The organism is Rhodococcus sp. NPDC127593 (assembly GCF_042671975.1).
GTDB lineage: Bacteria > Actinomycetota > Actinomycetes > Mycobacteriales > Mycobacteriaceae > Rhodococcus_F.
In genome coordinates, this window is sequence record NZ_JBHXWI010000008.1 from 115344 (window position 1) to 171782 (window position 56439).

Sequence of the window (56439 nt, forward strand, 5' to 3'; positions counted from 1 at the left end):
AGTGATGTCCGATTCGTCACGCGTTTGTGCATGTGACGCTGGGTTACCCTTACTCTCGTGAGCGACGACCCGGCCGAAGAGAACAGTGCCGAACTCGACGCTGCGCAGACACCGAAACGAGGCGACAAGGTTCTGGGCTGGGTGGGATCGGTGAACCGGCAGCCGCAGCTGATCGAAGGGCTGCGGAGGGTTCGTCGCGCGCTGCCCGGTGATCCCGCGTTCGGCGACCCACTGTCGACAGCGGGACCGGGGAGCGCACGGGCCATCGCCCGCGTAGCCGATCGCTTCCTCGACCATCAGCCGGGGGCGTCCCGCGAGATGAGCCTCGGCGCGCTGCAGGTGTGGCAAGCCCTGCTCGAGCGCACCGGACGCGGTCGGGGAACGCGCGAGGTGACCATCGTGTTCACCGACCTGGTCGGGTTCTCGAGTTGGTCGCTGCCGGCCGGCGACAGCGCCACCCTGGTCCTGCTGCGTGACGTTGCCCGAGCGGTCGAGACCCCCATCGTCGACCGGGGCGGGCACGTGGTGAAACGACTCGGGGATGGGGTGATGGCCGTCTTCCCCAGCCCGGATCGCGCGATCGACGCCGTCTTCGCCGCACAGGAAGCGCTCGCGGAGGTGGAGGTGGACGGCTACCGCCCCCGCATGCGCGTCGGCATCCACACCGGCGTGCCCCGGCAGATCGGCAGCGACTGGCTCGGCGTGGACGTGACGATCGCGGCGCGCATGATGGAACTGGGCGGCGACGGCAACGTGATGGCGTCGTCCGCCACGCTGTCGAGTCTGCAGCCGGGCACCCTCGACGAACTGGGTGTCGGTGTCAAACCGTGGCGACGCGCCTTCTTCGCCCCCGCACCCAGCGGGGTGCCCTCCGACCTCGGTATCTGGCGGTTGCGGCTCCGCCGCCCGTGAGTACTTGTTAACCGCCGGACGTTAACAAGTACTCACGAGTGACGGAGTCGCCACAGGGGGGAGACGGGGCCGTGACCGGCGCCCAGGTCATACGACGCCTCCAGGCACTTGGTGACCCATTCCTTGCCGAACGCCACCGCGTCGGGCACGGACCATCCGTGGGCGAGAGCGCTCGCGATGGCGGCCGCGAGGGTGTCGCCGCCGCCGTGGTCGTTGCCGGTGTCGATGCGGGGACTGCTGAACTCGAGGAACGTGTCGCCGTCGAACAGCAGATCGGTGCTCGACGCCGACGTCCGGAGATGCCCGCCCTTCACGATCGACCACTGCGCCCCGAGCGCGTGCAGCGCCTCGGCGGCCCGGCGCGCGGTCGCGTCGTCCACCACCTCGATGCCGGTGATCAACCGGATCTCGTCGAGGTTCGGCGTGACCACGGTGGCGATCGGGATCAGCGTGTTCCGCACGGCGTCCAGTGCCTCGGCGTGCAGGAGCGGATCTCCGTGCATCGACGCGCACACCGGGTCGACGACCAGCGGGACCGGTTGGTCGCGGCCGATCCCGACCTCGGTGCACACGGCGGCGACGGCCTCGATGATGGCCGTCGACGCCAGCATGCCCGTCTTCGCTGCCCCGACCCCGATGTCGTCGACGACGCACCGCACCTGTGCGGCCACGGTCTCCGGCGGAATCTCGTGGAAACCGCTGACGCCCACCGAGTTCTGCACCGTCACCGCGGCGACCGCGACGCATGCGTGGACGCCGCACAGCGCCATCGTCCGCGAGTCGGCCTGGATCCCGGCGCCACCGCCGGAATCGGTGCCGGCGATGGTGAGGACACGGACGGGGGTCTGGCCGTCGGGGGTCAGGGGCAGCAGCTTCACGAAGGGGACCTTACCGATTCTCTGAGGTGACGGATTCGACGGGCAGATACACGCGGCCACCTGCGTCGACGAACTCGCTCGACTTCTCGGCCATGCCTGCCTCGATGGCTTCGACCGAATCGAGTCCGTGTCGCTGCGCGTACTCGCGGACGTCGGCGGAGATCCGCATCGAACAGAACTTCGGACCGCACATCGAGCAGAAGTGGGCCGTCTTCGCCGGCTCGGCGGGCAGCGTCTCGTCGTGGAACTCCCGGGCGGTATCCGGGTCGAGGGACAGCGCGAACTGATCGTGCCAGCGGAATTCGAACCGCGCCTTCGACAGTGCGTCGTCCCGCTCCTGCGCCCGTGGATGCTGCTTCGCGAGGTCCGCGGCGTGCGCCGCGATCTTGTACGTGATGACCCCGGTCTTGACGTCGTCCCGATTCGGCAGTCCCAGGTGTTCCTTGGGGGTCACGTAGCAGAGCATCGCGGTGCCTGCCTGCGCGATCATCGCCGCGCCGATCGCGGACGTGATGTGGTCGTACGCCGGCGCGATGTCGGTGGCGAGCGGCCCGAGGGTGTAGAACGGCGCCTCCTCGCACAGCTCCTCCTCGAGGCGCACATTCTCGACGATCTTGTGCATCGGCACGTGCCCGGGGCCTTCGATCATCACCTGCACCCCATGGGATTTCGCGATCTTCGTGAGCTCTCCGAGGGTGCGGAGTTCCGCGAACTGGGCCTCGTCGTTGGCGTCCGCGATGGAGCCGGGGCGCAGACCGTCACCGAGCGAAAACGTGACGTCGTAGCGGTGGAGGATCTCACACAGTTCGTCGAAGTGGGTGTACAGGAACGATTCCCGGTGATGGGCCAGGCACCAGGCCGCCATGATCGACCCACCGCGGGAGACGATGCCGGTGACGCGGCGCGCGGTCAGCGGGATGTAGCGGAGCAGCACACCGGCGTGGACCGTCATGTAGTCGACGCCCTGCTCGCACTGTTCGATCACGGTGTCGCGGTAGATTTCCCACGTGAGCGCGGTCGGGTCGCCGCCGACCTTCTCGAGTGCCTGATAGATCGGCACGGTTCCCACAGGCACGGGCGAATTGCGAAGGATCCATTCCCGAGTCTCGTGGATGTTCTTGCCGGTCGACAGGTCCATGATGGTGTCTGCGCCCCACCGCGTCGCCCACACCATCTTCTCGACCTCTTCCTCGATCGACGAACTGACCGCGCTGTTGCCGATGTTCGCGTTGATCTTGACCGCGAACGCCTTGCCGATGATCATCGGCTCGAGTTCGGGATGGCAGCGGTTGGCCGGGATCACGGCGCGTCCCGCCGCGACCTCGGTGCGCACCGTCTCGGGTGAAACACCCTCGCGCGCAGCGCAATACTGCATCTCGGGGGTGACGCCGCCGGCGCGGGCGGCGTCGAGTTGGGTGCCGTCCCGATCGGCGATCCACGGCGCGCGCAGATGCGGCAGTCCCGCTTCCAGGTCGATCGTGGCGTCCGTGTCGGTGTACGGGCCCGACGTGTCGTACACGTCGAGGTGCTCACCGTTGGTGAGGTGTACGCGCCGGACCGGCACCCGGACGTCGTCACCCGACGGCAGGTACTGCTTGGTGCTGCCCTGGATCGGTCCCGTGGTGACGGACGTGGCTGTAGATACGTTTGTGCTCATCGATGATGCTCCCTACGCCGGCATTACCCGGACAGGTTCGACGGTCGACGGCCCTAGCCGTCCTCTCAGCCCGCTGGTGCGAGCCCCCGTGGATGTGTAGTTGTCCCGCAAACTGTAACCGAGATCTCTGAAAGTAAACATTCGGGTGAAACTTGGACAGCGGTTCCCGGCATCGGTATAAAGGGTGATGAACATCACATTTCGATTACGACACATACCCCCAGGAGATAGCCATGCTGACGGACGCGCAGGTTGTGGACGTGATCGACAACGCCGATCAGAACCGATTCGAGCTACGCCTGAGTGGTGACCTGGTCGGCATCCTCGGATATTTCGACCTCGCGGACACGCCGCCCGGCGCCGGTGCCGGCGTGGGAGTGGTGGCAGCCCGGCCGCCGGGTCCGAAGAGTCGGGGGCGGCAGGCGCCGGTGGTCTCGTTCATGCACACGGTGATCGTGGAGGACTTCGGCCACCGCGGACTCGCCGCCCTCATGGTGGGGCGCTCCCTCGACCTCGCCCGCGGGTACGGCTGGAAGGTCCGGCCCGTGTGCACGTACGTGCAGCGCTTCCTGTCGGCACACCCCGAGTACCGCGACCTCGTCGTCCAGGTGGAGGGCTGACGACGGTCGGGGCACGAATCGAGTACTCGTCGGCAACGAAACGGTTCCGGGGGCGGCGATTCCGCGCGCGGGGATGTCGCCTTACTGATTCGATGAGTGGCATGGATCACATTTCGAACAGTTCCGAGTCGTCGGGGAACATCACGGCCGCTGATGCTCGCGTGCTCGACAATCCTGCCCACGAACGATTCGATCTGTGGCTGGGGGACGAGTTGGTCGGCATCCTCGGCTATCGGGACGAGGACGACATCCCCGGATTCACAGCGAAGCCGGGTGAGGTGGTCGCGTTCATGCACACGGTCGTCAAGGAAGAGTTCGGTGGGCGAGGGCTGGCCGCGGTCCTCGTGGGCGAGGCGCTCGGCTCGGCGCGTCGGCGTGGTTGGAAAGTCCGTCCCATCTGCACGTATGTCCGGCACTACCTGGCACTGAATCCGGAGCATCTCGACGTTCTGGTCGCCGAGTAGCCTCGGCCGCCGTGGCGATCGGTGTGCTGCGGTCTCAGTCGCCGAGGTCGACGATGACCGGCGCATGATCGCTGGCGCCCTTGCCTTTGCGTTCGTTGCGGTCGATCTCAGCCTTGTCGACGCGGCCGGCGAGGGCGGGCGACCCCAGCACGAAGTCGATGCGCATTCCCTGCTTCTTCGGGAACCGCAACTGGGTGTAATCCCAGTAGGTGTAGACACCGGGACCGGGGGTGTGCGGCCGGACGACGTCGGCGAATCCGGATTCGACGAATGCCTGGAAGGCCTCACGCTCGGGGGCCGACGTGTGCGTCTTGCCCTCGAACAGCGCCGGATCCCAGACGTCCTCGTCGGTGGGGGCCACGTTCCAGTCGCCGACCAGCGCGATCTGCGAATCCGGGTTCCGCTCCAGCCACCCGACCGCGTCGGTGTGCAACTTCGCCAGCCAGTCGAGTTTGTACGTGTAGTGCGGATCGGTCAGCTCACGGCCGTTGGGGACGTACAGGCTCCAGATGCGGACGCCGTTGCACGTGGCGCCGATGGCACGGGCTTCCTGCGCGGGCGCGACCTCCGGGTCCTTGTGGAAACCGGGCTGATCCTCGAATCCGATCTGCACGTCGTCGAGACCCACACGGGACGCGATCGCGACCCCGTTCCACTGGCTGAGGCCCACGTGCGCGACCTCGTAGCCCAGTTCGCGGAAACGCTCGTACGGGAACTGCTCGTCCTTGCACTTGGTTTCCTGCATCGCCAGCACGTCGACGTCGGACCGCTGGAGCCAGTCCAGGATCCTGTCGGTACGGGCACGAACAGAGTTCACGTTCCAGGTTGCGATGCGCACGGCAGCCACCCTAGCGGCACTCTCCGACAGGTCGTCAGCCGACAGGTTCGGTGGCGTAGCGGTACCGGTGGTGCGCCACGAAGCCGAGGTTGCGGTACATCGCCTGCGCACCCTCGTTCTCGACGGCGACCTGCAGACACGCGTGGGTCGCGCCGTGTTCGCGTCCCCAGTTGATCATGTCGCCGCAGATGAGGCTGCCGATTCCGTGGCGGCGGTGAGCCTCCGCCACCTCGACCGCGGTGAGCCCGACCCACCGGCGGTCGTCGGGCGCGGACGTGACGGATCCGCGGGCGACGGCGAGAAGTGACGAGTCGGCGGCGCCGATCCGGCCGAACCCGAGAGTGCCGCCGCGGACCGAGTCCAGCACGTCGACCGCGAAGTCGGGGAGCGCGGACCCGCGGTAGCGGTAGAGGGCGAGCCAGTCCGGGTCGGGGTGATCGGTGACGGTGGTGGTCCGTGGGCCCTCGGGCAGCGACAGGTTGTCGATGTCGGCCGCCATCACAACCACTTCGTCGCTGACGTTCCAGCCCAGCGGTACCTCACCCAGCCGGTCGGGGATCAGCAACCGCAGCGGGCGGTCGCGGTCGGCGTACCACTCGCGTAGACGGTCGAGCGTGCCGCCGGGGGAGGCGTCGTCCAGGCTTCCGACCCACCCTCGGTCGCCGAGCGGTGCCGCCGAGTTGGCACGTCCGGTGAAGCCGTGACCGTAGCGGGCGAGCCACCCGTCGATCCACGCGTGCTCGACACCCGGCCAGCCGTCGGCGGAGGCCAGTTCGAGGGACCGGATCTCGCTCGCGCGCACCGGTCGCGCGGGGACGGCCTTCAGCGCGACCACCCGCTCCGGCTCCACCTCGACGACGGAGCCGTCCGCGGCGCGGACGACCACCGCCGGTTCGACGCTCTCCAGCACCCCGATGACGTCGGTCATCGGATGGCTGTGGCCGGGCGGCAGCTGATATCGCAGCACCACCCGGCTTCCGAGCGGAATGTCAGTCGTCATGCCCGAACGGGTCTTCGACCGTTCCCGGCACCCAGCTGAGACCGGGAACGCCCCAGCCGGCGCGTTTGATGGTCTTCTTGGCGGCGCGCGCGTTGCGGCCGACCAGCATGTCGACGTAGAGGAAGCCGTCGAGGTGACCGACCTCGTGCTGCAGCATGCGTGCGAAGAAGCCGTTTCCCTCGATCTCGACGGCGGTGCCCTCGGCGTCGGTGCCGGTGACCTTCGCCCACTCGGCCCGTCCGGTGGGGAACTGCTCACCCGGTACCGACAGGCAGCCCTCGACGTCGTCGTCCGGATCCGGCATGGTCTCGGGTCGTTCCGACGTTTCGAGAACCGGGTTGACGACGCAACCCCGGCGGCGGAGCGCCGTGCCGTTCCCGTCGACGTCCGGGCAGTCGTAGACGAACAACCGCAGCGGCAGGCCGACCTGGTTGGCGGCGAGCCCGACGCCGTTGGCGGCGTCCATCGTGTCGTACATGTCGGCGATGATCTCAGCGAGTTCCGCAGGTGACTGGGACACTGCCTCGGTCGGTTCGTGCAATACCGGGTCGCCCACGATCCGGATGGGGAGGATGGCCATGGTCGTCAAGGATAGTGCGGCGCGTCCGAGCCGTTCGCACTGCCCGCGGCGTTCGCCATGGTTGAATAGTCGCTGAAGTACAGCGGTGTAATTCGTTGCTCGGTCGGCCACGCGATCGAGGAGCCGGGGGAACGTGGTTTCGCTGAGGTCGAGCGAGAGCTAGTAGTCGAGGAGTGAGATGGACGGCGCAACAGCGCGTAGTCGGAACCAGTCCGAGCGCACCGACGGCGACAACTCGGCAGGGGTCAAGGACGTCGGCGACGACGGCCTCTCGCGTCGGGAGCACGACATCCTGTCCTTCGAGCGCCAATGGTGGAAGTACGCCGGCGCGAAGGAAGAAGCGATCAAAGAACTGTTCGACATGTCCGCCACCAGGTACTACCAGGTTCTCAACGCGCTGGTGGACCGGCCGGAGGCACTCGCAGCCGACCCGATGCTCGTGAAGCGGCTGCGACGGCTGCGCGCGAGTAGGCAGAAGGCCCGCGCCGCGCGTCGCCTCGGGTTCGACGTCACGTAGCACCCGGTCGCTAAGGTCGACATCGTGAGTACTCCGAAACCCGAATCGTCCGGCCCGCCGTTACGTGCCCTCGCGATGGTGCTGATCGCCCTCGCGATTCTGTTCGCGGGTCTCGGGTTCGCCTCGCTCGGGGGTTCGGACTCGGAGGAGACCGCAGCCACCGTCACGACTACGGCGGCCGCCACGACCACCGCTGCCGCGCGCTCGACGACAGCAGCCGGAGCGGCGGGCGCCACCTCGACGTCCGCGGCGAGCACCACGTCCGGTGCCTCGAGTACTTCGAAGTCCGCCGATGCGGCGTCGGTCCCGGTGCGGGTGCTCAACAACAGCAACGTCACCGGTCTCGCGAGCCAGACGGCCACCGAACTGATGTCCTCGGGGTGGACGGTGTCGGAAACCGGCAACTACAGCGACGGCACCATCTCCGAAACCACTGTGTACTACGGGACTTCCGCCGCCGAGAAGGAAGCGGCCACGGAGATCGCCGCGCAGCTCGGGGTGTCGGCCCAGCCGCGGTTCCCGGGTATCGCGAATTCGTCTGCCGGTGTGATCGTCATCGTCACCTCCGCGCAGTAGACCGGACGGTCGGTGCACCGTCGACGCGGTTATGATCAGATGCACTTCTTCGCCACCTCAAAGGAGCGGTTTGATGGCCTCGAGTTCTTCCCGTCGGATGTCCTGGCGCATTGTCACCCCGGTGGTGGCCATTGCAGCACTCGGACTGACCGCCTGCAGTAACAACGAGGGGCCGACCGACGTTCCCGGCACCACGCCTCCCGTCTGGACCGGTGCCGCCGATCCCAGTGCCGCAGGTGTTCCCGGCGACGCCGAGAGCGGCTCGGGTGAGTCCGCGGAGAGTGGCGCGCTCAGCGCGACGCTGAAGAACGCGGAAGGCGAAGACGTGGGCACCGCCACGTTCAAACAGGCCGGCAGCCACGTCGAGATCACCGTTTCCGTCAAGGATCAGACGCCCGGATTCCACGGTTTCCACGTGCATTCCGTCGGTAAATGCGAGACGAACTCCGTTGCGCCGACCGGCGGTGCGCCTGGAAACTTCCTGTCCGCGGGCGGGCACTTCCAGGCCGAGGGCCACTCGGGGCACCCCGCGAGCGGCGATCTCACCTCGCTGCAGGTTCTGGCCGACGGCACGGCCGAGTTGGTCACCAGCACCGACGCGTTCACGGTCGAGGACCTGAAGAACGGCGACAGCGGCACCGCTGTCATGATCCACTCGGGTCCCGACAATTTCGCCAACATCCCCACCCGTTACGCACCCGCCCCCGATCAGGAAACCCTGAACACCGGGGACGCAGGTTCCCGGGTGGCTTGCGGTGTCATCGGCGCCAGCTGAGTCGCGTGACATCCCGGCTCCGGCCGGGATGTCGGTACGCTGCCGCGCACTGCGGCCTGTGGTTGGATCGAAGCCGTGGTAGTTCCTTTTCCCGGTTCGCCGCGGCCGACGCTGGGTGTCGAGTGGGAGATCGCGCTGGTCGACAGGGTCACGCGGGATCTCTCCAATACGGCCGCGGAGGTATTCGACGCGGTGGCGAATCTCGCCGGTCCCGAGGATCCGCGGATCACCAAGGAGTTGCTGCGCAACACTGTCGAACTCGTCACCGGTATCCACTCCACCGTCGGTGAGGCGATGGACGACCTCGGCGAGTCGCTCGACCTGTTGCGGCGGGCGGCGAACCCGCTCGGCGTCGATCTGATCTGTGCGGGGACGCACCCGTTTGCGCAGTGGTCGACCCAATTGGTCACGCGCACACCGGATTACGACGAGCTGATCGAACGCACCCAGTGGTGGGGCCGTCAGATGCTCATCTGGGGTGTGCACGTCCACGTCGGTGTGTCCTCACCGCAGAAGGTGTTCCCGATCCTCAACGCGCTGCTGCAGCGGTACCCGCATCTGCTCGCGCTGTCCGCGTCCTCACCGATGTGGGCGGGCGTCAACACGGGGTACGCGAGCAATCGCGCGCTGATGTTCCAGCAACTCCCCACCGCGGGACTGCCGTACCAGTTCGCGAACTGGGGGCAGTACGAGGATTTCATCAGCGACCAGATGAAGACCGGCGTGATTACCAAGATCGGCGGTATGCACTGGGACATCCGGCCGGCGCCACGGTGGGGCACCATCGAGGTTCGCGTCTTCGACGGCATCTCCACCCGCGCCGAACTCAGTTCCCTCGTCGCGCTCGTGCACTGCCTGATCGTCGACCTGGACCGGCGTTTCGAGGCGGGCGAGAACCTGCCCAACCTGCAGCCGTGGCACGTGAAGGAGAACAAGTGGCGGGCCGCGCGGTACGGGCTCGACGCCGAGATCATTCTCGACGAGGACAGCAACGAGCGGCTCGTCACCGACGACCTGAACGACCTGCTCGAGAAGCTGGCCCCGACCGCGGTGCGTCTGGGCTGCGCGGACGAATTGGCCGCGGTGGCCGAGATTCCCCGCCGGGGCGCGTCCTACCAGCGGCAACGTCAGGTCGCGGAGGCGACCGGCGGTGACCTGGTGGCCGTGGTCGATGCGCTGGTGAAGGAACTCGGGACCTGAATCACGGTCTCGGACAGGGCACTCGTCCACCTCCCGTTCACGTGTTGTTTACACTTGGCGAGTGTCGATCGACGATGTTGCCGTTATACGGCCGGGTGGGCCCGTCGATCGTTCCCGCATGTTCGTGGCCGGCGGGGCGCTGGGCGTCGCAATCCTGCTGGTGGTGGTCCAAGTGGTCGCGTCCACACAGGGATTCCAGGGCCCCCTCGAAAGCCTGTTCCACGACTACGTCCTGACCCCCAAGTCGGCGTCCGTCCCGTGGGCCGGCCTCGCGCTCGCAATGGTCGGGCTCACCAATCGCCAGCGCGTTCTCGCGCTCTCCGCCGCAGCCGGTATCGACGTCGTGGTCGCTGGGGTGCGTTACCTGTCCGGTGGCCCGCTGACCGTCGGAAACGGCGCGACCTGGGTACTCACGGCGGTGGGTGTGTACGCGGCGGTCCGCTGGACCGGCGACCAGCGGCACAGCGCCCTCAAGGGTGTCGCCCTCGGTGCGCTGCTGATACTCGCGACCAAGTTCGGCGACGCCTGGCTGCAGGTCACCATCATGGCCGGGCCGATGGTTCTCGACGAATACGCCCAACTGGCCGACCACGCGCTGGGCAGCCCGTCGTGGCACCTGGGGCAGTTCGTCGACGCCCTCGGTCCCGTCGGCTACGGCATCCTCCACTGGGTCTACATCGAACTGCCGGTCGCGGCCATCGCGGTGGCCGTCTACCAGCTGCGGAACGGCTGGCCGTCGCACTACCTGGTGCGCACGTTCCTGCTGATCGGTCTGATCGGTCCCGTGTTCTACGTGCTGTTCCCGGTGGTCGGACCGATCTTCGCGTTCGGCTCCGAAGGGCAGGGGTTCCAGGTCAGCGACTACTGGCCCAACCTCGTCCCGACACCCGACTTCGCGCCCGAACCGATGTCGTTCGATTCGGTGACGCCCCGCAACTGTATGCCGAGCATGCACACGGCGTGGGCCCTCGCCCTGTTCATCCACTCCCGGCAGGGCGCCTGGTGGCTGCGCCTCGGCGGCACGTTCTGGCTGGTGTGCACGCTGACGGCGACCCTCGGGTTCGGCTACCACTACGGCGTCGACCTGGTCGCCGGAGCCGTCCTGTGCCTGACCATCGAATCCGCGTTGCGCGACCCCGAACGGGGGTGGGGCTGGTTCCGGGTCCGCCTCGTCGGAGGCGGTGCGCTGGTGCTGGCCGGACTGCTGCTCAGCTACCGCTACCTCGCCGTGCCGATGGGCCGATTCCCCGAGGTATCCGGACCGCTCGTCCTCGGTGCCCTCGCCGCGATGAGCCTCGGGTTCTACGCGACGTTCTTCGCCCGGCCCGAGACCGCACTCGCGCGGTGGGGCAGCGGCGCGAAGGCGGTGGTCACGGACGTTCTGGCGGCTCCAACTCGTTGATCATCAACAGCCCGTCCTGATCTCGCTGCTCCCGGTACGCCACCCGGCCGACACTGTGTGCGATGACCGGCGCGGTGAACAGGGTGAAGATGCCGACGAGGATCAGCATCCAGATGTCGACGTTGCCACGCAGTTCGAGGACGGCGCCCGCGAGAACCATGATGAGACCGACCACCTGCGGTTTGGTGGCGGCGTGCATGCGGCGCAGGGTGTCCGGGAATCGCACGATGGCGATGGCGGCCGTCAGTGCGAGCAGCGAGCCGCACAGCATGAGCGTGGCCCCGATGACGTTCAGAACGGTGGTCACGACTTGTCACTCACCCGGAACCGGGCCACCGATACCGAACCGATGAACCCCACCAACGACAGCGCGACGATGGCGGGCACGATCGTGGTGTCGCCGGTGTACGCGGCCCACACGGCGAGCCCGCACATCGCGAGCGCGATCAGGGTGTCCAGGGCGACGAGGCGGTCCAGCGAGTTGGGCCCGTCGAGAAGCCGGAACGTGGTCAGGACCCCGGCGACGACCAGGATGATCCCGGATATGACCGATACGACTGTCATGAGCTGCCCTCCTGAGTGGGGTTGTCGTAGTGCAGGTCGCGGTTGTGCCAGGGGCTCGGTTTCCAGTCGGAGTCGCGTTCGAACGCCTCGATGAACAACCGTTCCAACTGCGCGACTGTGCGGTAGAACTGGCTGACCGCCTTCTGCGAGCCCATGTCCAGGACGTGCACGTAGACGATCCGCCGGACCTGGTCGATCTCGAGGACCATGGTGCCCGGAATGAGGTTCAGGACGTCGATGCACAGGGTCAGGACGAGGTCCGACTTGATCCCCAGTTGGTACCGCAGGACCCCGGTGACGGGCGGCGGCCCGGGCCGGAGTGCGAGCCACGCGATCTGGAGGCTGGACTGGAGCGAGTAATACACGAACATCACGGCCAGCCGGAGCAGCGGCAGGACGTGCACCCGGCCCTCCACAGGCACCCGCGGCAGCGGCATGAGCACCATGATGATCGCGCCGACGGCGAGCCCGCCGAAGATGTTGCCCCAGCTGACGTTGCCCCACAACAGGATCCACACCGCCATCAGCCACAGCAGCGCGCCGAACTGGAGAAGTCTCTCGCGTTTCATCGCGGGGCCTCCTGCGCTTCGCCGCCGGGGTGCCCGCCGAGGACGGCGTCGATGTAGATGGACCGGTTCTGCAGATCACTCGCCGCGCGATCGCTGATCTGGATGATCTGGCCGGCGAACACCGTCATCGCCAGCCCCACGCCGACGAGGGCGACGGTGGGGATGAGCATCATCGCGGGGATGCGGCCCACGTCGGCGCGGTCGTCGAACGCGATGTCGGCCTCGGATTCGTCGAGCAGCGCCGACGGGCTGACGTCCGCGAGGTCACCCTCGGGGGCGTCGGCGCGGGCGCGCCAGAACGCCTTGGTCCACACGCGTGCCATGACGTACAGCGTGAGGAGGCTGGTGAGGGTTCCGCCGGCGACGAGGATCCACGCCAGCGCGCTCGCGTCCGCCGAACCGGCCTGCAACAGCGCGACCTTGCCGATGAACCCGGAGAACGGGGGAATGCCACCGAGATTGAGGGCCGGGACGAGGAACACGATGGCCAGGACGGGGCTCGCCGCGGCGAGTCCGCCGAGGCGACGCAACGACGACGACCCGGCCTGGCGTTCGATCAGACCGACCACCAGGAAGAGCGTGGTCTGCACCAGAATGTGGTGGGCCACGTAGTAGATGGCGCCCGAGAGCCCCGACTGGGTGGACAGCGCGATACCGAACACCATGTACCCGATGTGGCTGACCAGCGTGAAGGACAGCAGACGTTTGATGTCACTCTGCGCGATCGCACCGAGGATGCCGACGAGCATCGTCAGGAGGCCGCACACCATCAGCACGTTGTCGAGTTCGCCCTCCGGGAAGAGCAGCGTGTGTGCGCGGATGATCGCGTACACACCCACCTTGGTGAGCAGGCCGGCGAACACGGCGGTGACGGGTGCGGGCGCGGTGGGGTAGGAGTCGGGCAGCCACGTCGACAGCGGGAACACCGCCGCCTTGATGCCGAACGCCACGAGTAGCACACCGAAGATGGCGGTGCGCGTGCCGGACGGGATGCCGTCGAGGCGGGTGGCCATGTCGGCGAGGTTGAGGGTTCCGGTGGCCGCGTAGGCGAACGCGATGCCCGCCAGGAAGATCAGCGACGACACCATCGACACCATCACGTACGACACACCCGCACGGACACGGTCGGCGCTCGCACCGAGCGTCAGCAGCACGAAGCTGGCGGCGAGGAGCACCTCGAAACCGACGTACAGATTGAACAGGTCGCCCGCCAGGAACGCGTTCGAGATGCCCGCCGTCAGCGCCAGATACGTCGGCAGGAAGATCGAGACGGGCTGGTCCTCGCTGCCGTCGCGGATACCCTGACCCACGGCGTACGCCATGACGGCGAGCAGCACGATCGACGAGACCACCAGCATCATCGCGGACAGCCGGTCGACTACCAGCGTGATGCCGATCGGTGAATCCCAGCCTCCCACCTGAATGGCCGTCGTCCCGTCGCGGTCGGCCAGGTACAGCAGCAGTCCCGACACGACGAGGACGCCGATCAACGCGACGAGCGTGATGATCCGCTGGGCCCGCGGACGCCGGCCGAGCACCAGCGTGGCCGCGGCGGCGAGCATCGGGACGAGGACGGGCAGCGGCGCGAGGGCCGTGATGATGTGCGGGGAAATGGTCACGACCTCTCCCCGATCCCGGCCTTGTCGGAGTCCTTGTCGGAGTCCTCGTCGTCGTCGAAGTCACCCTCGTGCAGGTCTTCGTAGCATTCGAGGTCTTCGAGGTTCTTCAGCTCTTCCAGGGGAATAGGGTTTCCGTCCTTGTCGAATGCGTCGCCGCTGAAACTCGGCTCGCCGGTGACCGGGTCGTCGGAACGGTCGCGGTCGGGGGCCTCGGCGGGCGACCGGCGCCGCAGGACCTTGGTGTCCTCGGGGTCGTTCTCGACGGCGTCCTGCGTGGTGATCTTGAACGACCGGTACGCGAGCGCGAGCACGAAGCCGGCGATGCCCATCGTGATGACGATCGCGGTCAGAATCATCGCCTGCGCCAGCGGGTCGGCCATCGACTCGTGAATCGACTCACGGCCGACGATGGGCGGATTGCCGTCCGAACCGCCGGACGTGAGGATCAGCAGGTTGATGCCGTTGCCGAACAGCAGCAACCCGAGCAGCATGCGGGTGATGCTGCGCTCGATGAGCAGGTAGACGCCGGTCGACACCAGGACGCCGATGATGACGAGAAATCCGATGTTCGCGCTCATCGCTGGTTCACCTCGATCTGTGCGTCGAGACGCGCCCCGAGACTGCGGAGCACGTCGAGTACGAGCCCGACCACGATGAGATACACACCCAGGTCGAAGAACAGGGCGGTGACCATCTTGACGTGGCCGACCAGCGGCAGCGTCACCTCGAACACCGCGGAGGAGAGCGCCGGTGCGCCGAAGAACAGCGACGCCAGCGCAGTGCCCGCGGCAAGCGTGAGTCCGAGGCCCAGGATCTTGCCCGCGTCGATCGGGACGGTTTCGCCGAGTTCGTACCGTCCACCCGCGAGGTACCGCAGGACCAGCGCGAGACCGGCCGTGAGGCCGCCGGCGAACCCGCCGCCGGGCGCGTTGTGACCGGCGAAGAAGAAGTAGACCGACAACACCATGATGGTCGGGAAGATCAGCCGGGTCGTCACCTCGAGGACCAGCGACCGGTGTTTCGGATCGATGAGGTCGCCGCCGAGCAGCCACGTGGTCTCGGAATGCGACGCCGACGAATCGGCCGTGACCGCGGGAGCGTCGGACACTCGGGGTGCGCTGCCGAAGCGGCGGTTGCGGAACACCAGGCTCGCGACACCCGTGGCCGCCACCAGCAGCACCGAGATCTCACCGAGCGTGTCCCAGGCACGGATGTCGACGAGCAGGACGTTGACGACGTTCTTGCCGTTGCCGAGGTAGTATGCCGCGTCGGGGAGTCGCTCGTAGATCGGCACCGAGTTCCGCGCATTGATGGCGTACGCGCCGATCGTGGTGATGGTGGCACCGACCGCTACCGCCAGCAGTGCCCGCGGAATCTTGAATCCGATCGCCCGGCGCTCGTCCACCTCGGCGGGCAGTTTCCGGAACACGAGAACGAAGATGACGAGCGTCAGCGTCTCCACCAGGAACTGGGTGAGCGCGAGGTCGGGGGCGCCGTGGAGGGCGAACAGCACACCGCAGCCGTAGCCGCTGAGACCGACGAGGATCACGCTGGCCAGACGGTTGCGCATCACGGTCGCGGCGAGCGCGGCCGCGACCATCATCAGCCCGATCACGAACTGCACCGGCGAATCCCACAACCGGACGTCGGCGCCCGTATTCGTCCCGACGACGAGCAGCACCAGCGGCACCACCACGAGGGTGCCGAGGATGGTGGCCTGCGTCAGCGGGAGCGAACCGCGCTGGGTGGCGCCGGTCAGCCGCATCGACAGGGCGTCCATGCCGCGCAGCGTCGCGTCGTAGATGCGGTCGGCGTTGCCGAGCGGCGGATGCTCGAACCGCAACCGATTGACCCACCGCTGCGCCACGAAGAGCGCGGTGCCGACGGCGAACACCAGCAGGGTGAGCAGCAGAGCGGTGTTCACGCCGTGCCACAGGGCGAGGTGATAGTCGGAGACGCCCTCGGCGGGCAGGGTGCGCGAGTACGGCGTCAGCAGCTTCTCGAGCTGCGGCGCCGCGAGTCCCGCCGCCAGGCTCAGTACCGAGAGAACGGCGGGCGCGGCGAGGAACAACGGTCCGGGTGCGTGCATGCCCTGCACGGCCGGGCTCGGCCGCGCGAGCCGCTTGCGACCGAAGGCGCCCCACATGAAGCGCACGCTGTAGGCGAGCGTCAGGATCGAACCAAACACCACGACGCCGACGGTGACGATCCGCGCCGGGTCGGCGAGGACGGTCGTGCTCAGCAGGGAGTCGAATGCGGCTTCCTTGCCGACGAACCCGAGGAACGGGGGAAGCCCGGCCATGCTCGCCGCGGCGAGCGCGGCGACGACCGTGAGCGTGGGGGCACGGTCACCGAGGTGCGCGAGTTTGCGGATGTCGCGGGTGCCCGTCGTGTGGTCGATGATGCCGACCACCATGAACAGCGCGGCCTTGAACATCGCGTGGGCGACGACCATCGTCATGCCGGCGAGCGCGGCGTCGCGGGTGCCGAGACCGACGAGCACCATCATGAAACCGAGCTGGCTGACGGTGCCGAACGCGAGCACCAGTTTGAGGTCGAAGGCGCGCATCGCCCGCCACCCGGCGAGGACCATCGTCAGCAGGCCGAGCGTGATGATCGTGAATCGCCAGGGCGCCGCGTCGGCGAAACCGGGCGACAGTCTGGCCACGAGATAGATGCCGGCTTTCACCATGGCCGCGGCGTGCAGATAGCCGCTGACCGGGGTCGGGGCGGCCATCGCTCCGGGCAGCCAGAAGTGCAGCGGGACGATCGCGGATTTCGACAGGGCACCGATGAGGACCAGCACGACGCCGACGCCGGCGAGCCAACCGCGCGGCGCGATTTCGATCAGTTCGGACAGGTTGTACGTGCCACTCACCTGGCCGAGGATGATGATGCCGACCAGCATGGCCAGACCACCCGCGGTGGTGACGAGCAGCGCCTGCGTCGCGGCCCGGCGACTCGACGCGCGTTCGGCGTAATGCCCGACCAGCAGGAACGACAGGACCGTCGTCAGTTCCCAGAATGTGTACAGCAGCAACATGTTGTCGCTGGCGACGAGGCCGAACATGGCCCCGGCGAATGCCACCATCTCGGCGGCGAAGATGCCGAGCCGGGGTTCGTCGTCGGTGAAGTAGCGCGCGCAGTAGACCAGGATCAGCGTGCCGATGCCCAGCACCAGCACCGACATGATCGCGGCGAGCGGATCGAACCAGAAGTCGAGGTCCATCGACAGGCCCGGAGCCCACACGATGGAAACGGTCTGTTCCGTGCCCCAGTTAGCGATCACCCATCCGAGTGACGCCAGCGGGACGAGGGAGAGGGGGTAGAAACCGTTGCGGCCGAACTTGCGCACCACAAGCGGAGCCAGAACGGCGGCAACGGCATGGGCGAGCAGAACAGCAAGCAAAAGGCACTCCGTCGGGGGTCAGCGGGCGGCGGGGTGTCGGAACGAAACGAACCGAGTCTGTAGACCGTTCGCTTAGCTAGCGAACTGGGCTACGGGGTACATCCTACTGGGTCGGTTATTCGGACTCACAATCGCGGCAAATCGGACTAATGGGGCGCATTGTGTTATGGGCGGCCGGCCGGACTGTTCTATCTTGTGACGGTGCCTGCCGAAATCCGAACCGCCGCGCTCGCCCACATCCGCGACCGGAAACTCCTCCAGACCCGATCGGTGGGGAAGACGGCCTTCTACATGGCCGGCGGAAAAATCGATCAGGGTGAGAACGCCGAACAGGCTCTGCACCGCGAGATCCGGGAGGAACTCGACGCCGGAATCGTCGACGGGACGCTCGAACATCTGGGGGTCTTCGAAGCGCCCGCGTACGGTCATCCCGCGGGCACCGACCTGCACATGACCTGCTTCCTCGCCGAACTGAGCGCCGAGCCGCGGCCGACGAGCGAGATCGCCGAACTGCGGTACTTCACCGTCGACGAATACGCGGCCATGCCCGACGTCGCGCCCGGCTCGATGCTCGTGTTCCGCCGGCTGCAGTCGCTCGGCCTCCTCGACTAGGTGTCGTCCGGGGTACTGCGCCGCTCGTGCACCGAGTAGATGCAGAACGCGACGACGAGCAGCATCACGAAGCCGACGAGATGGTCGGACGCGGCGGTCGAGGCAGGCGACGACGGCAGGTGTTCGGTGCTCGCGCCCGAGTAGACCACCCGGCTGCGGGGAACGGTGGTCGCCGCCACGAACACCAGCGACGCGAACGGCAACGCGAAACCGAGGACCGCGACGGGCGCCGACCCCGGCAGAGCGGCGGCGAGCGCGAAACCCGTGCCGCAACCCAGCACGGCCAGCCGGATCAGCAGTGCGACGCCGTCGTTGCCGAAGTCGGGCCAGGCGGCGGCGAGCAGCGGAACGACGGCGGCCAGGCCGAGCCCCCACTGCGGGCGCCGCCACTTCGGCGGGACCCGGACCGCCACCGCGATTCCCGCGGCAAGAGCGACGACGCCGACCGCCAGCAACGCCGCCGCGGGCGTCGTCACCCGCGGGGTCCGGAGGTCGTCGAGGACGAGAACGGCCGCGGCGGTGACACCGGTCGCGGCGAGGAGGAAGCGTCCGTCGATCCCCGGGAACCGGCGTGCGATCAGCACCGTCGCCGTCAGAATCACGGCGAGCGAGAACGCCACGATCAGCCAGACCGTCAGGGGTTCGCCGAATTCCTGATCGTCGATCCACGCCCCGAGCAACCGGTTGAGCAAGGCGAGAGCCAGGGCGCCGACCAGCGCGGTCAGCAGGGACTTCCGGTCGAGACGCTGCACCCGGAACTGCGAGCGCGCCACCACCGCCGACGCGAGCGCGAGCACGAGCACTCCGATCAGCAGCCACTCCGGGGGTTCGCCGATCGCGGAGGTGCTCATACTCGCGGGCTCGACATACGCGGTGTCGCCGCGCGGCAGTCGCTGCACACTCGCGAGGAGGAACGCGCTCGCGACACCGAGAGTCAGCGCCAGCTGCGAAACCCAGCGACCCCACACCGCGGCGACCGCCGCGCCCAGCAGGAACCCGGCAGTCGCGGTCTTGGCGAAATGCAGGGCGATCAGCGTGTCCACGCCGCCGGCATGCGGCACCACCCAGCGAGCGCCGATCAGGGCGAGCGCGCACGCAGCCGCCAGGATCCACGACACCCGCCGGGAGCCGGACCGTTGCAGACCCGCCACCGCGATGACGGCGAGAACAAGTGCCACCACCACACCCGTGGGCTGGCTGCTGAGCCAACGGTCGATCTCCCGATCGGAAGCGTTGATCGTCCAGGCCCGGTTGCGGGGATTGGTGAGGACGAAACCGGCCAGTGCACCGGACGCGAGAGCAGCCGCGGCCGACAGAGGTTCCCGGAAGTCCATTCGCTCACGGTACTCGAGCGGGTAGGAATGGAAATGGCGAACCCGGCGTTGGCACCGAAGGCGTGCCCGAGAACGACTCCGATCGAATACAACCGAGGCGAGGAGCCCACCTATGACGTCGATCAACGAGAAGGCCACCACCCTGCTGGGGCTGCACCAGCCCGGCAACCCCGTCATCCTGCCCACCGTGTGGGATGCCTGGTCCGCGAATCTGGCTGTGTCCGCTGGCTTTCAGGCGCTGACGGTCGGAAGCCACCCGGTATCCGACTCGATCGGCAAGCCCGACAACGAGGGGATCACGTTCGACGAGCTGCTGCACCGCATCTCGCAGATCACCGCAGCGGTGGAGTTGCCGCTGTCGGTCGACATCGAATCGGGATACGGGCTCGAACCCGCCCGGCTGATCGAGGGTCTGATCGGCGCGGGAGCGGTGGGGCTGAACATCGAGGACACGGTTCACAGCGAGGGCGGGCGTCTCCGCGAACCGCAGGAGCACGCCGACTTCGTCGGAGGGTTGCGGCAGGCGGCCGACGCTGCCGGGGTCCACGTGGTCGTGAATGCGCGCACCGACCTGTTCGTGAAGCAGGTGGGTGACGAGTCCGACCGTGTCGACCGCGCCATCGCGCGGCTGAAGCTCGCCGCCGAGGCCGGGGCCGATGTGCTGTACCCCGTGGGCCGTCACGACGACGCCACCCAGAAGCGGCTCACGTCGGAGCTGCCGCTGCCCGTCAACGCCATCGGTCTGCCCGATCAGGACGACCCGGCGAGCTTCGGCCCGCTCGGCGTCGCGCGGGTGAGCTTCGGCCCGTTCTTCCAGGCCGCCCTCGCCGCACACGCGGCCACGCTGCTCGGCCGCTGGTCCTGACCCGTGAGTACTTGTTAACCGCCCGCGGTTAACAAGTACTCACGAGCGCGTCAGCGCATAGGCCTTGAGGTGCGCCACTTGCTCGGGATCGAGTGAGGGGCGCACCTTGTCGCGTGCCTCGGCCACGTCGGCCGCGGTGACGTCGGCGGCGTCGATGTTCCGGCGCATGGCGGCCAGCGCGGCTTCCCGCAGCAGCGCCGAGCAGTCGGCGGCCGAGTAGCCGTCGAGGTCGTCGGCCAGGGCGTCGAGGTCGACGTCGGCGGCGAGGGGGACCGACTTCCCGGACGTCCGCAGGATCGCGCGGCGGGCATCGCCGTCCGGCGGCGGCACGAACACCAGCCGCTCCAGGCGGCCTGGGCGCAGCAACGCCGGGTCGATGAGGTCGGGCCGGTTGGTGGCGCCGACGACCACCACGTCGCGCAGCGGTTCGACGCCGTCGAGTTCGGTGAGCAGTGAGGCCACCACCCGATCGGACACCCCGGAATCGGAGCTCTGGCCGCGGCGGGGCGCGAGGGCGTCCACCTCGTCGAGGAAGATCAGCGACGGAGCCGAATCCCGAGCCCGCTGGAACAGTTCGCGGACCGCCTTCTCGGACGCGCCCACCCACTTGTCCATCAGCTCGGCGCCCTTGACGGCGTGCACACTCAGATGTCCCGAACTTGCCAGCGCCCGAACCAGATAGGTCTTGCCGCAGCCGGGGGGACCGTAGAGCAGAACTCCGCGCGGGGGATCGACACCCAGCCGGGCGAACGAATCCGGATGCTGCAACGGCCACAGGACCGCCTCGGTCAGCGCCTGCTTGGTCTCCACCATGTCCCCGACGTCGTCGAGGGTGACGCTGCCGATCGCGAGTTCCTCGCTGCCCGACCGCGACAGCGGGCGGATGACGTCGAGCGCGCCGAGCAGGTCGTCCTGCGTGAGCGCCGGGTCGACGGGTTTCCTGGCCGCGCGCGAGGCGGCACGCAGGGCCGCTTCCCGGCACAGTGCGGCGAGGTCGGCGACGACGAACCCCGGTGTGCGGGCCGCGATCGCGTCGAGGGCGATGCCGTCGGTGGGGACCTTCCGCAGAAGCAGTTCCAGCAGCGCCCGGCGGGTGGAGCCGTCGGGCAGGGTCAGGGTGAGTTCGCGGTCGCACAGGTCCTGCCCGCGCAACCGGGTGTCGACCGACTCCGGGTGCGCCGACGTCGCCACGAACGCGACCCCGACGGTGTCGACCGCGCGGCGGAGCTGTTCGACGATCAGCGCCGACACCGGTTCCGGGGTGGCAGGCAGCAGGGCATCGATGTCGGTGATCAGCAGGACGCCGCCGCTGCGGATCGCGTCGACCGCCGCGGTGACCCGCTGCAACCGTGAGTTGGCTTCCAGTGCGCCGGCGCTCGGCCCGTCGAGTTCGACGATCCGCCGGGAGGCGAGCACCGAACGGGCGAGCGTCGCCTTCCCGACGCCGGCGGGCCCGGTCACCAGGACGCCCAGATGCGGTGAGGCCCCGAGTGTGCGGAGCAGTTCGGGTTCGTCGAGTGCCAGTCCGAGCCACTCGGTGAGTTTGGCCGCCTGGGTGTGGGCACCGACCAGGTCCTCGACCGGGACCGGGGGAACCTCCTCGGCTGGCCGGACTGGCGGCGCGGGTAGCCGGGCCGGAGCCGCGGACACCGTCGCCCGCACGCCCTCGCCCCACCCGACCGCGGTGTTGGGCTGCACGCTCACCGGACCACCGGCCGGGTCGACCCCGGTGACGGTGAGCAACTCGGATGTCCAGGCGACACCGAACGTCCGGGACAGTGCCTGCGTCGCGGGGGCGGTACTGGTTCCGGGGCCCAGATCGCGGGGGAGCAGCGACACCGTGTCGCCGACCGTGAGGACCTTGCCGAGCAGGGCGTGACGCAGGGTGACGTCGGAGACGGAGTTCACGGCCAGATTCGAGCCGCTGACCGTCACCGTCTTCCCGCCGTACACCGTCACCGGTGTCACGACGACCGTGCTGTTCTCGGTCAGCCCGGCGTTGGACAGGGTCACGTCGTCGAGGAGTGCAGTCCCCGTGGGGGTTCCGGTCGGCGCGCGACCCGCCACCGCGGCGGTGCGGCGCGCGCCGACGAGGGCGATCGCGTCCCACTCGCGGAGACCGAGCGCGGCGAGGGCTTCCGGATGCAGCCGGACCACGCCGCGCCGGGTGTCGGCGGCCGAGGTGTTCAGTCGGACTGTGAGCGCGAGTTCCGGTGAGGTCACGCCGTCGAGCCTACGTGCGGGAGCGACCTATCGGGCCCGGGGACGGCGCAGCCCGAGCCGTGCGGCCGATCGCCTGCCGCGGGCGTCGGGCTGACGCCGGATGGCACGCCGCTCGGACGGCTTGATGTCCCACGTCTCGGGCCGCGCGGCCACCCACCGCTTCGAATGGACCGCGAACGGAATGTGCGCAAGGTACACCGCGACGAGGGCGATCAACAGGATGTACGGGTAGGTGACCAGGGCCGCCGCCGCGAGCGCCACGAGGACGAGGAGACCGGCCGCCATGCGCGGGGGCACGGACACCGTCTTCAGCGCGAGGGTGGGGATGCGGCTGACGATCAGCGCCGCGGAGATCACGGTCCACGCCACGACGACGGGATACGACGACCACCAGCCGTCGCCCCATTGCGCCGCGGCAGCCAGCGGGGTCAGCGCGACGAGTGCACCCGCCGGTGCCGGGACACCCGTGAAGTACTCGTTGGCGTAGCCCGGCATGTCGTCCTCGTCGAGGAGCGTGTTGAACCGGGCCAGCCGCAGCACGATGCTCACCGCGTAGATCAGGGCGATGATCCAGCCGAAACTCTGGCCGTCCAGCAGCGTGACGTAGAGGACGAGGGCCGGTGCGACGCCGAACGAGATGGAATCGGCGAGCGAATCCAGTTCGGCGCCCATCTTGCTGGTGGCGTCGAGTAGTCGCGCGATCCGACCGTCGAGCGAGTCGAGGACGGCGGCCGCACCGATCATGGCCAGCGCCGTTCCCAGGTCGCCGTCGAGCGCGAACTTGACGGCGGACAGCCCCGCGCACAGCGCGAGGATCGTGACCACGCTCGGCAGGAGCCGGACCGCCTGCTGGGGTCGTCCCCTCCGCTGCTGCTTCGCGTTGGCGATCACGGCAGTTGAGCGATGACGGTCTCGGCACCGATCGTCCGCTGCCCTCGCTCGGCGAGCAACGTGGTGCCCACCGGGAAGTACGTGTCGACGCGGGAGCCGAACCGGATCAGGCCGTACGTGTCACCGATCGGGAGGGTGTCGCCGACCTTGGCGTCGCAGACGATCCGGCGGGCGAGCAGACCGGCGATCTGCACGACGGCGACGTCGTGGCCCGCCGGGGTGTGCAGCAGCATGCTGTTGCGTTCGTTGACCTCGCTGGCGTCGGCGAGATCGGCGGAGAGGAACTGGCCCGGCCGGTGGACGACCTTCGTGACCTCACCACCGACAGGACTGCGCTGGACGTGCACGTCGAGCACGGACAGGAAGATGCTGACCCGGGGGAGCGGCTCGGTTCCCATGTCGAGTTCGGACGGCGGGACCGCGGAGTCGACGAGCGCGACCTCGCCGTCGGCGGGTGCGACCACGACGCCGACACGGTTCGGCGGAACGCGGTGCGGATGCCGGAAGAACGCGGCGCAGGCCGCGGCGGAGGTCAGTGCTCCACGCCGGACCCACTTGCGCTTGCGGCCGAGGACGGCCACACCGAGTGGCGCGAGGACGAAGGGCAGCCCGGCCGGATGCAGGGGCGGAACTGCTCCGCGGACGAGGTCGACGATGTGCCCGACGCTCGTGGGTTGCGGGGTTCCGGGGGGTGTGGGCTTGCGTGCCACGGGCTCCTCTAACTGTGTCGGACGGACGTGCTGGCTGCGCGCCATCGCGCCGCACTCACAGGTTACGTGAGCGCTACCGGCTGCAACGGCATCAGGAGAGAGTACGCACTCGCGGGGTCCGATGTGTGAATGGATCGTGGCCGGATGGCGAGCGGTGTGATGGGTCCACCCACCTGGAACGTCAACTGCGCGCCCGGCAGCGCGTCGACGGCCTCGAGGAGAAAACCGGCGTTCACCTGCACATGGAAGCGCACGGGCTGCTCCATGCCCGGGCTGCCGATGACGATCTCGCCCGACTCGAGAACGCCGAGATCCACCCGGTCGCCTGCGTCGGTGAGGAGTGCTCGAAGCTTCGCCGAGGAGAAGGTGTGTTCGATTCCGCGGTCGCGCGGCGACAGACTGCGATGGTCGGGGAACGCACCGTCGACGAGCCGGGTGGTGAGCTGTTCGGCACCGCAGCGGAGGGTGATGCTGTCGGAGCCGACGACGACGGTCACCGTGTCGTGGCGACGCAGCAGTCCGGCCGCGTCGTCCAGGAACGTGCACGGGACGACGGCGGAGATCGGTTCGTCCGGCGATTCGAGGACGGTCGCCGTTCCCACCGCCAGCCGGTAGCGGTCGGTGGTGACGAGCCGCAGCATGTCGTGGTCCGTTTCCAGGAGGCAGCCGCGCAACACCGGGAACTCCGAGTCGGCGTCGGCGGCGAACCGGACCGAGTCGAACGCGGTGAGGAGGTCGGTGGTGCGGAGGGCGACCGTGCACTCCCGCGCCGCTCGCGCGTCGAGCAGGCGATGAATTTTCGTCAGTTCGCGCCGGGCGTCGTCCAGCCCCCTCTCCAGCCGGCCGAGATGCCGGTCGAGGAGTCCGTGGGCGTCCGTGCCGCTCAGCACGGCTGCCATCTCCTTCACCGGCATACCCACCCGGCGCATCGCGGCGACGAGGACGGCAGCGTCGACGTGCCGGTCGGTGTACCAGCGGTAGCCCGTGCGCGGGTCCACCGCGTGCGGGGTGAGCACGCCCGCCTTGTCGTAGAACCTCAGCGCGCTGACCGACAGGCCGGACGTCCGGGCGAGTTCACCGATGCTGAGCACGGTGCGCACTCTGCCCCTGCGGTCCGACAGCTGCGGCATCGAGTTCTGCGCGCAGTCGCGCGACGGCCCCGCGGATCATCCGTCCATATCCGTCTTCGGCGAGGTGTTCGCAGCTCTGTGCGGCCCGCTCGAGATGGTGGCGTGCCTCGGACGACTGGCCGAGTGCGTGATGAGCGGCCGCCACGTTGAGGTGCAGCGACGGGTAGAACCCCGCGACCCGCAGCGAGGAGTGGTGCTGCCGAGCTCGGTCGTCGGTCAGCGAGTCGGCGGCGGCGAGGGCTCGCAGATCCCAGCGCAGCTCCTCGGCGGGGTCGGTCTGGACGTCCGCCATGTAGTGGGCCAGCGTGACGACGTGCAACGGGTCCGGTGTGTCGCCGCCGGGACCGGCGAGGGCGTCCCACACCTCCTCGAAGATGCGCCGGGCGCCCTCCCGGTCACCCGCTACTGCCAGTTCCTGACCCTGCGCGATCCTCGCCATGACGGCGTCCGGTGTGTCCATGCGGACCACGCTGAGGCCTCGACCAGGTCGAGGGTCAACCGGACTACGTGCGTTCGGCTGCCGACTTTATGCGGGCGAGGGTGGTGTTCATGCCGTTCACGAGGTCGACCTCGAAGTCGTCGTTGCCGCCGAGGACGGTCTTGATCAGGAGCTGCGACACCTTGGACGTTCCGGTCGGGGCTTCGCGGCGCTCGGTGACCTTGGTTCCGCCTGCCGTCGGCTCGAGTTCGTACGACCAGATGGTGCGGTTCTCGAGGATCCGGAACGCGATGGCCTTGTTCGGCTGGAATTTCACGACCTTCGACCTGGTCGGCCACACGAGGAAGCCCTTGCGGTTGATGTTGACGGTTTTGGTGCCCTCTTCGACGACGCCACCGAGGACGCGCATCTGGCGGCACTGGGGGCTCCATTCGCCCATCCGCTTCAGATCCGACACGACGGCCCACACGTCTTGCGGGGTCGCGTCGATGTCGATGCTTGCTTCGAGGGTGTTTGCCATCGGCTGTCTCCAGTCAGGGAAGGTGATACGTAAGGTAACAATTACTTTTGCGTCATGGTAGGTGGTCGGGTCGGAGTCGTGTGCGGTAGGTCACTGAATTATCGTCCCGACCGCAGTTTTCCAGCACTTCCGCGCGCCTCATCGAAACCGTGTAACCAAAGGGGCACGATGGGCGATGAGTCAATAGCGCGACGAAATGTCGCCGGTGCAATGGCGCAAATGGAAAGTTGTCGAGTCGGTGTTCGGAAGTGATCGGTAGTGAATGTTCATTCGATCCTGCGGTGGGACCGCAGCCCTCTCCCTCTACTCGAATCAGCCCGATTGCAAGGACGTCCGTCCTCGTGGCCGAGTGAAAAACTCGAACGTCTGATGACGCCACGCGAAATCGAGGAAGCTCTCCGCGGCCGGTTGTAGACGCCGTCGTCGCTCCCGCAATCCCGTCACTCTCCGCCCGGCCCCGGGGGAGACTGGGGGTTGTGGGAGCCGAAGAATTTGTCGTGGTCGGAACCGGAGCGGTCTCCGCCGAAGAAGTGATCCGGGTGGCGCGTCTCGGCGCGCCGGTGCGGATCTCGCGGGACGCGATGTCGGCCATGGCGGAAACCCGGAAGCGCATCGAGGCGCTGGCCGAGGATCCGAAGCCCGTGTACGGGATCTCGACGGGTTTCGGGGCACTCGCGACCCGGCACATACCCTCTGCGCTACGGACGCAGCTGCAGCGCAGTCTGGTCCGCTCGCATGCCGCCGGAAACGGCCCCGAGGTGGAACGCGAGGTCGTCCGCGCTCTGATGCTGCTGCGGCTGTCGACCCTGGCCACCGGAAGGACCGGCGCGCGGCCCGAAGTCGCGCAGGTCTACGCGTCGCTCCTGTCGGCCGGCATCACACCCGTGGTCCACGAGTACGGCAGCCTCGGATGCTCGGGTGATCTGGCGCCGCTGGCCCATGTCGCGCTCGCGGTGATCGGTGAGGGCACGGTGCGGGACGCGGACGACGAACTCCAGCCCGCCGCGGAGGCGATGTCCGCTGCCGGTATCGAACCCGTCGTGCTCGAGGAGAAGGAGGGGCTCGCCCTCATCAACGGCACCGACGGCATGCTCGGCATGCTGGTGCTGGCGTGCGAGGACCTGCACGGGCTCCTCCGTCTGGCCGACGTCACGGCGGCGATGAGTGTGGAGGGGCTGCTGGGCACGGACAAGGTGTTCGCCGCGGACCTGCAGGCGCTCCGGCCGCATCCCGGTCAGGCCCGCGCCGCCGCGAACATGGTCCGGTTGCTCGCCGGCTCGGAGATCGTGCAGAGTCACGCCAATCCGAGTTGCACCGTGGTGCAGGACGCCTACTCGTTGCGGTGCGCCCCGCAGGTGGCCGGGGCCGCGCGGGACACCCTCGCGCACGCCGAGCGGGTGGCGTCGTGGGAACTGGCCAGTGCCGTCGACAATCCGGTGGTCACCGTGGACGGTCGGGTGGAGTCGAACGGTAATTTCCACGGGGCGCCGGTCGGGTACGTGCTGGACTTCCTGGCGATCGTCGTCGCGGACGTGGCGAGCATGAGCGAGCGCCGAACCGACCGCTTCCTCGACGTGGCCCGCAATCACGGGCTGCCGCCGTTTCTGGCCGACGATCCGGGGGTGGACAGCGGTCACATGATCGCGCAGTACACCCAGGCGGCGATCGTCTCGGAGCTGAAGCGGCTGGCGGCGCCGGCGAGTGTGGACTCGATTCCGTCGTCGGCGATGCAGGAGGACCACGTGTCGATGGGGTGGTCGGCGGCGCGGAAGCTGCGCCGGGCGGTCGACGGACTGACCCGGGTGCTCGCGATCGAGGCGTTGACGGCCGCCCGTGCGCTCGATCTGCGTGCCCCGCTGGCGCCGTCGCCGGCGACGGGTGCGGTGCGGGACACGATCCGTGAGCAGGTCGCCGGACCGGGGACCGACCGTCACCTCGCGCCGGAGATCGAGGCCGCCGTCGTCCTCGCCTCGTCCGGCGCTCTGGTCGCGAGCGCGGAGTCGGTGGTGGGAAAGCTGGACTGACCAGGGTGCTCGACGGTCCCGTTGATGGCTCGAACCTTGCGAACTACCGTGGAATGCAGGAGATGGTCCTCATGACTCTCGCGGAGTTCGACACACGCAGGAAGACCGTCGACACGGACCGTGGTCCGGTGAGCTACCTTGATTCCGGCACCGGCCGTGTGGCGTTCTTCATTCACGGCGTCGGAACCTCCGGCTACCTCTGGCGCAACGCGATCCGTCAGCTCGAGGGAGAACGACGGTGCGTCGCCCTCGACCTTCCGCTGCACGGTCACACCCCCGCCGCGCCCGATCAGGACTTCACGCTGGGCGCACTGGCCGATGTCGTCGCGGCCACGTGCGACGCGCTGGGACTGGAAAAGGTCGACGTGGTTGCCAACGACACCGGCGGTGCGGTCGCGCAGATCTTCGCGGCCCGGCACCCCGACAGGTTGTCGTCGCTGACGTTGACGAACTGCGAAATCCATGACAACGTGCCGCCGAAGGCGTTCCTTCCCGCCGTGCTGCTCGCCCGGGCGGGACTGCTCGCCCGGCTTGCGCCACCGCTGGCGAGGAACGTGTCGAGGGCCCGTAAAATTTTGTACGGCAGTGGGTATCAGAACGTGCGATCACTTCCGGAGGAAGTCGTGGCGGCGTACGTCGAGCCGCTGCTGGGCACCCGCGACCGAGCGTTGCTCTTCCAGCGCTGGATCGCTTCCCTCCATCCACGCGACCTGCTCGCGGTCGAGCCGGACCTCGCGGAACTCGAGGTGCCCACACTCGTCGTGTGGGGCACCGGAGACGTGTTCTTCCGGACCACGTGGGCCTACTGGCTGCGCGACCTCATCCCGGGAGCGCGGGAAGTCGTGGAGATCCGGGGTGGCAAGTTGTTCTTCCCCGACGAGCGTTCGCGCGAACTGGTCGTCGAATTGCGCAGATTCTGGGCGGCCCGTTCCTGAGCCGTGCTCAGCGCAGCGGGTCGAAATGCCGCATGACGCCGGGAACCTCGCCGCCGGTCATGGAGTCGGCCATCATGCGCCCGGTGAGCGGGCCCAGGGCGATGCCCCACATTCCGTGACCGCCCGCCACGTGCACGCGGGGGGAGCGGGTCGCGCCGACGAGCGGAAGTCCGTCGGTGGTGCAGGGCCGGGATCCGACCCATTCCTCCTGACGCGATTCCCAGTCGATGCCGGTGAACATGGGCGTCGCGGCCTCGATGATCGCCTGGACCCGGCGCGGGTCGAGAGGTGCGTCGGGACTGCGGAATTCCATCATCCCGGCGACGCGGAAACGGTCGTGCAGCGGCGTGCACGCCACTCGCTGGGTGGGGAAGTAGATCGGGTTCTTCGGCATCTGCTCGGGCTGGACACTGAAGCTGTAGCCGCGGCCGGCCTGCACCAGGGCGCGGACACCGAACGGGCGGGCAAGAGTATTGAGGCGTGCGCCGCTGGCGATGATGACGGCATCGGCGGCTACCGCGTCGCCAGCCGCCGAGACCAGGCGGACCCCCGACTGTCCCCGGTCCTGCACTGCCGTCACGTCGAAACCGGACCTGATCTCGCCGCCGCGGGCCCGGACGGCGTCGGCGAGTGAATGCACGAAGCGCGGCGGGTCGATGAAGCGCTGGTTGCGCAGCCTCAGACCGGAGTGCACGCCGTCGCCGAGACTCGGCTCGAGAGAGTGGATCTCGTCCCTGTCGACGCGGTCGTATTCGACCTCCCCGCCGGCGGCCTCGACGTGGCGGAACTCGTCGACGAGCGCTTCGCGGTCCTCGTCCGACTTGAACGCGGTGAGGAACGGGTCGGCGAGATGCGTGTGCTCCCGCACGCCGCCGTCTGCGAGTTCGTCGTAGGCGCCCAGTGAGATCCGGTTGACCTCCGCGTACACCTTCATCGCGTCCTCCCACCGGGAGGGCGTGCAGTGTCGGGCGAAGCCGACGAGGAAACGCACCAGGCGCAGATCGGTGGTGAAGGGAACGTAGACCGGCGACGACGGATTCAACATCGCGCGCAGCCCGTACTTCAGTACGGCGGGCTCGGGCAGCGGCAGCGTCAATGCCGGTGCGAGCCAACCCGCGTTGCCCCAGGACGCGTCCGACGCGACACTCTCACGGTCGACGACCGTGACGCGCACGCCACGCTCCTGGAGGAACCACGCCGTGGACAATCCGACGACGCCTGCTCCGACGATCGCGACATGGTCAGGGCGCTGCACTGTGCTCATGAGTCCATCATCGGTCGGCGACGACGCTGGGGGAGTAGCCGTTCGGCCAGTCCCCGACAGCGACCCCTGTGCAATCGGCCAGGGTCACATATTCCGCAGTCCCGTCAGCTTCAGATGCAGCATCAGGATGAGCCGGGTGTCCGCGTCGGTCAGGTCCACGTCGCACGAATCGACGCAGCGTCGCAGCCGGTTCCTCAGGGTGTTGGGGTGCACGTGCAGTGCGGCCGCCGCATCGGCGACATCGCCGCCGTGGGCCAGGAAGGCGCGGGCCGTGGCCACGAGATCGGTCCCGTGCTGCTCGTCGTGCCGGGTCAGCGCGGCGAGCGGGGTGAGCTCGCCGAGGCCGTCGAGGATGTCTGCGACACGCAACGCCAGCACGGACGCGAGACTGTCCAGCATGGTCCCGACGACACCGCCGGTCCGGGCGTGCTGCAGGACGGTGAGGACCCGGTCGGCGTCCCCGCGCGACAGGTGAGCCTGGCTGGCCGTAGTGACTTCGCGTCCGACGGCGACCACGAACGCGGCCCCGCTGCGGGCGCGACCGAGGAAATTCTCGGCGAGGCGCCGGACGTCCTTCTCCGATGCGGCGATGACCACATAGATGACGTCGTCGAGCTGGGCGGCGACCGAATCGACCGCCAACGTGTCGAGGTACAGGCCGAGGGAGGCGAGCAAGCCGGACGGCAGCGAGCGCCCGATCGCGACCGGGGCGGCGGCCGCGACGGTCAGCCTTCCCTCCAGCCGGAGGTCGTCGGCGGCGCGGAAGGCGGGCTCGCCACCGTTGATCAGCGCACGGACCCGATCCACCTGCATCCGGCGTGTCACGTCGACCCGTTCCCGCTCCGCCGCGATGTGTTCGGCGACGACGGGGACCGCGGACCGCAGGATCGATTCCTGTTCCGGGCTGGGGGCGGACGTCATCGCCGCCCAGATAGACCCGACCGATCGTCCCGCGTCCCGCACCGCGATCACCGCGCGGGGAGTCATGTTCGGCATCCGCATGTCCACGTAGAAGACGTCGGTGTCGCGGTGCAGTCGCTCGAAGACGCCGGCGTCCTCGAGGAGCTGCCGGTACTTCCCGGGCACCTGCCGTCCCAGGATGGTCTCGATGCGGGCTTGGTCCACGGCCTGCTCGCCGCTCGAATAGGCCAGAACCGTCGAGTTCTCGTCCTCGATCGTGATCGGCGCGCCGATCAGCTCGGCCAGCGACCCCGCCACCGTGAACAGGTCTTCACCGCGCAGGTCCATGTCTGGGAGCCTAGTTGCCGGGGACGGTCCGGCCGGGTCTTCGCCGCGACACCATGTCATCGAGACACGTTCCTCCGGGTCCTGGCGATGGCCACCCCGCACGGGCATTGTGGGGGTATGGCGGCGGCGCAGGACGGAACCGGAACGATGGCCGCGTGGCGCGTGGTCGCGCCGGGCCCCGTCGCGGGCCACCCCCTGGAACTCGGACGTGAGGCCGTTCCCGAGCCGGGACCGGGCGAGCTTCTCGTGAGGGTTCTGGCGTGCGGGGTGTGCCGCACCGACCTGCACGTAACCGAGGGGGATCTGCCCGTGCACCGGCCCCGGGTGATTCCCGGCCACGAGGTGGTGGGGGAGGTTGCCGCACTGGGTCATTCGGCGTCGGGGTCTTTCGCTGTCGGCGACCGGGTGGGTATCGCCTGGCTGCGTCACACCTGCGGACATTGCGCGGCCTGCGTGCGCGGCGCGGAGAACCTGTGCAGGCAGTCGCAGTACACGGGGTGGGATACGGACGGTGGATACGCCGAATTCGCGACGGTCCCGGCCGACTACGCGCTGCACCTGCCGGAGAGCTACACGGACACCGAACTCGCACCACTGCTGTGCGCCGGGATCATCGGCTACCGGGCACTCGAACGCGCCGCGGTCCCGGACGGCGGTGCGCTGGGCATCTACGGATTCGGCGGGAGCGCGCACCTCACCGCCCAGGTCGCGTCGATCCGCGGCGCCCGGGTGCACGTCATGACTCGTGGGGCGGAGGCCCGTGCGCTGGCGCAGCGACTCGGGGCGGCGTCGGTGCAGGGAGTGCGCGACGTGCCGCCGGAACCCCTCGACTCCGCGATTCTGTTCGCCCCGGTAGGCGATCTGGTGCCCGTGGCGATGGAGGCGCTCGCGGACGGCGGCACCCTCGCCGTCGCGGGGATCCACCTCTCCGACATTCCCGCGCTCGAGTATCAGAGGCATCTGTTCCGGGAGCGGCAGATCCGCAGCGTCACCGCCAATACCCGTTCGGATTCCGTCGAATTCCTGCGCATCGCAGCGGAACACCGGCTGAGTATCGACATCCATCCGTACCCACTCGACCGCGCCGACCGGGCCCTGCGTGACCTGGCCGACGGAAAGTTCAGCGGTGCAGCAGTTCTCGAGCCGTAGAGGGAGAGAGATATGAGCGAACATGCAGGGGCGCCCGTGGTCGTCGGTATCGATGGTTCACGCGCGGCGCTCGTCGCGGCGCGCTGGGCCGCGGGCACGGCGGTCCGGCTCGACGCCCCACTCCTGCTCGCCCACACCTACCCGGACGAGGCCACGTTCTACAACGGCACCGCGATGATGATCGACGCCCAGTTCATCCAGGAACTGCGCGAGGACGGCAACTCGATGCTCGACGCCACCACCGCCGCCGTCCTGCAGGACCATCCTGGACTCGCCGTCGAGCGTGACGTCCGATCCGGGACGGCGGCGTCCCACCTGATCGAGTTGTCGAGGGCGGCGCGGGTCGTGGCGCTCGGCGCGCAGGGTGCGGGCGCGGTCACCGACTACCTCCTCGGGTCCACGGTGCTCCGGACGGTCAATCACGCGCACAGCCCGGTCGCGGTCGTCCGCGGAGCGCCCGCGACGGCGTCGCCGGACACCCGCCCGATCGTCGTCGGCGTGGACGGCAGCCAGGTCAGCGAGAAGGCCGTCGAGGAGGCGTTCGCGCTCGCGTCCGCGTTCGGCGTCGGTCTGGACGTGGTGCACGCGTGGAGCGGCGAGAAGCAGCACGGGCTCGCGCACGCGTCGAAGTACGTGGACTGGACCGCCTACGAGGAAGGGGAGAAGGCCGTCGTGTCCGAATGCCTCGCCGGCATCCGGGACGAGTACCCGGACGTGCCGGTGAACGAGGTGACGACACAGGGGGTGTCCGCCGACGTCCTCCTGCGGCACGCGACGACGGCGCAACTGCTGGTGGTCGGAAGCCACGGCCGGGGCAAGGTGATGGGTGCCCTGCTCGGATCCGTCAGCCAGAATCTGGTGCACCACGCTCCCTGCCCAGTCCTCGTCTGCCGGGCTCGGCAGTGACGCCGTCCGAGCCGGGCTCGGCAGTGACGCCGGCCGAGCCGGGCTCCGCAGTGACGCCGGCCGAGCCGCGCGGATAGGCTCCTGTCATGGCTGGGGTCGAGGGTGTCCTGCTCGATATCGACGGAGTGCTGGTTACTTCGTGGCATCCGATCGACGGTGCCGCCGCCGCGGTGCGGGAGGTGCGCGAGCGCGGACTCGCGTGCGCCTACCTCACCAACACGACGTCCCGGACGTGCGACGAGATCGCCGACGCCCTGCGGTCGGCGGGCATCGAGGCCGACTCCGACGAGATCGTCACGGCGGCCCGGCTCACCGCCGAGTACGTCCGGTCGACCTACCCCGGGTCGCGGGCCTGGGTCCTCAACAGCGGCGACATCACGGCCGATCTGTCCGGGATCGAATTGGACGACGAGGACCCCGAGGTGGTGATCCTCGGCGGCGCCGGTCCGGAATTCACCCACGACGCTCTCAGCCGCGTGGTCGAGCTGATGCTGGACGGCATCCCCGTCGTCGCGATGCATCGGGGCACCACATGGGCCACCCACGACGGGCTGCGCATCGACACGGGCACCTACCTCCCCGGTATGGAGGAGGTCGCAGGAACCAACGTGGTCTCGGTGGGCAAGCCGTCGCTCGCGGCGTTCCTCACCGCCACCGATCTGATGGGCACGCAACCGGACGTGACGATGATGGTCGGTGACGATCTGACGGGTGACGTCCTGGCCGCGCAGCGGGTGGGACTGACCGGCGTGCTGGTGCGGACGGGCAAGTTCCGCCAGTCGATTCTGGACCTCGCCCCGCAGCGACCGGACCACGTCGTCGACTCGGTCGCGCAGCTGCCGAAGCTCCTCGACGAACTCGCCTGACCGCGGTCCGGGACTAACCGGCCGTGAGCGGGTACTCTCGCGGCGAATCCTCCAATTCGACGTTCCCAGAAGGAGCTTCCATGCTCGCTGTCTCCACACCCGTCACCTCGACCGCGTCGGCCTCTCGTACTCGTATCTCGTCTCTGTTCGGCCGACGGCTGGCACGTGTGGGAGCGGCGATGGCCGTGGGTCTGGGCGTCGCGGCGGGAATCTCGGTGGCCGGCGCAGGCGTCGCCGGTGCCGCCCCCGTCAACTGTGTCTCCCCGCCGTCGGCCAACGACGTCCAGGTGTCGGACACCGCGAGCTGCGGCGCCAAGGCGTCCGAGGCCGGCGTCGCCCACGCGATGGCCGCGGACAGCGGCACCGCGGTGAGCGTCGCGAACGGACACAGCGGCGCCACCACGTATGCCAACGGGTACGGAACGTCGCTCGGTGCGTCGACCGGCTCGGGTCAGGCGTACGCGCTTGCGCTCGGCGGCGGCATCGCTCGTTCCGGCGCGGCCGACGGCACCACCACCGTCGCGATCGCCGGCTGGGGTTCGGGTGCGACAGCCGACGCGAACGGCGTCGACTGCGTCGGTGCCCTGTCCCTCGCGTTCAACGTGAACACCGGTCAGGTCTGCGCGATGCGCTGATCGCCCGGCGCACCGGTTCCGTCCCGACCTTGCACTCGCCCTGTCCGAGTGCTAAAAATGCACTTGGCACTCACGACACGTGAGTGCCAGGTCGGGACGGTGAGACCGGGAACCAAAGACACCCCTGGTCGTCCGTCGCGGGCACCGAACTCGGCCGAAGGCGTAAATGAGGCGACCCGACTAGCGGTCGCCTTGTGTGTCACCCCCAATCCGGAGGATCACTTCGCAATGGCCAAGATCATCGCGTTCGACGAAGAGGCCCGTCGCGGCCTCGAGCGGGGACTCAACGCCCTCGCCGACGCAGTCAAGGTGACGTTGGGCCCCAAGGGTCGCAACGTCGTGCTCGAGAAGAAGTGGGGCGCCCCCACGATCACCAACGATGGTGTTTCCATCGCCAAGGAGATCGAGCTCGAGGACCCCTACGAGAAGATCGGTGCCGAGCTGGTCAAGGAGGTCGCCAAGAAGACTGACGACGTCGCCGGCGACGGAACCACCACCGCTACCGTTCTCGCCCAGGCTCTCGTCCGTGAGGGTCTCCGCAACGTCGCTGCCGGCGCCAACCCGCTGGGTCTGAAGCGCGGCATCGAGAAGGCCGTCGAGGCCGTCACCGTGCGTCTGCTCGAGACCGCCAAGGAGATCGACACCAAGGAGCAGATCGCTGCTACCGCTGGTATCTCCGCGGGCGACCCGTCCATCGGCGAGCTCATCGCCGAGGCCATGGACAAGGTCGGCAAGGAAGGCGTCATCACGGTCGAGGAGTCCAACACCTTCGGCCTGCAGCTCGAGCTCACCGAGGGCATGCGCTTCGACAAGGGCTACATCTCGGCGTACTTCGCCACCGACCCGGAGCGTCAGGAAGCCGTCCTCGAGGACGCGTACATCCTGCTCGTGAGCTCCAAGATCTCCACGGTCAAGGACCTGCTGCCGCTGCTGGAGAAGGTCATCCAGTCCGGCAAGCCGTTGGTCATCATCGCCGAGGACGTCGAGGGCGAAGCCCTGTCCACCCTGGTGGTCAACAAGATCCGTGGCACCTTCAAGTCCGTGGCCGTCAAGGCTCCCGGCTTCGGTGACCGTCGCAAGGCTCAGCTCGCCGACATCGCCATCCTCACCGGTGGCGAGGTCGTCAGCGAAGAGGTCGGCCTCTCCCTGGAGACCGCCGGACTCGAGCTGCTCGGCCAGGCACGCAAGGTCGTCATCACCAAGGACGAGACCACCATCGTCGAAGGCGCGGGAGACCCCGAGGCCATCGCCGGTCGCGTGTCCCAGATCCGCGCCGAGATCGAGAACAGCGACTCCGATTACGACCGCGAGAAGCTGCAGGAGCGCCTGGCCAAGCTGGCCGGTGGCGTTGCAGTCATCAAGGCCGGCGCTGCCACCGAGGTGGAGCTCAAGGAGCGCAAGCACCGCATCGAAGATGCCGTGCGTAACGCCAAGGCTGCCGTCGAAGAGGGCATCGTCGCCGGTGGTGGCGTGGCTCTGCTGCAGTCGGCTCCCGCGCTCGACGACCTGAAGCTCGAAGGTGACGAGGCCACCGGTGCGAACATCGTTCGCGTCGCCCTCGAAGCACCGCTGAAGCAGATCGCCTTCAACGCGGGCCTCGAGCCCGGCGTCGTTGCCGAGAAGGTTCGCAACCTGCCCGCAGGTCACGGCCTCAACGCCGCGACCAACGAGTACGGCGACCTGCTCGAAGCCGGCATCAACGACCCGGTCAAGGTCACCCGCTCCGCGCTGCAGAACGCAGCGTCCATCGCGGCTCTGTTCCTGACCACCGAGGCCGTCGTCGCCGACAAGCCGGAGAAGGCCGGAGCGCCCGTGGGCGACCCGACCGGCGGCATGGGCGGTATGGACTTCTAAAGGCGGCTACGCCTCCTGTGAGTGGCTGAGGAGTCCTCGGACTCGCGCACCACTCACGGGCACGAAGTGCTCCGAAAGAGCCCGGGACACCATCTGGTGTCCCGGGCTCTTTCTTGTCGGTGACCTGCGCTTTCTCATGAACTGGTCGGTTGGTCAACTGTTCTTGGCCTTCGCTGCGGCGTGGGTACGACAGAAGAGGACGAGACGAATGCGTTGTGGGCAAACGCGGCGTTACGCACGCTGGACGGCACTGGTCGCGCTGTCGGCGCTGCCGATGACGGCCGGTCTACCGGTGGCGTCGGCCGAACCCGAACCCGAACCCGAACCCGAACCCGAACCCGAACCCGAGGGGCGGTGAGGACGAGGCGACGTGGCAACACCAGACCGACGCCGAGTCGTTCTTCGCTGACAAGAACGTGAACGTCGTGACGCCGCTCGCCGGCGCCTTCTTCAGCTACTACACAGACTGGCAGCGCGACGACCCCGAACTCGGACGCAACAAGTGGACGGTGTTCCTTACGCAAGAGTTGCCACCGATCATCGATGCGGAGTTCGGGACGTCGGGAGTCAACGCGATTGCGGCCCGTCGCTGTATCGGGGTATCGACGTCTACAGCGGATGTGTCGAAACGAGCACGACGCCGGGCAGTTCTACGTCCGGACCGTGGTCGAGAGTCGCGGCGGAGCCGACTTGGAAACATGTGGGGGCCGCTGGGTGGCCCCGGCTGGGTCGCGAACGATCCGTTGGTCAATGCCGAGAAGCTTGTGGCGCAGCCATGTTCATCTCCTCGTCGACGGGACTTCCCGGAGAGCACGACACTCTGACTGTCAGGTCGGTCGACGGCGACCCGTCGATGCTGGCCGATCAGTGAATCGTCGGCGGAATCATCGAGGCGGCGGTCGACAGCTGCACGCACAGGCTGGCGTCGCGGTTCGGCGAACTCGGCATCGACGCGCTATTCGACTTCCGGCCCACCGTGACGCATTCCTGGGGCTACTGGGAGGACGACCTGCATGAGTCGTGGCCTGTGCTCGCGGTTTCGATGGGCTTGTGAGTGGCGAGTGTCACGCTGCCCGCGTGTGTGTTTCGCCCTCACTGCCTCGAGAGCTGCTGCAGAAAAATAGTTTTCGAAATCACCCCGCTCTCACGAGGTTGATGCTTTAATGTGAGGGACGTTAACGGAGACTGAATTCCGTTGCTGCGCACTAAGTAACAGAAGGATTCTAGGAAGCACGACCCTGACCGACATCATCACCTTCGCGTTCGATCTGCTCGCGCAGAGTGCTACGTTCTTCAGCTGATCTCGCAACCTCCCGGCGCTGCCGGGGCAGTTCGTTACCGATACCCCGCACGCCACGTCGATGACGTGGTGCGTCCACGATGACGGAGGAAAGATGGGAAGCATCACCAACGGTTGGGAAGCGATCAGCCAGTTCACTCAGCTCATCCTGACGATCGCGCCGGCACTTCTCACGGGCTCTCTGTGATCCTGAAGAGTCGGTAGATTTCGTGTCGGCTGTGGCCGTGGATCCGTTCCACGGCCACAGTTCTTTTCGGTGTTCTCTCGGTGTCAGTTCCCGGCCGGCATCAGCATCCATGCGGCGAGGTAGACGAGGGCTGCGGTGCCGCCGGTAACGAATGTGGCGACGACGGTGAGCAACCGGACGAGGTTGACGTCCACGGAGAAGTATTCGGCGATGCCGCCGCAGACGCCTGCGAGCATCTTCTGGTTGTCGGAGCGGGTGAACTGGCGGGGAGTGTTGCTGTCGAATGTCATGCTTCCATCCTGGTCGGCGCGGGGGCCGCGCACATCGGGATGTACCCCGATCTCGACCCTGGTCTTTCACCCTGAGTCTCCGCTCCACGCCGTCCCGTCGTTCACGTCCGCGTCACCGTGACGATGCCTGGGGCGGTTAGATTTCGGCGCAGGACTGACATCGAGGAACATCCCGGATTCCTCAGCGCCTTCGCGGATCTGTCGACCGCCGTCGATCTCCGCGACACCTCCGCGTTCGCCGTCAACGACGAGGACGACGACGATCCGGTTCTGCTCACCGCGCCGGACGGACTGATCGTTGACACGTGGCGAGAGGGCTACTCGTACTCGGAACGTATGCCGCGGGACGAATACGAGTCCGCGAAGCGTCTGCTCCAGATCGAACTGCTCAAGTTCCAGAACGGGGTGAAAGACACGGGCCGCCGCCACGTGATCCTGTTCGAGGGGCGTGACGTCGCGGGTAAGGGTGGCACGATCAAGCGCTTCATGGAACATCTCAATCCTCGCGGGGCTCAGGTGGTGGCACTGGAGAAGCCCTCGGCCCGCGAATCCACGCAGTGGTACTTCCAGCGCTACGTTCAGCGCCTTCCGGCCGCAGGCGAGATCGTCCTGTTCGACCGTTCCTGGTACAACCGCGCCGGAGTCGAGAGGGTGATGGGCTTCTGCACCGACGAGCAGTACTCCCGGTTCCTGCACCAGGCGCCCCTGTTCGAGCAGATGCTGGTCGACGAGGGCATCAGCCTGGTCAAGTTATGGTTCTCCGTGTCACCGCTCGAACAGCGCACCCGGTTCGCCATCCGCCAGGTCGATCCGGTTCGCCAATGGAAATTGTCCCCGATGGACATTGCCTCACTGGACAAATGGCCGGCTTATACAGCAGCCAAAGAGGATATGTTCCGTTTCACGGATACTGATATCACACCGTGGACTGTCGTCAAGAGCAACGACAAGAAAAGGGCGCGTATCAATGGCATGAAGTATGTTTTGTCGCTGTTCGATTACGACAACAAAGATATCGACGTGGTCGGTACCGTCGATCCCCTGGTAGTGGGCCGTGCGAGTGAGGTAATTGGAGAATAACCAGGGAATTAAACAGTGGACGCCCGAGTAACAGTTCGAAATGTTATGAAAATTTTCTTTGGTTGATGCTTCGCGTCCGGTACAAAGGACGAAGCGTCATGAAGGGCGCGGAGCAAAACCCAACACGACGATCAGGAGTTCTCATGTTCTCTTCGGAAATCTTGAGCTTTCTGGAAATCATTCAGACCGTGCTGCCCCTCCTCTCCGGATCGCTGGGGGCGTAGACCCGAACTTCACTGACTCTGGGGCCCACATGCGACACTGTGGGCCCCAGTTCGGTGCTCGGAGGAAGTGCGAGCAGCGCCCAGACGGAAGGTGAAGGATGGTCAACCGCACTGCAGCGGGTAGGTACGGGGTGCGGTTCGCGCTCGCGGTCGCTCTGACGGCGGCGATCCCGTGCCTCGGAGTCCAGGCGTCCGCTTCCGCCGATCCGGCCGAAGACGCCACTGTCGCGGACGGTGGCTCCCACCTGGTGAGCGCCGACGAGATCGACGACCGGCAGTCGACCATGCAGGTGTACTCGGCCTCCATGGACCGGGAGATTCCGCTGCGGGTGATCACCCCCGCGGACACGAGCGCACCGAGGCCCACGCTGTACCTGCTCAACGGGGCGGGCGGCGGCGAGGACTCCGCCACGTGGCAGGCCAGGACCGATGTCGTCGACTTCTTCGCCGACAAGAACGTCAACGTGGTCACGCCCATGGAGGGCGCGTTCAGTTACTACACGGACTGGGAGCAGACCGACCCGGAACTGGGCAACAACAAGTGGACGACGTTCCTCACGCAGGAACTTCCGCCGATCGTCGACTCCGCGCTCGGCACCAACGGCGTCAACGCGATCGCCGGTATCTCGATGGCGGGTAGTTCGGTGCTGAGCCTGGCGCAGTCGGCACCCGGCCTGTACGAGAGCGTCGGCGCCTACAGCGGCTGCGCGATGACCAGCACGGACCCCGGCCGTACGTACGTACAGCTGGTCGTCGAGGGGCGCGGCGGCGGCGACACGTCCAACATGTGGGGACCGGTCGACGGCCCCGGCTGGACGGCCAACGACCCGTACCTCAACGCGGAGAAGCTGCGCGGACTGGACATCTACGTCAGCAACGGATCCGGACTGCCCGGGCCCGGCGACCAGCTGAACGGACCGGGGATCAACGGCGACGTCGGAACGCTCGCCAACCAGATCATTCTCGGCGGCGCCATCGAGGCGGCCACCAACCAGTGCACCCACGCGCTCGCGGACAAGCTGAACGAACTGCAGATTCCCGCAACGTTCGACTTCCGGCCCGTCGGCACGCATTCGTGGTCGTACTGGGAGGAAGACCTGCACAAGTCGTGGCCGATGCTCGCTGCGTCGATCGGCCTGTAGCCTCCGGTCTCGGAAGAGACTCGACCCCCGCAGATCCCGGATCTGCGGGGGTCGAGCCGTCTAGTCTGACGAAGTGGAGACAGTACCGATCCAGATGCCCGACGGAACCACAACTCCGGTTCGCCTGTTTCCCGGCCCGGACGAGGCCCCCGTGATCGTGGTGTTTCCCGGCCTGGGAATTCCCGCCGGCTACTACGAACCCTTCGCCGAGGAACTCGTGTCCCGGGGGTTCAACGCGGCAATCGGGGAACTCCGTGGCCAGGGCGACAGTCGTCCTCGTCCGAGCAGTGCCAGCACGTACGGTTACCACGAACTGGTGGCCCTCGACTTTCCCGCGATCTTCGAAGTGGTGCGGGAGCGCTTTCCCGCCGCCACGCCCTTCCTGCTGGGACACAGCATGGGGGGTCAGCTCGGCGTGATGTATGCGGCGCGGATCCGCGGTCGGCTCGGCGGGATCGTGCTCGTCGCGTCCGGGTCGCCGTATCACCGGGGGTTCCCCGGAATCCATGCCCCGCGGATGCTGGTGGGCGCCGCGGCGATGTCGATGACGGCCAACCTTGCGGGGTTCTGGCCCGGCGACAAACTCGACATCGGCGGGTTCGGGCGCCAGTCGAAGGTGCTGATCACCGATTGGTCGCGATTCGCCCGCACCGGCAAGATCGAGCCCGACGGTGCCGACATCGACTACGAGGAACGCATCGCCCGGCTCAAATTGCCGGTACTGTCGGTGACCGTCGAGGGTGACGATCTGGCCCCGGAATCCGCGGCGAAGAACCTCCTCGCGAAGCTCCCGAACGCCGACGTCACGTTGTGGCACCAGCCGCAGCCGCTGGGCCACAACGGGTGGATCCGCGACCCGGCCGGCACCGTCGACCGGATCGTCGAGTGGATCCACGACCACACCTGACCCGTGAGTACTTATTAACCGTTAACCGCCCGTCGTTAACAAGTACTCACAGGCGGGTGAGCTGCTCCCACAGGAACGTGAATGTGAGCGCCGATTTGAACGCGGCCTGCGCGTTGTCCGCCGCCCCGCCGTGCCCGCCCTCGATGTTCTCGTAGTACCAGACCTTGTGGCCCTGCTCCTCGAGCAGCGCCGTCATCTTGCGGGCGTGGCCGGGGTGGACGCGGTCGTCGCGGGTGGACGTGGTGACGAGGATCGGCGGGTAGTCCGCGGTCGCGTCGGTGTTCTGGTACGGCGAGTACTCGCTGATGAACTTCCAGTCGTCCGCGTTGTCCGGATCGCCGTACTCGGCCATCCACGACGCCCCGGCGAGCAGCAGGTGGTACCGCTTCATGTCGAGGAGCGGAACCTGGCACACGATCGCCCCGAACAGTTCCGGGTAGCGGGTGAGCATGACGCCCATGAGGAGTCCGCCGTTGCTGCCGCCCTGGATCCCGAGCTGCTTCGACGTGGTGATGCCCCGGGTCACGAGGTCGCGAGCGACCGCGGCGAAGTCCTCGAACGCCTTGTGCCGACCCTCCCGCACCGCCTGGGTATGCCACGACGGGCCGTACTCGCCGCCGCCCCGGATGTTCGCCACCACGTACGCGCCGCCGCGTTCGAGCCACGCGAACCCGACCGAACCGCTGTACCCCGGGACCATCGAGTTCTCGAAGCCGCCGTATCCGTACAGCATGGTGGGGCAGGGGCCGGTGACGTCGTCGCGGCGCACCACGAAGTAGGGGATCTCGGTTCCGTCGTCGGACACCGCGAAGTGCTGTGACACCGACATGCCGTCCGCGTCGAAGAACGACGGCGCCTGCTTGACCGGCTCGAGCGGTCCACCGACCGTGCCGTACTGCAGCGTCGCGGGCGTCGTGAATCCGCTGGAGTTGACGAAGAAGCTGTCGCTGGTGCGGGGGTCGGTGCTGATGATCCCGCTCGCCGTGAGTTCCGGTACGCCGTCGAGAGGCTTCTCCTCCCACCCGGTGTCGTGCGGCGTGAGCACGGACAGCTTGGTCTGCACATCCGACAGTCGCACGAGGAGGAGGTGGTTCCGGGTCCACGTTCCCTGCTCGAGGGACGTGTGCTCGTCCGGCGTGAACAGTGGCGTCAACTCCCGTGACCCGGCGAGGAAGTCGGCGTAGTTCGCGGCGAGCAGCGACCCGGCCGGATAGACGGTGCCGTCCACGTCCCAGTCGGTGCGCGGACGGATGGTCAACCAGTCGCGGTACACCGACGAGCCCGCGTCGTCGGGGGTGTCGATCCGGACCTTCGACCCGTCCGGGAGCAGCTGGTAGCGCTCGGCGTTGTAGAAGTCCATGGACCGGCCGACGAAGTGCCGCTCGTATCCGGGAGTGTCGTCGTACGACGCGCCGACGGACACGTCGGTGGTCTCGCCCTCGAAGACGGTGACCGCCTCGGTGAGCTGGGTGCCGCGATGCCAGCGCTTCGCGATTCTCGGGTAGCCGGAATCGGTCATCGAGCCTTCGCCGAAGTCGGTCCCGACATAAACGGTTTCCTTGTCGATCCAGCTGATGCTGGTCTTCGCCTCGGGGACGTCGAATGCGTGGTCGCCGCCGACGAAGTCGCGCTTCTCGATGTCGAATTCGCGCACCACGGACGCGTCCGCGCCACCACGCGAGAACGACAGCAGGGCACGTGACTGCTCGGGTCGGAGCACGCTGGCGCCGGCCCACACCCAGTTCTCGCCCTCGCGTTCGGCGAGGGCGTCGACGTCGAGCAGGACGTCCCACTCGGGGTTGTCGGTGCGGTACTGCTCGAGGGTGGTGCGCCGCCAGATGCCGCGCTTGTGGTCGCCGTCGCGCCAGAAGTTGTACAGGTACTCGCCGCGCATGCCGGCGTAGGGAATCCGGTCGTCCGTGTCGAGCACGTCCAGGATCCGGCTCTCGAGCGCGGAGAACTCGGCGTTCTCGGTGTACTCGGCGAGCGTGCGGGCGTTGCGCTCCCGCACCCAGTCGAGTGACCGTTCCGCGGTGACATCTTCGAGCCAGAGGAAGGGATCCGTCATGGCGCCATTCTTGCAGGCGGTGTCGTGCCTGGTCGCAGCGGGAAAGGTGTGACGGATGAGGCTACTCGCGGGTAACGCGACCGCGTGAAGACAGCGATTCGGGACGGGACTACCCTGAACAACCGTGACCTCACACTATGACGTCGTTGTCCTCGGAGCCGGTCCCGGTGGGTACGTCGCTGCTATCCGCGCGGCACAGCTGGGATTGAGCACTGCCATCATCGAGCAGAAGTACTGGGGCGGTGTGTGCCTGAACGTCGGCTGCATCCCCTCCAAGGCACTTCTCCGCAATGCCGAACTTGCGCATCTCTTCACGAAAGAGGCCAAGACGTTCGGCATCTCGGGAGAGGCGTCCTTCGATTTCGGCGCCGCCTACGACCGCAGCCGCAAGGTCGCGGACGGGCGTGTCAAGGGCGTTCACTTCTTGATGAAGAAGAACAAGATCACCGAGTACGACGGCAAGGGGTCGTTCACCGACGCCAACACCCTCTCGGTCGAGCTGTCCAAGGGTGGGACGGAGACGGTGACGTTCGACAACGCCATCATCGCCACCGGTTCGACCACCAAGCTGCTGCCGGGCACCTCGCTCAGCGAGAACGTGGTCACCTACGAGGAGCAGATCCTCACCCGCGAGCTCCCGGAGTCGATCCTCATCGTCGGTGCCGGCGCGATCGGCATGGAGTTCGGGTACGTCCTGACCAATTACGGGGTGGACGTCACGATCGTCGAGTTCCTCGACCGTGCGCTGCCCAACGAGGACGCGGACGTCTCCAAGGAGATCGAGAAGCAGTACAAGAAGCTCGGCGTCACCATCAAGACCGGTGCGGCCGTGCAGAGCATCGACGACGACGGCAGCAAGGTCACCGTCTCGATCAAGAACAACAAGTCCGGCGAGATCGAGACCGTCGTGGTCGACAAGGTGATGCAGTCGGTCGGGTTCGCGCCCCGCGTCGAGGGTTACGGCCTCGAGAAGACCGGCGTGCAGCTCGATCGTGGTGCGATCGGCATCACCGACACGATGGCGACGTCGGTGCCGCACATCTACGCCATCGGTGACGTCACGATGAAGCTGCAGCTGGCGCACGTGGCCGAGGCGCAGGGTGTCGTGGCAGCCGAGACGATCGCCGGCGCCGAGACGCTGCCGATCGAGGACTACCGGATGATGCCGCGGGCCACGTTCTGCCAGCCGCAGGTCGCGAGCTTCGGTCTGACCGAGCAGCAGGCCAAGGACGAGGGGTACGACGTGAAGGTCGCGACGTTCCCGTTCACCGCCAACGGCAAGGCGCACGGTCTCGGGGATCCGACCGGTTTCGTCAAGCTGATCGCCGACAAGAAGTACGGCGAACTGCTCGGTGGGCACCTGATCGGCCCGGACGTCTCCGAGCTGCTGCCCGAGCTGACCCTCGCCCAGAAGTGGGACCTCACGGTCAACGAGCTGGCACGTAACGTGCACACGCACCCGACGCTCAGCGAAGCCCTGCAGGAGGCCATCCACGGTCTCGCCGGGCACATGATCAACTTCTGACCCGAACACCGAGAAGGGCCCGCACAGTCTCTGTGCGGGCCCTTCTCGTTTCTCGCCGAGTCGCTTCCGCGATCCGATGGCGAACTGCCCGCTGCGATGGCATCGTGGGGAAGATGACCATGCCGGACAGCACGCCAGAAGGATCCGAGGGCGAGTACAGCCTGGACGAAGAGGACCAGTTGCAGCCGGAGGACACATTGGTCGACAGAGGCGTGGACGACGTTCTCGACGAGGGGTATTCGCCTCCGGAGAGGCCGCTCGGGCTCGACGCGTACGGGACGACGGCCGCCGAGCAGCGTGAGGGGGAGACCCTCGATCAGCGCCTCGCGGAGGAGGAGCCGGACCCGGCTCTGGAAGATGACGACAACGCGGAGATCCTCGACGACAACGAGGTCGGGCGGCTGCGGTCGGGCCGGCTCGTCGCAGAGGACGAGGGTGTGGGCGAGGACGAGGAGAAGGACCTCGTGGCGTCCGATATCGGCATCGACGGGGGAGCGGCGTCGGCCGAGGAGGCCGCGGTCCACATCGTCGACGAGGAAACCGACTTCGACGAACTCAGCTGACGCCGCGACCGGCGTCGTACTTCTCCTGCGCCGCGAGGACGTCGGGCACGCGCGATTCGACCAGTTCGATCAGGCCGATGAGGCGTGAACCGACCTCGGCGCCGAGCGGTGTCAGGCTGTATTCGACCTTGGGCGGAATGGCCTCGAGCACGTCGCGAACCACGAGGCCGTCTCGTTCGAGTGCTTGCAGTGTCTGCGACAGCATGCGCTCGCTGACGCCGTCGACGCGTCGGCGGAGTGCACTGAATCGGTAGTTCCCCTCGGTCAGGGCCGCGAGCGCAAGTACGCCCCACCGACCGGTGATGGTCTGCAGGGTCTCGCGCGACGCGCAGTCGCGTGCGAAGACGTCGGCCTCGAGGGTGACGTCTTCACTTTCCTGTGCTGGCTGTGCGAGCTCGGACATGCGTCCAGTCTACCCCACATGCAGGAAGTGCTTACGTAAACATTTGCACTTACGAAAAATTAGTGCATGATTGGAAGTGAGCTTGAACAGCCAACTCATACCCTCATGCGCTAGGAGTTCGTCATGACCATCGCCGTCACAGGAGCAACAGGACACCTCGGTCGACTCGTCGTCGAGGCACTTCTCGGCAAGGGCGTACCCGCAGCCGACATCGTCGCCGTGGTCCGTACCCCGGCCAAGGCCGCGGACCTCGCCGGCAAGGGAGTCGAAATTCGGCAGGCGGAGTACGGCGATCGCGCCGCACTGGAGAAGGCCCTCGCCGGCGTCGACAAACTGCTTCTCGTCTCGGGGAGCGACATCGGGCAGCGGATTGCCCAGCACACCAACGTGATCGACGCCGCGAAGGCAGCCGGGGTCGGGTTCATCGCCTACACCAGCGTCCTCGACGCGCAGAACACCCCTCTTGGACTGGCCGTAGAACACCGTGGCACCGAGGACCAGCTGGCCGAGTCGGGGATCGACTTCGCCCTGCTCCGCAACGGTTGGTACTGGGAGAACTACCTCGGCAGCATTCCCGCCGCACGTGAGACCGGGGCACTGTTCGGCAGCGCAGGCACGGGTGTCGTCGCTGCGGCCGCACGGAAGGACTACGCCGAGGCCGCTGCCGCGGTCCTGCTTGCCGACGATCAGTCCGGCAAGGTGTACGAACTCGGCGGCGACGAACGCCTGACGTACAGCGAGCTGGCCGAGGTTATTTCCTCTGTTCTCGGGAAGCCGGTGTCGTACAAGGACCTTCCGCAGGCCGAGTACGCCGCCGTGCTCGAGGGCGCCGGACTGCCCGCACCGATCGCGGGCATGCTCGCCGATTCCGATGCGGGAGTGGCCGTCGGGGCCCTCGACACCGAGAGCGGTGACCTGCAGAGGCTGATCGGCCGTAGCTCGACCCCGGCCGCCACCGCCCTCGCCCTGTGAGTACTTATCAACCGCGGGCGGTTGACAAGTACTCACGGGCATAGGCAACCCACCCGCCGAATTCGGTGATGTCCGTGGCCCCGTCGACCGCGTCGTGGGTGCAGCTGAAGCCCACCACGGCGCGGCCGTCGGACAACTCGACGCTCGTCAGTGCCATCGGGGCGGGCAGTGCGGCGAGGAAGTTGCCCAGGCCGGCGGGTGACACCCGGAACAGTTCCCCGACTATCGCGGCGCCCGCGCCGGGCCCGCGACGGACGAGGCCGGGCTTGGGCGGCGTCGTGGCGAGTGCGGTGAGCCGGTAGGCGTCCGTGGTGGTGACGGTGTCCACGAATCGTGCGCCGATGTCTTCGAGCTGGAAGTGCAGGGGCTGCCCGCGCAGGTGGGCTCCGAACACGGCCAGTTCCACGCCGTCCTCGACGAGGGTGGGCGCGAAAACGTCGACGAGCCGGGCCGCGAGGTCCACGGCCACCTGATCGGCGAACGCCGGCACCACGAACATGACACCGAACGGTTCGCCGGCGGCGGTCGGGGCGCCCGGGACCGCGACGGCCGCCATGTCGAGCAGGTTGCAGAAGTTCGTGTACGTGCCCATCCGCCGGTTGATGTCGATCGGATCGGCCTGCACGGCAGCGATGGTCGGGTGTTCGGTGGTGGTGGGCAGCAGGAGGCCGTCGAAACCGGCCAGCAGTTCCCGCGTCTGCGCCTTGACGCGGGTGAGCGTGTCGAGGTCGGCGGCGAACTCGTGGCCCGCCGGCTTCCTCGCCGACTCGACGATGGCGGTGACCACCGGATCGGCGCCCGCCGGTGCGGTGTCGAGGAAGTGCCCGACAGCGGTGTACCGCTCGGCGACGACTGCGCCGTCGTACAGGAGTCGGGCTGCGTCGAGGAGCGGGGAGACGTCGACTGCCTCGACGGCGAAACCTCGGTCCGTCAACGACGCCACCGTGGCGACGAACGCCGCGCGGTACTCCCGTGTCAGCAGCGCGAGATTCGCTTCCACGGGAATCGCGACCCTCGGCTGCGCGGGCGCCGCCAGGCTGACGTCGGACGGCCACGCGCGGCTCCGCGGGTCCGCGCTCGCCGGGCCCGACATGATGCGGGCGGCGGTCACGGCCGTGTCGAGTTCGGTGGCGAAGACGGTGACGCAGTCGTAGTCGACGCAGGCGGGAACCACGCCGTCGGCGGGGATGACGCCGAGTGTCGCCTTGATTCCGACGAGTCCGTTGAGCGCGGCCGGAACCCGACCGGATCCCGCTGTGTCGGTGCCGATTCCGATGTCGGCGATGCCGAGCGCGACGGCGACCGCCGAACCCGAACTGGATCCGCCCGACACCCGCTCGGGATCCCACGAGCACCGGACGGCGCCGTACGGGCTGCGCGTCCCGACCAGCCCGGTCGCGAACTGGTCGAGGTTCGTCTTCCCCAGCACGACGGCGCCCTGCTCGACCAGGCGGCGCACAGCGGTCGCGGTGACGCCGGGCAGGTAGGCGAACTCGGGGCACGCCGCAGACGTCGGCAGTCCCGCGACGTCGATGTTGTCCTTGACCGCCACGACCTTTCCGGCCAGGGGGAGATGCTCGCCGGCGTCGAGACGAGTCTGCACGGCAACGGCATCCGCATGCACGTCCTCGACGGACCGGAGGGTGATCCACACCTCCGGCCGGTCCACTTCGGCGATCCGCCGGAAGGCATCCTCGACACGGGCGGTGGGCGAGAGGGTGGTCTGTCCGCGGTTCACGGCATCGACAGTCATCAGTTTTCTGCTCCAATCACGACGAGAGGGGTGCCCGGTTCGACGATCGCGCCCGGTGACACGAGGACTTCGAGAACCGTTCCGGAGGACGGGAACGTGACCGGCATCTCGAGTTTCATCGCCTCGAGAACCACGGCGTTCTGTCCTGGTTCGATGCGCTGCCCGGCTTCGACTTCGACGCGCCACACGCTGCCGACCATGGGCGCCTCGACGACGACCGCTCCGGGCGGAAGTTCGCCCCGCGCGGTCGGTTCGGGGGTGGGCGCCTGTTGGACGCGGTCGAACTCGCCCGACATGCGCCAGGCCGACTTCTCGGCCTCGAACGCCGCGGACTGCCGGGAGTCGAACTCGGCGATGGATCGAGCGTTGTCCCGCAGAAACTTCAGGTGGTCGGCCAACGCGAACGTGCCTTCGGAGATCTCCGCGTCGAACCGCCCGGCCGTAGCCTGCTCGCGATACACGCGCAATTGCTCCGGAGTGACCGGTTCCCACACAATGCGGTCGAAGAACCGGAACATCCAGGGTTTGCCCTCGTCGAAGGGGCGGTGCTGCCGGTACCCGGACCAGATGGGGACGGTGCGGCCGATCAGCTGGTAGCCGCCCGGTGACTCCATGCCGTAGACGCACAGGTACTTGCCGCCGATGCCGACCGCATCGGACGGCGTCCACGTGCGCGCCGGGTTGTACTTGGTGGTGACCAGGCGGTGCCGCGGGTCGAGGGGCACGGCCAGGGGCGCGCCGAGGTAGACGTCGCCGAGCCCGAGCACCAGGTATTCGGCGTCGAACACGGCGTCCCGGACGTCGTCGACGCTGTCCAATCCGTTGATGCGCCGAATGAACTCGGTGTTCGACGGCAGCCATGGCGCGTCGTCGCGGACACCGCTGCGGTACCGGTCGATGGCCTCCGCGATGGACGGGTCGTCGAACGACAACGGCAACCGGACCGTGCGGCTCGGGACCACCAGATCGTGCGTCGCCGGCAGCAGTTCCTCGATGTCCTGGAGGATGTCCAGCAGCCGGCCGGCCGGAAGTTCGTCGGCGTCGAAGTGCAGGTGCAGGGAGCGAACCCCCGGAGTGATGTCGATGATGCCGGGAACGCGGCGTCGGACCAGCGCCTCCGACAGCGCGTGGACGCGCATGCGAAGCCCGAGGTCGAGTTCCCGGTCCCCGTACTCGACGAGGATGTTGTCGTCGCCGCCGCGGAGGTACACGACCGCCGGACGGTCCAATACGGGCGCGATCCGGCGGAGGACCCCGCCGTCGGACACCGTCGACCGGGTGGCCGCGGGCGGAACATTCAGTCGTCGAGACGAATCCGACGCCCGCAGCACGTGCGCACCGTCGTCGGAGACCGCAAGGAAACGTACCCGGTCGCCGGGGCGGATCTGTCCGAGTTTCCACCGGTGTGCCTTGACCACGGTGAGGGGGCACGCGAAGCCGCCGAGGCTCGGGCCGTCGGGGCCGAGCAGAATCGGAGTGTCGCCGGAGACGTTGAGGGCTCCGACGCTGTACGGGTTGTCGTGCAGGTTCGACGGATGCAACCCGGCGTCGCCGCCGTCGGTCCTGGACCAGACCGGCTTGGGGCCGTCGAGTCGGAGGCCGGTCCGGTTCGCGTGGGTCTGGACCTTCCAGGTGGTGTCGTAGAACTGCGCCATGTCGGCGTCGGTGAAGTAGGCGGGCGCCGGCTGCGGTCCCTCGGTGACGGCGAGTTGCCACACGTGCGTGAACTCGGGCCGCGAGTCCTCCGGGACAGAGTGCGGCGCAGCGAGGCCCGCGGTGTTCTCGAACAGCGAGTCGTCGAAGAGACCCAGCACGTCACCGATGGTGACGGCCTTGCCCGTGATGCCGCCGAACCCGCCGAGCGTGAACGTGGACGCGCTGCCGTGGTACAGCGGAGCGTCGATGCCGCCCCGGAACGCGACGTACGTGCGCAGGCCGGTGTCCGCCGGGGTGCCGACGTCGAGGACCGACCCGGCCGGCACTTCCACCGGTTCCCACAGGGGGATCGGTTCGCCGTCGAGCGTGACCGGGGTGTCGGCGCCGCCCACGCAGATCACCGTGGCGTCCGAGAACGCGAGTTGTGGCCCCTGCAGAGTGCATTCGAGCCCCGGTGCGCCGGCCGGATTGCCGACCGCGGTGTTGACCAATTGGAACGACAGGTCGTCCATCGGTCCCGACGGGGGAATTCCGACCTCCCACAATCCGATTCGGCCCGGGTGGTCCTGCACGGTGGTCATCGTCCCGGCGCGGAGCACGTCGACGCGGCGGCCGGTAGGCCGCAGGTCGGCCAGCGACTGCGTGGTGTGCTCGGCACCCAGCACTGTGTCGGCGACGCAGATCCGCCGCAACTGGGGCAGGTTGGTCTGGACCCCGTAGATGTGCGTGTCGGCGAGTGCCTCCGCGAGAGCCGCGAACGCCGCTGTGCGCCGGTGCCCGCGGGTGATCACCTTCGCGAGCATCGGGTCGTAGTAGGCACTTACCTCGGTGCCCGTGTCGACCCACGTCTCGACCCGCGTGTGAGCCGGGAACTCGACCCCCGTGAGTCGTCCGGCACTGGGGCGGTAGTCGTGGCCGGGGTCCTCGGCGTAGATGCGGGCCTCGACGGCGGTTCCCCTGATCTCGGGTCCGGAGTCGGGCAGACCGTCGAGCATGGAACTGTCCCCGCGGGCGAGCCTCAGCATCCACTCGACGAGGTCCACCCCGGTGACTTCCTCGGTCACCGGGTGCTCGACCTGCAGTCGCGTGTTCATCTCGAGGAACGACGCCTCGCCGCGGTCCACGTCGTAGACGAACTCGACGGTTCCCGCGGACCGGTAGTTCACCGAGGACGCGAGACTGCGGGACGAGCTGAGGAGTTGTTCCACCACGTCGTCGGAGAGCCCGGGCGCCGGGGCCTCCTCGACCACTTTCTGGTTGCGGCGCTGCAGTGAGCAGTCGCGGGTGCCGAGGCTCAGTGTGCGGCCGAGGCCGTCGCCGAACACCTGCACCTCGATGTGCCGGGCGCGGGCGACGAAGCGTTCCAGGAACACCCCGGACGAGGAGAAGTTGGCTTGGGCGAGGCGCTGGACGCGGTCGTAGGCTTCGCCGAGTTCCGCGGCGTCGAAGCACGCCTGCATCCCGATGCCCCCGCCGCCACCGACCGCCTTGATCATCACCGGGTAGCCGATGTCGGAGGCCGCGGACAGGGCGGCATCGACGGAGTCGAGGAGGCCGCTGCCCGCGACGAGCGGGACGCCGACGGTGCGGGCGGCCTCGCGTGCCGTGTGCTTGTTCCCGAACGTGCGCAGCTGTTCGGGGGTGGGGCCGACGAACGCGATGCCTGCGGATTCCGCCGCCGCGGCGAATGCGTCGTTCTCCGAGAGGAAGCCGTATCCGGGATGAATCGCGCCCGCGCCCGTCGCCAGGGCGGCCTCCACGACGGCGTCGGCCCGCAGATACGACTCGTGGGCGGGGGCCGGGCCCAGCCGGACGGCGACGTCGGCCATCTCGACGTGCGCGGCCGCCGAATCGGCGTCGGAGTACACCGCGACCGTCTTCAGTCCGAGGAGGTGTGCGGATCGCATGATGCGGCAGGCGATTTCGCCCCGGTTCGCGACGAGCAGAGTGTCGAAGGAGTACTCGATCGGCGGCGTATTCATCCCTGTGCACATGGTTGTATACGCTAAGGACGGGGTGTTTCACCGAGATTTCTCGAGGTAAAGCGTGGGTTAGTAAGACCTCTCACGGCCTGCACGAATCGGGCTCACGGCGTCGAGGGCTGCACCGGGGGTACGAACTCGAACGTCGTTCCGAGCAGCCACACCAGGAGCAGGACCACCGGCAGGTGGAACATGAACTGCAGGAACGTGAATCCCACCAGGTCGCGGGCCCTGAGCCCCAGCACCGCGAGGAGGGGCAGCATGAAGAACGGGTTGATCAGGTTCGGCAGGGCCTCGGCGACGTTGTACACCTGGACCGTCCAGCCCAGGTTCATCCCGACATCGGTGGCCGACTGCATCACGTAGGGCGCCTCGACCAGCCATTTTCCGCCTCCGGACGGTACGAAGAGACCCAGCACGACCGTGTAGAGGGCGATGACGACGGTGAAGCCTCCGCCGCTGCCGATGTTCGTGAAGAACTCGGCCAGGTGCTCGGAGATGGTGAGGCCGTTTCTGCCCTCGGCCTTCGTGAGGATCGCGGCCATCGCGGCGTACAGCGGGAACTGGACCAGGATGCCGGCCGTGGCCGGGACGGCCAGCGCGACGGCTTGCAGGAATTTGCGCGGCGTCCCGTGCAGCACCAAACCCAGCATGAGGAAGACCAGCAGGTACGCGTTCAGGCTGCTGACGACGGTGAGCAGGGGTTTGGTCATCAGCTGGGAGATGAGCCATCCCAACGTCATCAGTCCAGCCAGCGCCGGCAGGATCCGGCTGTATTCGAGCCACTCTCCCGGTCGCGATCGGGGTGGCACCTTCTTGGGCCGGTCGTCGAGGTCGACGTCCAAGTCCTGGGCGGTGGTGACGGCCGCGCCCCTCGGCGCGGAGAAGTGGGCGATCACCACGGTCAGGGCGATGATGATCACGCACATCAGCAGCGACTGCCACGTGAAGATCGTGGTCCCGAAGTCGAGGACGCCGGTGATCTCCAGCAGCGCCGGCGGCAGGGACGCGGCGGTGGCCTGGAGTTGCGCGGCGGACGAGGACATGCCGAGCGCCCACACGGCGCCCAGACCCATGAAGGCCGCCGCGCCGAGTGCACGGTAATCGACTCTCAGGTCGGATCGGCGTGCGATCGCCCGGGCGAGCAGCCCGCCGAACACCAGACTGAGCCCCCAGTTCAGGAAGGAGACCGACATGGACAGGAATGCGACGAAACTGACTGCGGTGCGCCCCGTGTGAGGCACCATGGCCAGACGATCGATCAGCCGGGCGACCGGCGGGGACGTGGCGACGACGTACCCGGTCAGCACCACCATGGCCATCTGCAGGGTGAATGCCGTCAGATCCCAGAAACCGTTACCGAACGCGTCCACGACCGTCTGCGGAGACGAACCGTTGGCCAGCGCGGCCACCGCGACGACGAAGACGCCGACGAGGGCGAAGACGTAGGCGTCCGGAAACCATTTCTCCGTCCAGCCGGCCAGCGACTGCGCGACCCGCGCCAGTCCCTTCTCGGAACGGACTTCTTCGGTGGCGGATGTCATGCGGCCGTTCCTCTTCTCTACGCGATGCGGAACCTACGAATAGTCGCGTTCGATCCTCAGAGTCCCGATGGTGGTGGCCAGGGCGTCGTACTGGGTGACCAGAAAGCAGAATTCGATCATCCGGCGGTCGTCGAAGTGGGTGCCCAGCGCCGACCACGCGGCGTCGTCCAGGTTGTCGGTGGCGACGAGTTGGTCGACGGCGGTGAGGATGGCGCGGCGGCGTGCGTCCCAGCCCTCGGCGCCGGGACCTTCCAGGACCTGTTCGAGGAGCGCCGGGGTGACGCCTGCCCGGCGTCCGAGGCGCACGTGGTGGTCCATCTCGTAGCCGCACTTCCGCAGGTGTGCCACCCGAAGGATGATCAGTTCGGTCTCGTACCGCGAGATCTGCCCGCCCGGCATCAGCTTTCCGGAGTACTGCAGCCACGCACGGAAGAGGCCCCTCGTGCGGCCCACCGTGCTGAACAGATGTGCGTCCGGCACGCCGGCGACGCGGGAGATGATGCACCACAGCACCCAGTTGACGGGGCCGAGTTCCTTCAGACGTCCGGGTGGAATGCGTGCGGTCACGCCGCCCCCTCTCCTTCTACTCGTCCCCTGGTGGGAACGGCTGCGTGCGCGCGTAGTTCGATCGAACGGGTCATCTCCGTGGCCCGAAGTGCGAGCATACGCACAGAATCCGACCCGGGTACCCGGGACGGCGCGTATATCCGATTCTTCCGCCCCGCGATTCCCCGTTCGAGTGCGTCGACCGCCACCGTGATCGACGAGGTCCGGGCCAGTGCGCTGCCGCGGGGTGGGGGAAGCGCGACGCCGTCGAAATCGATCAGGGTCCGGTCCGTGTCGATCTCGCCGAGCCGGGCGATACCCACCCGGGTCCCCTGCGGTTTCATCTCTTCCCGCAGAGCCTCGCCGAGTTCCTCGGCACCGCCTCGCGTGGCGCCGTGCACACCACGCAGGGGGCTGAACGTCGTCGACGACGCCACGACGAGCGCGTACCCGTTGCGATGCCCGATGTACGGTCCCGCGGCCCGCAGCGTGTGGTACGTCCCCATCACGTTCACCTCGATGGCATACCGCATCACTTCCGGATCACCCTCGACGATGTGCGCCGGGGGCGTCACGCCCGCGTTGGCGACGACGACGTCGAGTCCGCCGAGCCGGCCGGCGAGGTAGTCGAACGAGTCCTCGACGGCTCGCCGGTCGCGGATGTCGCAGCGACGCCACGGCGCCCGGCCGCAGGTGGTGGCGGTCTGTTCGAGGAGTTCGGGTTCGAGGCCGAGCAGCCCGACGCGGGCGCCCCGCTCGTGAAGTCGTCTGGCGAGCCCGGCGCCGATACCCCGGGCTGCGCCGGTGATCAGGACGCGGCGTCCGACCAGATTCTCTTCGAGAGTGCGTGACATGAAGCGAGTTCCCAACCTGTGTTACCGAGCGGTAGCAAGACGCTAGCACCCGCTCGGTTCGTTGGTGGGAAAAATGTCCAACCGAGTTGGACAACTGTCTCAATCCCGGATCGCCCAGGCCATGCGGGCAAGGGAAAGTGCCTGTTCAGCACGCTCGATGACCACTTCACGCGACTCGCTGATGTGCGCGAACAGCGTGTCGTACGCGGTATCCAGCTTCCCGTCGAGGGCGAACTCGGCCACCGAGATGTGCTCGTC

55 protein-coding genes and 1 riboswitch (2 of these 56 running past the window's edge) are annotated in these 56439 nt (G+C 67.8%); of the genes, 26 read left to right on the forward strand and 29 right to left on the reverse strand.

Features of this window, described 5'->3' with window-relative positions:
* Together ACFVJ3_RS09485 and ACFVJ3_RS09490 are read left to right on the forward strand one after the other, a co-directional pair.
* Positions 1–5 carry the final stretch of a M20/M25/M40 family metallo-hydrolase gene (locus tag ACFVJ3_RS09485; RefSeq protein ID WP_378451826.1) on the forward strand. It extends 1450 nt beyond the left edge of the window, so only the last 5 of its 1455 coding nucleotides appear in the window; the start codon falls outside the window, past its left edge; its stop codon occupies positions 3–5.
* 52 nt (positions 6–57) lie between these two features.
* Positions 58–912: an adenylate/guanylate cyclase domain-containing protein gene (locus ACFVJ3_RS09490; protein WP_378451827.1), complete on the forward strand. Its 855-nt coding sequence runs from the start codon at positions 58–60 to the stop codon at positions 910–912.
* 32 nt (positions 913–944) lie between these two features.
* On the opposite strand, the gene thiD is transcribed toward ACFVJ3_RS09490, so the two are convergent.
* Together thiD and thiC are read right to left on the reverse strand one after the other, a co-directional pair.
* Positions 945–1790, reverse strand: coding sequence for a bifunctional hydroxymethylpyrimidine kinase/phosphomethylpyrimidine kinase (gene thiD, locus ACFVJ3_RS09495; protein ID WP_037240610.1), 846 nt, complete (start codon positions 1788–1790; stop codon positions 945–947).
* A 10-nt stretch (positions 1791–1800) separates the two neighbouring features.
* Complete coding sequence (gene thiC, locus ACFVJ3_RS09500) at positions 1801–3447, reverse strand: phosphomethylpyrimidine synthase ThiC (protein WP_378451828.1); 1647 nt, start codon at positions 3445–3447, stop codon at positions 1801–1803.
* Positions 3440–3547: riboswitch (TPP riboswitch) on the reverse strand. Its footprint overlaps the gene before it by 8 nt.
* Positions 3548–3680: 133 nt before the next feature.
* Between thiC and ACFVJ3_RS09505 the strand changes: the two genes are divergently transcribed.
* Positions 3681–4067, forward strand: coding sequence for a GNAT family N-acetyltransferase (locus ACFVJ3_RS09505; protein ID WP_378451829.1), 387 nt, complete (start codon positions 3681–3683; stop codon positions 4065–4067).
* A 101-nt stretch (positions 4068–4168) separates the two neighbouring features.
* The gene (locus ACFVJ3_RS09510; RefSeq protein WP_378451830.1) at positions 4169–4531 is read left to right on the forward strand and encodes a GNAT family N-acetyltransferase; all 363 of its coding nucleotides are present in this window, start codon (positions 4169–4171) and stop codon (positions 4529–4531) included.
* Positions 4532–4565: 34 nt separating this feature from the next.
* On the opposite strand, the gene ACFVJ3_RS09515 is transcribed toward ACFVJ3_RS09510, so the two are convergent.
* The 3 genes from ACFVJ3_RS09515 to ACFVJ3_RS09525 are packed head-to-tail and all read right to left on the reverse strand — an operon-like array spanning position 4566 to position 6949.
* Positions 4566–5369, reverse strand: coding sequence for an exodeoxyribonuclease III (locus ACFVJ3_RS09515; protein ID WP_378451831.1), 804 nt, complete (start codon positions 5367–5369; stop codon positions 4566–4568).
* Between the two features lie 34 nt (positions 5370–5403).
* Entirely contained in the window at positions 5404–6369 is a 966-nt protein-coding gene (locus ACFVJ3_RS09520) for a GNAT family N-acetyltransferase (protein WP_378451832.1), read from the reverse strand.
* The gene (locus ACFVJ3_RS09525) at positions 6359–6949 is read right to left on the reverse strand and encodes a peptide deformylase (protein WP_378451833.1); all 591 of its coding nucleotides are present in this window, start codon (positions 6947–6949) and stop codon (positions 6359–6361) included. Before ACFVJ3_RS09525 ends, ACFVJ3_RS09520 begins: the two co-directional genes overlap by 11 nt.
* A gap of 178 nt (positions 6950–7127) precedes the next feature.
* On the opposite strand from ACFVJ3_RS09525, the gene ACFVJ3_RS09530 reads away from it, so the two are divergent.
* From ACFVJ3_RS09530 to ACFVJ3_RS09550, 5 genes are all read left to right on the forward strand, one after another.
* Positions 7128–7466, forward strand: coding sequence for a DUF3263 domain-containing protein (locus tag ACFVJ3_RS09530; RefSeq protein ID WP_005251738.1), 339 nt, complete (start codon positions 7128–7130; stop codon positions 7464–7466).
* Between the two features lie 24 nt (positions 7467–7490).
* A complete protein-coding gene (locus ACFVJ3_RS09535; RefSeq protein ID WP_378451834.1) occupies positions 7491–8042 on the forward strand; it encodes a LytR C-terminal domain-containing protein in 552 nt (183 codons plus the stop codon).
* Positions 8043–8115: 73 nt separating this feature from the next.
* Complete coding sequence (locus ACFVJ3_RS09540) at positions 8116–8817, forward strand: superoxide dismutase family protein (RefSeq protein ID WP_378451835.1); 702 nt, start codon at positions 8116–8118, stop codon at positions 8815–8817.
* Between the two features lie 75 nt (positions 8818–8892).
* Complete coding sequence (locus ACFVJ3_RS09545) at positions 8893–10017, forward strand: glutamate--cysteine ligase (RefSeq protein WP_378451836.1); 1125 nt, start codon at positions 8893–8895, stop codon at positions 10015–10017.
* Positions 10018–10135: 118 nt separating this feature from the next.
* Positions 10136–11419, forward strand: coding sequence for a DUF5933 domain-containing protein (locus ACFVJ3_RS09550; RefSeq protein WP_378451925.1), 1284 nt, complete (start codon positions 10136–10138; stop codon positions 11417–11419).
* Here the strand turns inward: ACFVJ3_RS09550 and mnhG are convergent.
* The 6 genes from mnhG to ACFVJ3_RS09580 are packed head-to-tail and all read right to left on the reverse strand — an operon-like array spanning position 11388 to position 17580.
* Positions 11388–11726, reverse strand: a complete 339-nt coding sequence (gene mnhG, locus ACFVJ3_RS09555; RefSeq protein WP_005264391.1) for a monovalent cation/H(+) antiporter subunit G — start codon at positions 11724–11726, stop codon at positions 11388–11390. The genes ACFVJ3_RS09550 and mnhG overlap by 32 nt on opposite strands.
* A complete protein-coding gene (locus ACFVJ3_RS09560; RefSeq protein ID WP_005251754.1) occupies positions 11723–11983 on the reverse strand; it encodes a monovalent cation/H+ antiporter complex subunit F in 261 nt (86 codons plus the stop codon). The genes mnhG and ACFVJ3_RS09560 overlap by 4 nt, the downstream gene beginning before the upstream one ends.
* Positions 11980–12552 carry a Na+/H+ antiporter subunit E gene (locus ACFVJ3_RS09565; RefSeq protein ID WP_378451837.1) on the reverse strand — a complete coding sequence of 191 codons (573 nt, stop codon included), beginning with the start codon at positions 12550–12552 and terminating at the stop codon, positions 11980–11982. Before ACFVJ3_RS09565 ends, ACFVJ3_RS09560 begins: the two co-directional genes overlap by 4 nt.
* The gene (locus ACFVJ3_RS09570) at positions 12549–14171 is read right to left on the reverse strand and encodes a Na+/H+ antiporter subunit D (RefSeq protein ID WP_378451838.1); all 1623 of its coding nucleotides are present in this window, start codon (positions 14169–14171) and stop codon (positions 12549–12551) included. The genes ACFVJ3_RS09565 and ACFVJ3_RS09570 overlap by 4 nt, the downstream gene beginning before the upstream one ends.
* Complete coding sequence (locus ACFVJ3_RS09575) at positions 14168–14749, reverse strand: Na(+)/H(+) antiporter subunit C (protein WP_378451839.1); 582 nt, start codon at positions 14747–14749, stop codon at positions 14168–14170. The genes ACFVJ3_RS09570 and ACFVJ3_RS09575 overlap by 4 nt, the downstream gene beginning before the upstream one ends.
* Positions 14746–17580, reverse strand: a complete 2835-nt coding sequence (locus ACFVJ3_RS09580) for a Na+/H+ antiporter subunit A (protein ID WP_378451840.1) — start codon at positions 17578–17580, stop codon at positions 14746–14748. Before ACFVJ3_RS09580 ends, ACFVJ3_RS09575 begins: the two co-directional genes overlap by 4 nt.
* Positions 17581–17775: 195 nt before the next feature.
* Between ACFVJ3_RS09580 and ACFVJ3_RS09585 the strand changes: the two genes are divergently transcribed.
* Positions 17776–18192 (forward strand): NUDIX domain-containing protein, encoded by a 417-nt coding sequence (locus tag ACFVJ3_RS09585; RefSeq protein WP_378451841.1) that lies wholly within the window; start codon positions 17776–17778, stop codon positions 18190–18192.
* Here ACFVJ3_RS09585 and ACFVJ3_RS09590 read toward each other — a convergent pair.
* Complete coding sequence (locus tag ACFVJ3_RS09590; RefSeq protein WP_378451842.1) at positions 18189–19526, reverse strand: hypothetical protein; 1338 nt, start codon at positions 19524–19526, stop codon at positions 18189–18191. The genes ACFVJ3_RS09585 and ACFVJ3_RS09590 overlap by 4 nt on opposite strands.
* Before the next feature lie 112 nt (positions 19527–19638).
* Between ACFVJ3_RS09590 and ACFVJ3_RS09595 the strand changes: the two genes are divergently transcribed.
* The gene (locus tag ACFVJ3_RS09595; RefSeq protein WP_009474832.1) at positions 19639–20391 is read left to right on the forward strand and encodes an isocitrate lyase/phosphoenolpyruvate mutase family protein; all 753 of its coding nucleotides are present in this window, start codon (positions 19639–19641) and stop codon (positions 20389–20391) included.
* 39 nt (positions 20392–20430) lie between these two features.
* Here ACFVJ3_RS09595 and ACFVJ3_RS09600 read toward each other — a convergent pair whose 3' ends face one another.
* From ACFVJ3_RS09600 to ACFVJ3_RS09625, 6 genes are all read right to left on the reverse strand, one after another.
* Positions 20431–22614 carry an AAA family ATPase gene (locus tag ACFVJ3_RS09600; RefSeq protein ID WP_378451843.1) on the reverse strand — a complete coding sequence of 728 codons (2184 nt, stop codon included), beginning with the start codon at positions 22612–22614 and terminating at the stop codon, positions 20431–20433.
* Between the two features lie 27 nt (positions 22615–22641).
* Positions 22642–23505: a CDP-diacylglycerol--serine O-phosphatidyltransferase gene (pssA, locus tag ACFVJ3_RS09605; RefSeq protein WP_378451844.1), complete on the reverse strand. Its 864-nt coding sequence runs from the start codon at positions 23503–23505 to the stop codon at positions 22642–22644.
* Complete coding sequence (locus ACFVJ3_RS09610) at positions 23502–24215, reverse strand: phosphatidylserine decarboxylase (protein ID WP_378451845.1); 714 nt, start codon at positions 24213–24215, stop codon at positions 23502–23504. Before ACFVJ3_RS09610 ends, pssA begins: the two co-directional genes overlap by 4 nt.
* 62 nt (positions 24216–24277) lie before the next feature.
* Positions 24278–25315, reverse strand: coding sequence for a MerR family transcriptional regulator (locus tag ACFVJ3_RS09615; protein ID WP_378451846.1), 1038 nt, complete (start codon positions 25313–25315; stop codon positions 24278–24280).
* A complete protein-coding gene (locus tag ACFVJ3_RS09620; protein WP_378451847.1) occupies positions 25290–25814 on the reverse strand; it encodes a hypothetical protein in 525 nt (174 codons plus the stop codon). The genes ACFVJ3_RS09615 and ACFVJ3_RS09620 overlap by 26 nt, the downstream gene beginning before the upstream one ends.
* A 34-nt stretch (positions 25815–25848) precedes the next feature.
* The gene (locus ACFVJ3_RS09625; RefSeq protein ID WP_378451848.1) at positions 25849–26304 is read right to left on the reverse strand and encodes an SRPBCC family protein; all 456 of its coding nucleotides are present in this window, start codon (positions 26302–26304) and stop codon (positions 25849–25851) included.
* Positions 26305–26780: 476 nt separating this feature from the next.
* On the opposite strand from ACFVJ3_RS09625, the gene hutH reads away from it, so the two are divergent.
* Both hutH and ACFVJ3_RS09635 read left to right on the forward strand, forming a co-directional pair.
* On the forward strand, positions 26781–28328 hold the full coding sequence (gene hutH, locus ACFVJ3_RS09630) for a histidine ammonia-lyase (protein WP_378451849.1): 1548 nt from the start codon (positions 26781–26783) through the stop codon (positions 28326–28328).
* 71 nt (positions 28329–28399) lie between these two features.
* Positions 28400–29263 carry an alpha/beta fold hydrolase gene (locus ACFVJ3_RS09635; protein WP_378451850.1) on the forward strand — a complete coding sequence of 288 codons (864 nt, stop codon included), beginning with the start codon at positions 28400–28402 and terminating at the stop codon, positions 29261–29263.
* 7 nt (positions 29264–29270) lie between these two features.
* Here the strand turns inward: ACFVJ3_RS09635 and ACFVJ3_RS09640 are convergent, their stop codons facing one another.
* Positions 29271–30587, reverse strand: a complete 1317-nt coding sequence (locus ACFVJ3_RS09640) for an NAD(P)/FAD-dependent oxidoreductase (protein WP_378451926.1) — start codon at positions 30585–30587, stop codon at positions 29271–29273.
* A gap of 24 nt (positions 30588–30611) precedes the next feature.
* Positions 30612–31775, reverse strand: a complete 1164-nt coding sequence (locus tag ACFVJ3_RS09645; protein ID WP_378451851.1) for a helix-turn-helix domain-containing protein — start codon at positions 31773–31775, stop codon at positions 30612–30614.
* Between the two features lie 147 nt (positions 31776–31922).
* Here ACFVJ3_RS09645 and ACFVJ3_RS09650 point away from each other — a divergent pair, with 147 nt between their 5' ends.
* The 7 genes from ACFVJ3_RS09650 to ACFVJ3_RS09680 all read left to right on the forward strand — a co-directional run bounded on the left by ACFVJ3_RS09650 (position 31923) and on the right by ACFVJ3_RS09680 (position 38009).
* Positions 31923–32924 (forward strand): zinc-binding alcohol dehydrogenase family protein, encoded by a 1002-nt coding sequence (locus tag ACFVJ3_RS09650; RefSeq protein ID WP_378451927.1) that lies wholly within the window; start codon positions 31923–31925, stop codon positions 32922–32924.
* A gap of 12 nt (positions 32925–32936) precedes the next feature.
* Complete coding sequence (locus ACFVJ3_RS09655) at positions 32937–33830, forward strand: universal stress protein (RefSeq protein ID WP_378451852.1); 894 nt, start codon at positions 32937–32939, stop codon at positions 33828–33830.
* Between the two features lie 86 nt (positions 33831–33916).
* Entirely contained in the window at positions 33917–34696 is a 780-nt protein-coding gene (locus ACFVJ3_RS09660; protein WP_378451853.1) for an HAD-IIA family hydrolase, read from the forward strand.
* A gap of 80 nt (positions 34697–34776) precedes the next feature.
* A complete protein-coding gene (locus ACFVJ3_RS09665) occupies positions 34777–35331 on the forward strand; it encodes a DUF6764 family protein (protein ID WP_280779831.1) in 555 nt (184 codons plus the stop codon).
* Between the two features lie 228 nt (positions 35332–35559).
* Positions 35560–37185: a chaperonin GroEL gene (gene groL, locus ACFVJ3_RS09670; protein ID WP_378451854.1), complete on the forward strand. Its 1626-nt coding sequence runs from the start codon at positions 35560–35562 to the stop codon at positions 37183–37185.
* Positions 37186–37393: 208 nt separating this feature from the next.
* Positions 37394–37543: a hypothetical protein gene (locus ACFVJ3_RS09675; protein ID WP_378451855.1), complete on the forward strand. Its 150-nt coding sequence runs from the start codon at positions 37394–37396 to the stop codon at positions 37541–37543.
* A 67-nt stretch (positions 37544–37610) separates the two neighbouring features.
* Entirely contained in the window at positions 37611–38009 is a 399-nt protein-coding gene (locus ACFVJ3_RS09680) for a hypothetical protein (RefSeq protein ID WP_378451856.1), read from the forward strand.
* Between the two features lie 746 nt (positions 38010–38755).
* Here the strand turns inward: ACFVJ3_RS09680 and ACFVJ3_RS09685 are convergent.
* Positions 38756–38962 (reverse strand): PspC domain-containing protein, encoded by a 207-nt coding sequence (locus ACFVJ3_RS09685; RefSeq protein ID WP_378451857.1) that lies wholly within the window; start codon positions 38960–38962, stop codon positions 38756–38758.
* Positions 38963–39085: 123 nt separating this feature from the next.
* Here ACFVJ3_RS09685 and ppk2 point away from each other — a divergent pair, with 123 nt between their 5' ends.
* From ppk2 to ACFVJ3_RS09700, 3 genes are all read left to right on the forward strand, one after another.
* Positions 39086–40042 (forward strand): polyphosphate kinase 2, encoded by a 957-nt coding sequence (gene ppk2 / locus ACFVJ3_RS09690; protein WP_378451858.1) that lies wholly within the window; start codon positions 39086–39088, stop codon positions 40040–40042.
* A gap of 322 nt (positions 40043–40364) precedes the next feature.
* The gene (locus ACFVJ3_RS09695) at positions 40365–41408 is read left to right on the forward strand and encodes an alpha/beta hydrolase (RefSeq protein ID WP_378451859.1); all 1044 of its coding nucleotides are present in this window, start codon (positions 40365–40367) and stop codon (positions 41406–41408) included.
* 73 nt (positions 41409–41481) lie between these two features.
* A complete protein-coding gene (locus ACFVJ3_RS09700; protein WP_378451860.1) occupies positions 41482–42315 on the forward strand; it encodes an alpha/beta fold hydrolase in 834 nt (277 codons plus the stop codon).
* 46 nt (positions 42316–42361) lie between these two features.
* Here ACFVJ3_RS09700 and ACFVJ3_RS09705 read toward each other — a convergent pair whose 3' ends face one another.
* Entirely contained in the window at positions 42362–44440 is a 2079-nt protein-coding gene (locus ACFVJ3_RS09705; protein WP_378451928.1) for a prolyl oligopeptidase family protein, read from the reverse strand.
* A gap of 67 nt (positions 44441–44507) precedes the next feature.
* Here ACFVJ3_RS09705 and lpdA point away from each other — a divergent pair, with 67 nt between their 5' ends.
* Positions 44508–45908 (forward strand): dihydrolipoyl dehydrogenase, encoded by a 1401-nt coding sequence (gene lpdA, locus ACFVJ3_RS09710; RefSeq protein ID WP_378451861.1) that lies wholly within the window; start codon positions 44508–44510, stop codon positions 45906–45908.
* A 113-nt stretch (positions 45909–46021) separates the two neighbouring features.
* Complete coding sequence (locus tag ACFVJ3_RS09715) at positions 46022–46471, forward strand: DUF5709 domain-containing protein (RefSeq protein ID WP_378451862.1); 450 nt, start codon at positions 46022–46024, stop codon at positions 46469–46471.
* On the opposite strand, the gene ACFVJ3_RS09720 is transcribed toward ACFVJ3_RS09715, so the two are convergent.
* The gene (locus ACFVJ3_RS09720; RefSeq protein WP_378451863.1) at positions 46464–46874 is read right to left on the reverse strand and encodes a winged helix-turn-helix transcriptional regulator; all 411 of its coding nucleotides are present in this window, start codon (positions 46872–46874) and stop codon (positions 46464–46466) included. The genes ACFVJ3_RS09715 and ACFVJ3_RS09720 overlap by 8 nt on opposite strands.
* 123 nt (positions 46875–46997) lie before the next feature.
* On the opposite strand from ACFVJ3_RS09720, the gene ACFVJ3_RS09725 reads away from it, so the two are divergent.
* The gene (locus ACFVJ3_RS09725; RefSeq protein ID WP_378451864.1) at positions 46998–47846 is read left to right on the forward strand and encodes an SDR family oxidoreductase; all 849 of its coding nucleotides are present in this window, start codon (positions 46998–47000) and stop codon (positions 47844–47846) included.
* Positions 47847–47853: 7 nt separating this feature from the next.
* Here the strand turns inward: ACFVJ3_RS09725 and atzF are convergent, their stop codons facing one another.
* From atzF to ACFVJ3_RS09755, 6 genes are all read right to left on the reverse strand, one after another.
* Positions 47854–49599: an allophanate hydrolase gene (atzF, locus tag ACFVJ3_RS09730; protein WP_378451865.1), complete on the reverse strand. Its 1746-nt coding sequence runs from the start codon at positions 49597–49599 to the stop codon at positions 47854–47856.
* Complete coding sequence (gene uca / locus ACFVJ3_RS09735) at positions 49599–53237, reverse strand: urea carboxylase (RefSeq protein WP_378451866.1); 3639 nt, start codon at positions 53235–53237, stop codon at positions 49599–49601. The genes atzF and uca overlap by 1 nt, the downstream gene beginning before the upstream one ends.
* 104 nt (positions 53238–53341) lie before the next feature.
* A complete protein-coding gene (locus tag ACFVJ3_RS09740) occupies positions 53342–54781 on the reverse strand; it encodes a short-chain fatty acid transporter (protein ID WP_378451867.1) in 1440 nt (479 codons plus the stop codon).
* A 33-nt stretch (positions 54782–54814) separates the two neighbouring features.
* On the reverse strand, positions 54815–55348 hold the full coding sequence (locus tag ACFVJ3_RS09745) for a carboxymuconolactone decarboxylase family protein (protein ID WP_378451868.1): 534 nt from the start codon (positions 55346–55348) through the stop codon (positions 54815–54817).
* Positions 55345–56181 (reverse strand): SDR family NAD(P)-dependent oxidoreductase, encoded by an 837-nt coding sequence (locus ACFVJ3_RS09750; protein WP_378451869.1) that lies wholly within the window; start codon positions 56179–56181, stop codon positions 55345–55347. Before ACFVJ3_RS09750 ends, ACFVJ3_RS09745 begins: the two co-directional genes overlap by 4 nt.
* A 99-nt stretch (positions 56182–56280) precedes the next feature.
* Positions 56281–56439, reverse strand: the final stretch of a protein-coding gene (locus tag ACFVJ3_RS09755; protein WP_378451870.1) for a GntR family transcriptional regulator. Its footprint extends 540 nt past the window's final position; 159 of the gene's 699 nt are visible here — the last part of the coding sequence; its start codon lies off the right edge, out of view — the gene reads right to left on this strand; it ends in the stop codon at positions 56281–56283.

What these genes read in the sequence shown, in the direction of transcription:
- ACFVJ3_RS09540 (WP_378451835.1), top strand. Translation starts at nt 8,116, where the DNA reads ATGGCCTCGAGTTCTTCCCGTCGGATGTCCTGGCGCATTGTCACCCCG.
- ACFVJ3_RS09740 (WP_378451867.1), bottom strand. Translation starts at nt 54,781, where the DNA reads ATGACATCCGCCACCGAAGAAGTCCGTTCCGAGAAGGGACTGGCGCGG.
- ACFVJ3_RS09635 (WP_378451850.1), top strand. Translation starts at nt 28,400, where the DNA reads ATGACTCTCGCGGAGTTCGACACACGCAGGAAGACCGTCGACACGGAC.
- thiC (WP_378451828.1), bottom strand. Translation starts at nt 3,447, where the DNA reads ATGAGCACAAACGTATCTACAGCCACGTCCGTCACCACGGGACCGATC.
- ACFVJ3_RS09565 (WP_378451837.1), bottom strand. Translation starts at nt 12,552, where the DNA reads ATGAAACGCGAGAGACTTCTCCAGTTCGGCGCGCTGCTGTGGCTGATG.
- ACFVJ3_RS09625 (WP_378451848.1), bottom strand. Translation starts at nt 26,304, where the DNA reads ATGGCAAACACCCTCGAAGCAAGCATCGACATCGACGCGACCCCGCAA.
- ACFVJ3_RS09560 (WP_005251754.1), bottom strand. Translation starts at nt 11,983, where the DNA reads ATGACAGTCGTATCGGTCATATCCGGGATCATCCTGGTCGTCGCCGGG.
- ACFVJ3_RS09715 (WP_378451862.1), top strand. Translation starts at nt 46,022, where the DNA reads ATGACCATGCCGGACAGCACGCCAGAAGGATCCGAGGGCGAGTACAGC.
- ACFVJ3_RS09590 (WP_378451842.1), bottom strand. Translation starts at nt 19,526, where the DNA reads ATGGACTTCCGGGAACCTCTGTCGGCCGCGGCTGCTCTCGCGTCCGGT.
- ACFVJ3_RS09575 (WP_378451839.1), bottom strand. Translation starts at nt 14,749, where the DNA reads ATGAGCGCGAACATCGGATTTCTCGTCATCATCGGCGTCCTGGTGTCG.
- atzF (WP_378451865.1), bottom strand. Translation starts at nt 49,599, where the DNA reads ATGACTGTCGATGCCGTGAACCGCGGACAGACCACCCTCTCGCCCACC.
- ACFVJ3_RS09695 (WP_378451859.1), top strand. Translation starts at nt 40,365, where the DNA reads ATGGTCAACCGCACTGCAGCGGGTAGGTACGGGGTGCGGTTCGCGCTC.
- ACFVJ3_RS09650 (WP_378451927.1), top strand. Translation starts at nt 31,923, where the DNA reads ATGGCCGCGTGGCGCGTGGTCGCGCCGGGCCCCGTCGCGGGCCACCCC.
- ACFVJ3_RS09655 (WP_378451852.1), top strand. Translation starts at nt 32,937, where the DNA reads ATGAGCGAACATGCAGGGGCGCCCGTGGTCGTCGGTATCGATGGTTCA.
- ACFVJ3_RS09520 (WP_378451832.1), bottom strand. Translation starts at nt 6,369, where the DNA reads ATGACGACTGACATTCCGCTCGGAAGCCGGGTGGTGCTGCGATATCAG.
- ACFVJ3_RS09645 (WP_378451851.1), bottom strand. Translation starts at nt 31,775, where the DNA reads ATGGACCTGCGCGGTGAAGACCTGTTCACGGTGGCGGGGTCGCTGGCC.
- ACFVJ3_RS09725 (WP_378451864.1), top strand. Translation starts at nt 46,998, where the DNA reads ATGACCATCGCCGTCACAGGAGCAACAGGACACCTCGGTCGACTCGTC.
- ppk2 (WP_378451858.1), top strand. Translation starts at nt 39,086, where the DNA reads ATGCCTGGGGCGGTTAGATTTCGGCGCAGGACTGACATCGAGGAACAT.
- ACFVJ3_RS09595 (WP_009474832.1), top strand. Translation starts at nt 19,639, where the DNA reads ATGACGTCGATCAACGAGAAGGCCACCACCCTGCTGGGGCTGCACCAG.
- groL (WP_378451854.1), top strand. Translation starts at nt 35,560, where the DNA reads ATGGCCAAGATCATCGCGTTCGACGAAGAGGCCCGTCGCGGCCTCGAG.
- ACFVJ3_RS09685 (WP_378451857.1), bottom strand. Translation starts at nt 38,962, where the DNA reads ATGACATTCGACAGCAACACTCCCCGCCAGTTCACCCGCTCCGACAAC.
- ACFVJ3_RS09675 (WP_378451855.1), top strand. Translation starts at nt 37,394, where the DNA reads ATGCGTTGTGGGCAAACGCGGCGTTACGCACGCTGGACGGCACTGGTC.
- ACFVJ3_RS09750 (WP_378451869.1), bottom strand. Translation starts at nt 56,181, where the DNA reads ATGTCACGCACTCTCGAAGAGAATCTGGTCGGACGCCGCGTCCTGATC.
- ACFVJ3_RS09660 (WP_378451853.1), top strand. Translation starts at nt 33,917, where the DNA reads ATGGCTGGGGTCGAGGGTGTCCTGCTCGATATCGACGGAGTGCTGGTT.
- ACFVJ3_RS09530 (WP_005251738.1), top strand. Translation starts at nt 7,128, where the DNA reads ATGGACGGCGCAACAGCGCGTAGTCGGAACCAGTCCGAGCGCACCGAC.
- ACFVJ3_RS09510 (WP_378451830.1), top strand. Translation starts at nt 4,169, where the DNA reads ATGGATCACATTTCGAACAGTTCCGAGTCGTCGGGGAACATCACGGCC.
- ACFVJ3_RS09550 (WP_378451925.1), top strand. Translation starts at nt 10,136, where the DNA reads ATGTTCGTGGCCGGCGGGGCGCTGGGCGTCGCAATCCTGCTGGTGGTG.
- uca (WP_378451866.1), bottom strand. Translation starts at nt 53,237, where the DNA reads ATGAATACGCCGCCGATCGAGTACTCCTTCGACACTCTGCTCGTCGCG.
- ACFVJ3_RS09505 (WP_378451829.1), top strand. Translation starts at nt 3,681, where the DNA reads ATGCTGACGGACGCGCAGGTTGTGGACGTGATCGACAACGCCGATCAG.
- ACFVJ3_RS09665 (WP_280779831.1), top strand. Translation starts at nt 34,777, where the DNA reads ATGCTCGCTGTCTCCACACCCGTCACCTCGACCGCGTCGGCCTCTCGT.
- ACFVJ3_RS09525 (WP_378451833.1), bottom strand. Translation starts at nt 6,949, where the DNA reads ATGGCCATCCTCCCCATCCGGATCGTGGGCGACCCGGTATTGCACGAA.
- ACFVJ3_RS09720 (WP_378451863.1), bottom strand. Translation starts at nt 46,874, where the DNA reads ATGTCCGAGCTCGCACAGCCAGCACAGGAAAGTGAAGACGTCACCCTC.